Raw genomic sequence first — 56200 nt, 5'->3', positions numbered from 1 at the left:
CGTAATGACACAATTAAAAATGCAAAAAGCTGCAGACGCTGACCCCATCAGGGCGCGCCGCCAATCGTCCCGATTCGGAGACTTTATATTCTTTGTTATGATATAGCATAGTATGGCACCGGACATTACGGCTCGGTCGGAACCGGTCTTTGACGAAGCCGAGGTTATGGCCTCGGTCGATGAATCGGGGAGCGTCGCCCGACTCATTATTGCCGACATTTGCCGTGATGACGCATGGGTATCCTGCCGCGCAGAAGAGGCCGTCACACTCTCTGCCTGGGCCTGACCCACACGCCACTCGTTCTCTCGAACCGCACTGTCACGAGGACAGACCTGTACACTTTTCATCGCGCCCACCGTGGCCAGCGTATGCACTACTGCGACGTCTCCCTCGACGACAGTCCCGTGTCGAACGCTGAGACGGCGCTTTTCTTCGGGCTAGCCGCGCAGGGAGCAGCCGCGGCCGGCCGAACCGCCGCCGAACCGCGCACCCCGACCCACTGGCTACGATGAGACCGGAGGACGAACGCTACTTCGAGACGCTCGAAACCCGGCTCGACGAAGCGATGGCTCTCGCGACGAAAGCCAAAGAGCAAGGTAACGACCCGAAACCGGAAGTCGAGATTCCCATCGCGAAGGACATGGCAGACCGCGTCGAGAACATCCTCGGCATCGAAGGCGTGGCCGCCCGCGTCCGCGAACTCGAAGACCAGATGAGCCGCGAGGAAGCGGCCCTCGAACTCGCCAAGGACTTCGCTGCTGGCGACGTCGGTGACTACGAAACCCGAGAAGGCAAAGTCGAAGGCGCGGTCAGAACGGCTGTCGCACTTCTCACCGAGGGCGTCGTCGCCGCGCCCATCGAGGGCATCGACCGCGTCGAAATCGTTCCGAACGACGACGGCACGGAGTTCGTCCGCGTCTTCTACGCTGGCCCCATTCGCTCCGCCGGGGGGACTGCACAGGCGCTCTCCGTGCTCGTGGCCGACTACACCCGCGCACTCATCGGCATCGACCAGTACAAACCGCGAGACGACGAGGTCGAACGCTACGCAGAAGAACTCGAACTCTACGACAAAGAGACGGGCCTCCAGTACACGCCGAAGCCAAAGGAGACGAAGTTCATCGCCCGCAACTGCCCCATCTGCCTAGATGGGGAAGCCACCGGGAGTGAGGAAGTCTCCGGTTTTCGCGACTTAGAGCGCGTCGGCACCAACAACCCTCGTGGCGGGATGTGTCTCGTCCTCGGCGAAGGGATTGCCCAGAAGGCACCGAAAATCAAACGCTACACCTCCGCCCTCGACGAAATCGACTGGCCGTGGCTCGACGATCTCATCGACGGGACCATCGGCAAGGAAGACGGGGAGGAACCCGAGGCCGACGAAGACGCACCCGACGAAGCGGAGGCGACCGAGGCCGAACCTGCGGCCGACGAGCCAGAACCAGCCGTCGAAGTCGAAGGCCCACCGCGGGCCGAACCGAAGACCAAGTTCCTGCGCGACCTCATCGCCGGCCGTCCCGTGTTTTCACACCCGAGCATGCCCGGCGGCTTTCGCCTCCGCTACGGGCGCTCTCGCAACCACGGGTTCGCGACCGCTGGCGTCCAACCGGCGACGATGCACGTCGTGGACGACTTCCTCGCAACCGGGACCCAAATCAAGACCGAACGCCCCGGAAAAGCGGGCGGGGTCATCCCGGTAGACTCCATCGAAGGCCCGACGGTCAAACTCGCGAACGGCGACGTTCGCCGCATCGACGACCCGGCCGAGGCGCTGAAACTCCGCAATGGAGTCGTCGAAATTCTAGACCTCGGCGAGTACCTCGTCAACTTCGGCGAGTTCGTCGAGAACAACCACCCGCTGATTCCCGCCTCGTACGTCTTCGAGTGGTGGGTCCAGGACTTCGAGCACGCCGGCGCGGACGTCCAGGCGCTCGCCGACGACGCCCGCGTTGACCTCGAACATCCCAGCCCCGAGCAGGCACTCACCTGGGCGCGAGAGTACGACGCGCCGCTTCACCCCGATTACACCTACCTCTGGCACGACCTCTCGGTCGAGCAGTTCGAGATGCTCGCCGACGCCGTCGCCGAGGGCTACGTCGAAGACGGGGCTCTCTACGTCCCGAACGAAGACGATCCTCGTCAGTCCCTCGAATGGCTTCTCATCGAACATTCACAGGGTCCCGAAGAAATCCGTATCCCGGTCTGGAAACCGCTCGTCGCCTCGCTTGGCCTCTCCGAATCGCTCGACAAACAGTGGGATGACCTCTCAGCCACGTCGCGTGCGTGGCCGAACGCGCACAATGCAGTAAACGAAGTCGCTCCGTTCTCCCTGCAGGAACGCGCCCCGACCCGCATCGGAAACCGGATGGGACGCCCCGAAAAGTCGGAGAAACGCGACCTGAGCCCGGCGGTCCACACCCTCTTCCCCATCGGCGAGGCCGGCGGCAGCCAGCGCTCCGTCTCAGAAGCCGCGAACCACTTCGCCGACCGCAACGCGACTCGGGGCGAAGTCGAAGTCACCGTCGGCAAACGAAAATGCACCGCCTGCGGTGAAATCACATTCAAGAACAAGTGCCCCGACTGCCAGGGCGCGACCGAGCCACAGTACGAATGCTGGTCCTGTGAAATCGAGGTCGAACCCGACGAGGGGGGCCGCGCCGAGTGTCCACGCTGTGGCAAAGCAGCCTCCACCGAGTGGCGTCGTCCGGTCAACATCCGCGAGGAGTACCGCAACGCCCTCGCGAACGTCGGCGAGCGCGAAACCGCCTTTGACATCTTGAAGGGCGTGAAGGGCTTGACCTCGAAACACAAAACGCCCGAACCGATGGAGAAGGGCATCCTCCGGAGCAAAAACGGCGTCTCCGTGTTCAAAGACGGCACCGTCCGCTACGACATGACCGACCTGCCCGTGACCGCCATCCGCCCGGACGAACTCGACATCACCGTCGGGCAACTCCGCGAACTTGGCTACAACGAGGACGTAAACGGCGACCCCTTAGAACACGACGACCAGGTCGTCGAACTTCGCGTCCAGGACATCGTCCTCTCGGACGGCGCAGCAGAGCACATGCTTCGCATCGGCGGCTTCGTCGACGACCTCCTGACCCAGTACTACGACCTCGAACCGTTCTACGAGTTCGAAGACCGGCAGGACCTCGTGGGCGAACTCGTCTTCGGGATGGCTCCCCACACGAGCGCCGCCGTCGTCGGGCGCGTGATTGGGTTTACGAGTGCGGCCGTCGGCTATGCGCACCCTTATTTTCACGCAGCCAAGCGGCGGAATTGCTTCCATCCGACGACCAAGGTGTGGTACAAAGATGAGGGAGAGGAATGGCATTACGACGAGATTGAATCACTCGTCGAGGAGCGTCTCAATGACCCACGCGAGGACGACTTTGGCGCACTCGTCTCTGAACTTGATGGTGATGTGTATGTGCCCTCTGTGACTGAGGACGGTGAGGTCGTGAGAAAACGGGTCGAAGCGGTCTCAAAACACCCCTCGCCTGACCATCTGATTCAGATTGAGACGCGAAATGGTCGCTCTCTGAAGGTCACGCCAGAGCATTCGATGCTACGATGGGCAGAGGGAATTGACAGAGTCGATGCCCACGAGTTGGAGGTTGAAGACTCGATTCCTGCGCCTAAGGAGATAGAGTTTGGGGGCGTTTCGACTCAAATCGATCTACTCGCCAAATTTGTGGAGAACGATTCGCTTCCAAATGAAGAGCTTATGGTCCGTGGACTCGGCGCAGACCGAATCAAGAAACTCTTCGATGAATCTACTGAGGGTGTAGGTTACCTGAAGCCAGTTGCTACAATCCTTGGATGTAGCAAGTCCACCGTTTACAATTGGGTGTCTAGAGACAGTGTCCCTGTCTCTGTTCTCATCATACTCCTTGGCCAAGAAGAGGTACTCACACGAGTTCCTGCAGAGGTTCATCTTTCGATTCGAAGAGATACAGCGACAGTCAATCGGCATCTCGCAATCGACGAATCATTTGCTATTCTCCTTGGATATTATGCAGCAGAAGGATTCACACGTAGAGAGTCGGGTAGTTTCTACCAAACCACGATTTGTATCCCAGACGAAAAAGCTAGAGAGCACATCATCGAAACCTTCGCCGATGCGCTCTCGGTCGATGCTTTCGAAGAGAACGAGTGGGAAGTGACTGCTTCAAGTCGTCTTGTCGCGACGCTATTCGCAGATATCCTAGAAACGGGCTCTCGCGCCGAGAGTAAACGCATTCCAAATGCAATACTTAGTGCTCCTAACCCACTGCTTCGTGCGTTCCTTGCGGCATACTTCAGTGGGGATGGCAGCACGTCTGCTGACCGTCTTGATATTCGAGCTCACACGATTAGCGATGAACTCAAGGAGGACTTGGTTGCGTCTCTGAAGCGCTTTGGAATCTCTTCGAAAGTAGCTCAAGAGACTCGAACCATTGAATCTGGAATCGTTGCAGAATTCTACGAAGATGAATCGCCAGAATTCGAATCGTGGGTTTTGAAAATCTCGTCTGAGAACGCAGTCAGGTTTGCTAAACAAATCGGATTCCATCTCGACCGAAAACAATCGACGCTCCAGTCCGTGGTCAAATCGGCTGATGTCCGTTCTCAACGCATTCTTGGTGACGGTGGAGAAGTCTGGCTTGACGAAATAACCTCCATCGAAATCGTCGAATCTGACACGGAACACACCTACTCCGTCACCGTCGAAGACACGAACACACTCGTCGCCAACGACCTCTTTACCGGTCAATGCGACGGTGACGAGGACTGCGTCATGCTCCTCATGGACGGCCTGCTCAACTTCTCGAAGCAGTACCTCCCGAACAAGCGCGGCGGCCGCATGGACGCCCCGCTCGTGATGTCCTCGCGCATCGACCCCTCGGAAATCGACGACGAGGCCCACAACATGGACATCGTGGACCGCTACCCGCGCGAGTTCTACGAGGCCACCCGCGAGATGGTGGACCCCGGCGAGGTGGACATCAAACTCGCAGAGGACACCCTCGGGACCGACCGCGAGTACACCGACTTCCGCCACACCCACGAGACGTCGAACATCGCGCTCGGGCCGGACCTCTCTGCGTACAAGACCCTCGGGTCGATGATGGACAAGATGGACGCCCAGCTCGAACTCGCCCGAAAGCTCCGGGCTGTGGACGAAACCGACGTCGCAGAGCGCGTCATCGAGTACCACTTCATGCCCGACATCATCGGCAACCTCCGGGCGTTCTCCCGCCAGGAGACGCGCTGTCTCGACTGTGGCGAGAAGTTCCGCCGGTTCCCGCTCTCTGGGGACTGTCGGGAGTGTGGCGGCCGGGTCAACCTCACCGTCCACGAAGGCTCAGTCAAGAAGTACGTAGACACCGCCATCAGGGTCGCAGAGGAGTACGGGGCCCGCGAGTACACCAAACAACGCCTCGACATCCTCGACCAGTCGATTCGCTCGGTGTTCGAGAACGACAAGAACAAGGCGTCGAAAATTTCTGACTTCATGTGAGCGCACCTTTTTCTGCGTCGGGGTCGCTTCGCGACCCACTCCTTGAAAAACGCGCCCGAAAAAGGCCGAATGCGCCGACGGCGCATTCGGGTGCGATGCTTGCTGGTTTCCGCAACCGCACCGCAACCGCATTATTTTACTTTCTTTGTACTCAGTGGCCTTACTTCCGGTTGATTTCTACCAGTTGTGTAGAGTAGTCCCTGACCGCACCGAAACCGCACTGCTCATCGTTCCTGACTTCCGTTTCGTCTCTCCGCAGTCCGTGACTTTTCGTTCCGTTTTCGTTGACTGTTTTCGAAAATGGCGAGGAGTTTTATCTGGTTTGCGAACCAATAGCTCGGGCATGGGTGACAGTTCACAGAATTACATCGAGAAGGAACTCCCGTTCGGGCTCGACGTGTTCGACGAGGGTGGCAACAAACTCGGGACAATCCGTGGATTCGACGAACACGGCTTCTACGTGACAACCGAGGAAGGGGTCGAGAGCCTCTCTATCCAGCACATCCGCGCCGGTCACGAGTTCGGTGAGGGTGAACTGATGTGGCGGTGCTGGTCGTGTGGCGAGATGGGTGACATCGAGGACGACCTACCCGACGCGTGCCCGTCCTGTGGCTCGCCGAAAGAGGACCTCTACTACTACACGGAAGACTGATTTTCCCCGCCGAACCACTTCCCGTATGGAGATTGTCGTGTTCGGCGCGGGTAGCCTCGGAAGCCTCGTTGGCGGCCTCCTCGCTCGCGAACACGACGTGACGCTCGTCGGTCGCGACCCACACATGCTGGCAGTTCGCGAGTCGGGCCTCCAGGTCGGCGGTGAGTTCGACTTCACCGTTTACCCGAAGGCAGAGACGACGGTCCCCGACAGCGCTGACCTCGTCATCGTGACGGTCAAGGCGTTCGACACCGCGGAGGCAGCCCACGCCCTCGCAGACTGTCCCGCAGACGCAGTTTTGACACTCCAGAACGGGATGGGGAACGAGGAGACGCTTGCGGCGACGCTCGGGTGCTCCATTCTCGCCGGGACCTGTACCTACGGCGCGGTCCAACCAGAACCCGGTCACGTCTTTTGTACCGGCGTCGGCGACGTCGTCCTCGGCCTGCCAGAAGGTGGTTCCTCGACGCTCGCAGACCGAATCGGCGAGGCGTTCTCGGCCGCCGGCATCGTCACCACCGTCGCAACCGACATGCCGCTTCGCCGCTGGGAGAAACTGGCCGTGAACGCGGGCATCAATCCGGTGACGGCGCTCACGCGGATAGAGAACGGTGACATCCTCGACGGCCCTGCCCGCGAGACGGCGGTGGCGGCCGCCCGCGAGACTGCTCGCGTCGCGCAGGCACAGGGCGTCAACCTCTCCGAAGCCGCTGCCGTCGAGGCCGTCGAAGCCGTCGCCCGCGCCACGGCCGAAAACACGTCCTCGATGTTCCAGGACATTCGCATCGAGCGCCGAACGGAAATCGACGCCATCAACGGCTACGTCGTCGCGCACGCAGGTGCGGTTTCGGTTCCGGTGAACGCGACGCTCGCGAACCTAGTAAAAGCGTGGGAGAAGCATCACGCACGGCGTGCGTGAGCCAGAAATCGAGTCGTTAGAACGGGGCCTGCGGGCCTTCGTTGTCCTCGCTCTCGTCGTCGCCGGGGAAGTTCGGCGTCATGCCGTGGCCCATCCCCTCGTCCATGCCGTCCATTCCGGTGGTGGCGTGGACCTGGTTGATTTCTGGGATCTCCTTGACCATGCGGCTCTTGATGGCCTGAATCGTCATCGGCGAGATGCCACAGCCACTGCAAGCACCGCCGAGGGCGACCGTTACGGACCCCTCCTCGCGGTTGATGTCCTGAATCGCGGCACTCCCGCCGTGCATCTGAATCTGCGGGAAGTTGCGTCGCAGGAAGTTCATGACGCGCTCTTCTAAGTCGTCTTCTGGCTCTCTGGATTCCGTGCTCATGTTCGCGGCTATGGGGTGATTCTCCTTAGGTGTTTGGTCTTCGGTTATTCGCGAAGGTCGAAGACGGCCTGCAATTCCGCTTCGATTCGCTCTACGTAGACCGCGAGGACGGCGTCCAGTTTCTCGTCGTCTACGACGACTGCCGTGAGCCGCTCGTGGGGATTGGGTGGCAGTTCGATACGAAACTTGCCGTCACCCTCGTAGAACGGTTCACTCTCGTTCAGAATCTGTTGGTCGATGCCATGGACGAGCTGTGAGTCGTACTCGTCGTTCATGCTGTTGAACGCGGACTTGTACGCCTGCTGGAGTTGTGGGAAGTAGTGGACGTACTTGTCCTCGAACTTCTTCGGGTCGAACTCGCTCATGTCTGGTCTGTGGAGAACGGTGAATAAAAAGTGGCCGAATCAGCGAACCCGTCACTCGTTTCGCAAAATCAGCGAGGGGTCGTCCTCGTGGTGGACGACGAGTTGCCCGTCGAACAGCTGCGTGTTGACCGTCTTCTCGTCGCGGGACCCGGGATTGAACCCGAACAGGCTGAGGCCGTCTGCCTGCCGAACGCGGTTGGTGAGGACGTGCACGAACCGGAACACCCGCGCGAGGTCAGCGTACATCAGCATCGAGGAGAGCGAATCGACGCCGAATCTAACCCCCGCTGTCGCGTCGTCCTGCTCGAACCGCGTGAACCATCGAGACACCTCGATGCCGATGCCCGTGAGGTCTGCCGGCGTGGCGACCTGACTGACTTGAGTGGGCATCCCGTCGCTCGCCTGTCCGCCGTTACGGTCGATGATTCCCATGCGCGGAACCTCGCCGATGCGCGAGTGGAACTCGGCGAGGACTTCGCTACCGCCTGTGGTCACGCTCGCCAGCACCACGCCCTGGTCGCTGACCAACCCCTCACAGAGCAGCGTCTTCTGGAGGGCAACCTCCCGCTCATCAGCGGGCCACGAACGAGCAGATTCGTCCCCGCAAGGACGGTAGCAGCGAGCGCGTCGAGCGTGTAAGACGAGTCGTCGTTCGTCCCGCCGTCGGTCCTGAACTCGCGCTTCGTCCGCGTTCATCTGAACCCGTAACTGTCCGGTGTCGAGCCCGGAACCGTCCTCGATGGGCCTCCAACCCGTCTCGCGTTCGTGGCGCTTTCTCTCCTTCAGAATATATCTATTATTCAGATAGTTCACATCGCGTATATAAATTCTCGCTACAGTTAGAGAAATAGATATTTGGACTCGACTGAAACGAAATGGCGAACGGTTTCGTATCGTCACATAGAGTGTACGTATGTGAAGTGGCCAGTTTTCGAACATCCGCCGGGAGCGGCTGTCTCGCCTATTTTCGAGATAATTTCCGCTCGAACCACTCCCACTCCCGCGAGAACTGGCCCGTCTCGCGGAGATCCCACACGTCTGCATCGGTCACGACTGCGCCAACGCGATAGGACTGTATCATGTTCCAGAGCCACATCCCAACGCCGGCAAAGAGGATGAGTGCGCCGACAGTCGAGACCTGCTGAAGTGGCGCGAACTCGGCGGGATAGGCGGCGTACCGGCGCGGAAGCCCCATCATTCCGAGGAGCAACATCGGGCTGAACGTGAGGAACGTCCCGACGATGCTCACCCAGGCGTGCGCCCGGGCGAGACGCTGGTTGAACATCCGCCCCGTCAGGATTGGATACCAGAAGTAACTCGCGGCGAACATCGCGAAGACGATGATGCCCACCAGAATCAGGTGGAAGTGGCCGACGACGTAGTAGGTGTCGTGGAGCAACAGGTCGATTGGAATTGAGGCGAGGAACACGCCGGTCACGCCGCCGACGATGAACGTCGAGATGCCACCGACACAGAATATCATCGGCGCGGTCAGGCGAATTTTTCCGTTGTAAATCGTCGTAATCCAGTTGAACGTCTTCACCGCGCTTGGAACCGCGATGGCGAGCGAGACGGCCATGAACGAGGCCTTCAACCGCGGGTCCATCCCGGTGGTGAACATGTGGTGGGCCCAGACGCCGAACGAGAGGACGCCGATGGCGAGCGTCGAGTAGACGACGAACTTGAAGCCGAACAGTTTCCGGCCCGTGAACTTCGGCAGGACGTAACTCACGATACCGAACGCCGGCAGCACGAGGATGTACACCTCAGGGTGGCCGAAGAACCAGAACAGGTGCTGCCAGAGGGCTGCGCCGCCCGCTTCGAGCGAGTAGAAGAACGTCCCGAAATTCCGGTCGAGCAGGAGCATTATCATCGCGCTGCCGAGCATCGGGAACGCGAAGATGATGAGACCACTCGCGGTGAGCATCGTCCACGAGAAGATGTCGAGATTGGCCCAGTTGACCGACGAGTCGCGTTCGGTGAAGATGGTGACGATGATGTTGCTCGCCGCAAGCACCGTCGCGATACCCGAAAGGTGGAGGCCGAGCAGGAACAGGTCAACCTCGGGATTCGTCGCCGCGCGCGACAGCGGCGTGTACATCGTCCAGCCGATCGCCGGCGGTTCGATGGCGAACAGGGCGCGCGTCGGCAGGCCGAGCGGCGTGATGACCTTGGCGATGACTTCGGTAATCAGTCCCGCTCGAACGAGGAACAGCGACGGAGGCAGCAACCAGAACGCGATGGCGTTGACCCGGGGGAACGCCATGTCGTCTGCGCCGACCAGCGGCGGGATGAAGTAGTTGGCGAGGCCGGTGAACACGGGCGTCGCGAAGAAGAACAGCATCGTCGTCCCGTGGACGGTGAACAGCGCGTTGTACGTCTCTGCGGTCCACACCGTCGCCTCGGGGGTCACCAGTTCGGTGCGCATCATCATCGCGTCGATGCCGCCCCAGAGGCCGGTCACAGTGGCCAGAATCAGGTAGAGCAACCCGATGTCCGCGTGGTCCACGGTGGTTATCCAGCGAAGGATACCGGCCGGTTTCTCGCGGGTCGTCGTCTCTACACCCTCGATGTAGCCGCCGTCTGCGAGCAGGCGTTTCGACCCGGTGGTTCGGAGGAGGGCGAGCGTCACGAGAGAGATGAGCACGGCGACGAACAGGACGGTTGGATTCATGGGGATTCCTCTGAGAGGCGGGCGTACACCGCACCGAGCGTGAAGCCGTAGGCGAGGTGTGCGAGCAGGGTCGTGATACCGTACATGATGAGGATGGGGCCGGAGAGGCTCCCCCTACCGAGGATGATGAAGCCGACCCAGAAGGCGGCGGCGAATCCCATCCCGCGGACGGCGGGGTCGGGCCACAGGGGGAGGTAATTCTCGAGTGAGATGAACAGCAGCGGCCAAGCGAAGATGCCGGCGAGCGCGAACAGGATGAACCCGAGCGCGGTCTGCCCGGGGAGGCCGACGAACCGGGCGATGACGTCGAACAAGCCAATCTGCGACCGCGTTTCCACTTCGAACATAACGAGCATCACCGAGAGCAGTGCCATGCCAGCGGCACCGCCCGCGATGGCGCTCAACGGTCGGTTCATTGGTTGGGCGTCCGAACCCCGGGTTAAAAACTCTCGCGGCCGTCCTATCACTTGTCCAACCCTTCTTGCGTGAGTCACTTCAATCCTCGCCGACTCGGTGGATTTCGAGCGAATCGACCGCCAGTGGGGTGGTGGTCTGTGGAAGTTCACCGCGGAATAAACTGCATGCCGCGATACAAAATTCGCTTCGTCACCCGAACGTCCCTCCTGAGGCGCACCTTCCGCGCCCAATCGACGGACTTTCGAACGTTTCCGTCGCGGGACTGTCTATGACTGTCGTCTATTTCGTCCGCCACGCCCACTCACCCTGGCTTCCGAACCAGGAAGCGACGCGCCCGCTCTCTCAGGAGGGTCACGCCGCCGCCCGCGCAGTTGCCGCGTCGCTCAGTGACCGCCCGCCTGCCGCCATCTACGCGAGCCCCTACGAGCGGGCGGTGCAGACGGTCGAACCAATCGCCGCGGACCACGGCCTCGACATCGAGCTCGTTCCCGAGTTTCGCGAACGGACGCTGACCGACGGGCCAGCCGAGAATATCGGCGAGACGTTCGAGAGCGCAATCGACGCCGTCTGGTCCGACTGGACCGTTTCGTGGCCGGGCGGCGAGTCCAACTGGGAGGCACAGGCCCGAGGCGTCACTGCCCTCGAACGAATTCTCGACGCCCACCCCGACGACCACGTCGTCGTCGGGACCCACGGCAACCTCCTGACTCTCATCCTGAACCACTACGACGACCGGTTCGACTTCGCCTTCTGGCGTGACGAGCTCCGGACGCCAGATTGCTTGCGCGCAGTATTCGAGGATGGTGTGCTCGCTACCACTGAGCGAATCGACACTGCTTCACCGACGGACCGACGGACAACCTGACGCCACGCTGGCGCTTGCCGGCGAAACAGAGACTTTCGTCCGTCGCGTAGGTAGCACCAACCGAGTGGTCACGCTCGGCAGGGGGCCTCATGCACCAGACACCGAAGCCACGAATTCTCATCGTGGGGCGTGACTTCGACATCACTACCTCGCTCGTGAGAAATCTCAGAAGAGCCGGCTACGACGTGGACGGCATCCACGGAGACGGCGACATCGACGCCATCTGGAAACCGGGACGCTTCGACGCCATCGTCCTCGGGTCCGGGCTCGACGAGCCACATCGAGAAGCCTGGCTCACGACGCTCGAATCGCTCGCACCAACGACACCGATCTACACGAAGGGACACGACGGCATGACTGGCGGGATGGCGACGTATCTCGCCTCCGTCGTCGTCGAACTCCGTTCTCCTGAACGCGTCACATAGCCTACGTCGCCAATACGACCCTCATTTTTCCTACTGTCTGTACCGTTCCTGTTCGACGTACGTAATCTCGACGACGATTTTCTGGTCGGTGTGTCCCTTGACCGCGTCCGCGATGGTCGGAGCGAGGGACGGATAGCTCCTGTCGGGAGGCCGGCGAACCACGACGCTCACCCGCTGTTCGTCGGTGAACACTCCCTCGTCCGCGATGGAGGTATCGACCCGGACGAGTTCGAGCTCGTCGTACGCGGGTTGCGAGAGGATGTCCTCGACTTCGCTGTTCACGGTATTCTCGAAGGATACTTGCTGGCTGGTGACCGCACCGGCGGCGCCGAGCGACCCAACCACGATGAGGACGGCGGCGATTGCGCCGAGCGACGGGCCGCTGTGGCCATCGTTGTCCACACGCCCGGACTTGTACCCCAGATATCGGAGCACGCTGAAGCCCGCGAGGTTGATGGCCGCCGCGTTCATCACGAGCAGGACGAACGCCCCCGCCGCCACGGTCGGATAGCCCCACGCCACGCCGATGCCGACCGCCGCGGCCGCCGGAATGAGGGCGGCGGCAATCATGACGCCGACGAGCGAGGCCGGGAGCGCCGTCGCGAGGCCGAACGCCCCGGCCGCCCCCGCACAGATGCCGACGGCGAGCGACAGGAAGCCCGGCGAGATACGTCGACTGATCTGGTCAACCGTCGAAACGTCGAGCGTGGTCGGGATGAACGCGGCTGTCTTCAATAGCCAGCCGAACACCGCCGCGCCGACGATGGCGAGCGCGAGACCGTAGCTCTGGGCCCGCAACCCCTGCCAGAGCATCTTGCGGTCGTTGAGGACACCACCGACGCTCGCGGTCAGCGCGGACCCAACTTGCGGGGCGATGACCATCGACCCGACCACGATTGCCGGCGAGTTGAGTAACAGCCCGGCGGTCGCGACGAACGCAGAGAGCAGCGTCATCGCGTAGTACGTCACCGGATTCGGGTGCATATTCCGGGCCTTCGTCCGTATCTCTTCGCTCGCGATTCGGTCGTTCTCTTCGGTCCCTTCGACGTACCGGTTTTCGAGTTCGCCAAAGCGCGGCGTGTGGACCGTCTCCGCGTTTAAGACGACGGTGTAGTTGTCGCGGTCGAGCCCGGCTTCTTCGAGTCTGTCGAGAACGTGTTCGACAGCCTGTGGTGGCAGTGGGAAGTGGAAAATAACGCCTTCGCCCGTGCCCTCCTCAGCAGTCGAGATAGAGTCGATGTTTTCGTCGTCGAGGATTTCCTCGACTGACGTGCGGTGTCCGTCGGGGACGAACACCTGAACGAGACGCATACCCCTCACTTCGTGTGAGGATGGATATCAGTTATGCGGCCCCGGCGCGGCCTCAGCCCAGTTGTTCACCGACCAATCGGTCCACTACCTCGATGAATGCCTGCTCTTTGCCCTTCGGAATCGTCGCGCCCGCCGCGACGTTGTGGCCGCCGCCGTCGCCACCCACCGACCGCGCCGCCTCTCCGATGACCGCAGAGAGGTCGAGTCCCTTGCGGACCAGCGCCGGTGACCCGCGTGCAGAGACTTTCACCTCGTCTGGTTCGTCGGTCTTCTCCGCGAAAGCGAAAATGGGCACGCCGCGGTCGATGCCGTCCGCGCCGACGGCCATCCCCGCGATGATGCCGACGATGGTCTCGCGGATGCGGTCCCCCGCGTGGAACCACTGGACGTGCTCCTCGTGGGTCACGCCCTCCTCGGTGACCCAGCGCAGTCCGTCGGAGAGGTTTCGTCGGTGGTTTGTGAGCAGTTTCCGCGCTCGGTCGAGTGCGCCTTCGCGGTTGCCGAGACAGACGGCGAGACCCACGTCCGCCCGGTCGTAGCGCGCGGTGGCGTTGAGCAGCGTCGAGAACTCGCTCGGGTCGCGCAGTTCGGTGCCCTCGTCCTCTGCAGCGAGTGTGTAGGAAGTCCCGACGAGGCTCTGAATCCGGGTGGCCGGAACGCCGCGGCTGATGGCGTGTTTGAGCAGCGCGCTCGCCACCGTCTGGCGCTCGTCGAGCGAGAGGTCCACCCAGCGTCGCCACTCCGTGCCGTCTTTCAGGTCGAGGTCGAGGTTCAGGAGGAACTTTACGGCACCGCTCTCGGAGTTCGAGATACCGGGGATGTGCACGTCGCTCGCGTATTCGAGCAGTTTCGGCAGCGGACGAGTCTGCTTGCCGTAGAAGGTGAGGTCCGTGCCGGTTTCGAGGACGCCGACTTCGACGCCCTCGGTGACGATGTTCGCGTTCGCGCCGAGGAGTTCGCCGTCGGTGGCTTGCATGTCGCCAACTGCGCCGACGACAGCGAGCGCGGCGAGGTCACGATTATCTTCGCCGCCCAGCGCACGCGCGAGAACGTACGACGCGCCCGCCCCCGAAAGCTCAGACGCCCCATCCAGCCCGAACAGCAGCGGGTTCAGGTGGAACTCGGTGTCCGTCTCCGCTGGCTGGTGATGGTCCGCGATGACGGGCGTGAAGTCGCCTCTCTCTTCGTGTTTGCCAATGATGTCGAGTTGCCCGCTGCCGAAGTCGGTGAAGAGAACCGTCTCGTAGTCGCAGGCGGCAATCGACGCGATTTCGGTCTCGTCCAGTTGCTTCTTGAACACCGTCTCGAAGGGAATCCCGGCGCGTTCGAGTGCGAGTGAGGCGATGGCGGCGCTCGTGAGACCGTCGGCGTCGATGTGGGACGCTAACAGGACTTCGTCTGCCTCACGGAGGCGCTCTGCGCACTCCACAGCGCGAGCTTCGAGTTCGGGGACGGGACCGGCCATTATCAGCAGTTGGGTCGGTATGCCGTTTAAAGTCTCGCTTGCTGGAGATTGAAAATCTCAGTTCGCCTGCGTCGCTTCCACGACCGCCCGCGCGAGCGACTTGAAATCGGCCTTCTCTGGAACCACGCCCACCTCGATGCCGAGTCCCTCGGCCGTCGATTTCGTCGGTTCGCCGATGACGCCGACGACCGCCTCGTTGAGGCCCGCGAGCGCCTCGTCGCGAATCCCTCGCTCTTCTGCGGCGTCGAGGAAGTGCTGGACCATCAGCGACGAGGTGAAAATCGCGCCAGTGAGGTCGCCTGTGGCGGCCGCCTCCGCCGACGCGCCAGCGCCCTCGGGACGAACGAGTTCGTAGAGAACCGTCTCGTGAACGTACGCCCCCGCTTCTTCGAGGCCGTCGGTCAGCACGGGGCTGCCGTGGTCGCTCCGGGCGACTTCGACGCGCGCGCCGTCTACGTCGTCGGCCAACGCTTCGACCAGTCCGGCCGAGGAGTATTCCTCGGGAATTCGGTGGACCGGGTACTCGAAATCACGGAGTCGGTTGGCGGTTCCCTCACCCACGGCGCAGATGGTTCCCTGTGCATTCCACCCAGCCTCGGCGGCCAGTTCGACGCCGGTCTTGCTCGTCAGAACTGTGAAGTCGCCATCTTCCCGCGGTGCGTTCCCGGTCGGGCGAACTTCGAGCATGGCGTCGCCGATGGCCTCTGCACCGAGTGATTCGATGAACGCAACGGCTTCTGCGAGTCGGCCGTCGTCCGGGCGGAAGACGGCAATCATCGCAGGAACTCCTTGACTCGCTCGCGGGTCGCGGCCACTTCGCCGATGACGGTGATTGCGGGCGGTTCGATGCCTTCTACATCTCGCACTTCGACGATAGTGTCGAGCGTGCCCGTCGCCACGCGCATGTCGGGCCACGTCGCCCGCTCGATGAGCGCGACGGGCGTGTCAGGGGCCATCCCCGCATCCAGTAGCGCCTGCGTGTAGTTCGGCAACTTGCCGACGCCCATCACGACGACGATGGTCCCGCCGGTTTCGGCGAGCGCCTTCCAGTTGACCGCCGACTCGTCTTTCGTGGGGTCCTCGTGACCCGTGACGTACGAGACGCTTGAGGCGTAATCGCGGTGGGTGACGGGGATGCCTGCGACGCCCGGCCCGCCGATAGTCGAGGTCACGCCGGGGACGATTTCGAAGGGAATCTCGTTTTCGGCGAGGTGTTCCATCTCCTCGCCGCCGCGTCCGAAGACGAACGGGTCGCCGCCCTTCAGGCGGACGACGGTCTTACCCTCCCGGGCGAGTTCGACCAGTCGATTGTTCGTGTACTCTTGAGGGGTCCACTCGCCGCCGGCACGCTTGCCCACGTCCTCCCGGCGGTCCTCGGGAATCAGGTCGATGATTTCGGGGCCGGGAAGTTTGTCGTGAAGGACGACGTCGGCTTCGTTGAGCAGACGACGAGCTTTGACGGTGAGCAGGTCTGGGTCGCCCGGGCCGCTCCCGACGAGGTAGACTTTCCCGACCATCTCACTCCTCGTCCAGCGCCCGTTTTGCTTCCTCAACCAGTTCGCGCGCGCCGCGCTCTGCGAGTTCGTGGGCGAGATCGCGCGCTTCCGTCGGGTGGCGTTCGACCCTGAGGTCGCGGGTCACTGAAATCGTGTCCTCGCCGTCCTGGCTCAGGACGCGGACGGTCGTGTGGACGTGAGCTCCCTGGACGATGGCGTTCACGCCGATGGGGGCGATACACCCGCCGTTCAACTCGGCGAGAATCGTCCGCTCGACGGTGGTCTCGACGCGGGTGCGCGGGTGGTCGAGTTTCTTGTGGAGGAAGTCGCCGAGTTCGCCGTCGATTGCGGTGACTGCGATGGCTCCCTGTCCCGGCGCGGGGACGAACTCGCTGGCCGGAAGTCGTTTCATCTCGACTTTCTCGTCGAGTCCCGAGCGGACGAGGCCCGCTTCGGCCATCACGAGTGCGTCGTACCGCGGGTCGGGGTCGTATTCGAGGACGCCCTTCTCGAACTCAGAGAGGTCGTTGAACCACTGTTCGAAGGTGCGCCGGTACTCGGGTTCGTAGTCGGGGTTGTCGGCGTTGCCTTTCCGGGCGTGTTCTGCTTCCATCCGGCGTTCGTGTTCGGGCTGGAGGGTCGTCGCGAACAGCTTCTGGATGCGCGTATCGACGTTCCCGCGGATGGGTTCGACCTGCAAATCGGGGCGGGCGGCGAGCAACTGCGCCTTCCGGCGCAGGCTCGACGTGCCGACGACGGCCCCGTGGGACAGGTCTTTGAGCTCGCTGCCGTCCTCGGTGACGAGCACGTCGCCTGGGTGGGTGCGCTGGGGGACGCCCGCGACGACGAGTTCGTCTGGCATCTCCGTCGGCATGTCCTTCATCGAGTGGACTGCGCCGTCCACCTCGCCGTCCAGTACCTTCTCGTCCAGACTGCGGACGAACGCGCCGGTCTTCCCGAGCTGGTGGATGAGCGCGTCTTCGAGTTGGTCGCCCGTGGTCTCCACCTCCACGAGTTCGACCGCGTGACGGCGGTCTTCGAGCGCCGCCTTGACGATGCTCGCCTGTCGCATCGCGAGGTCAGAGCCACGCGTCGCGAGGCGAATCGTCGTCTTCTCGGTAGTCATTGGTGGCTCTCTGCGTTCGACGTCCAAAAGCACATTCGTTCGTGGTCAGGGCACGCCCACGTACCGGCGGCGCTGGTAGAGGTAGTAGAGGGCGACGACCACGCCGAGGACGTTCACGAAAATCGACGCCACGCCGAGCAACCCGTACACCAGCGGGTCAGGTTGCCACTCCAGTCCAGCCGCAGTCACCGCCTGCGAGTCGAAATAGAGCGCGACCGGAAACACGAGCGTGACCATGAGCGCGGGCAGCGCGACGAACAGGCCGAGCACGAGCAGGAAGGCAAAGCCGACGCCCATGCCGACGCCGCCAACCCCCGGTCCCATGCCGACGCCGTTCAGACCGACGACGCCGACGAGCGCGAGCGGAAGGACGATGAACAGCGACACGAGCAGGGCGATGAGCGCGAACACCGGCACGGCCGCGACCCAGAGCCACCAGCGAGAATCGACCGACTGCGAGGTGGATGCCATTGACCGATGGTTGCGTTCGCACTCACAAGTACCCTGCGTAGGTCAGCAGAACGATGGCGGTGGCGGCGAAACAGATGAGACTGAAAATGAGCATGACGCTGAGTCGTACTAGCAGCCCGAGCGGGAACCCACCCTCTCGCTCGATAACTACTGGTTCTCCGTTGTTCACTGGTTCACCCTCCATCCCAACCCCGTTCGTTTCAAAAATAGAACCAGTTCGCCCTAACCTTGTCCCCTGAGTATTCAGGCTCCCGCGCCGAATTCAGGGTTCAGAGCGCGTGTTTGTACGCTTCGAGCGTCTTCTCGATGTCCGCTTCGGTGTGGGCGTAGCTCACGAACTGCGATTCGAACTGATTCGCGGTGAGGAAGACGCCCTGCTCTTTCATCTTCGGCCAGAACAGGCGCTCCCAGCGGTCGGTTTCTGCGGCCTTCACGTCGCCGCCGTCTTTCGGGCAACTCCCGTAGCGCGGACAGTCGGGGTCCTGCGTACACCCGGCCTCGCAGTGACCCTCCCACGAGTCGGGCGCGTCGCGGGTGAAGATGACCTTGAACATGCTGTCTGTCCCGGCCACGGTGTAGCCGGGGGCCTGGTCACGAACGATGTCTGTGAGGCCTGCCCGGAGCTGCTCGCCGAGATCGTTTACGTGGTCGTACACCTTGTGCTCCGCCGCAAATTTGAGCGTCTCGAGGCCGGCGGCCATCGTCACGGGGTGGCCCGAGAACGTCCCGGCCTGGAAGACGTCGCCCGACGGGGTGAACTGCTCCATGATTTCGACTTTCCCGCCGATGGCTCCGACGGGGAACCCGCCGCCGACGACCTTGCCGAACGTCGTGAGGTCCGGTTTGATGCCGTACTTGCCCTGGGCACACTGGAGGCCGCCGACGCGGAAGCCGGTGATGACCTCGTCGAAAATCAACAGACTGTCGTGGTTTTCGGTTATCGAACGCAGTGCTTCGAGGTAGCCGTCGACGGGCGGGACGATGCCGTAGTTCCCGAGAATCGGTTCGGCGATGACCGCCGCGATGTCGTCGCCGTGTTCGTCGAATACCTCGCGCAGGGTTTCTTGGTCGTTGAAGGGGACCGGAATCGACTTCGCCGCGAACTCAGCGGGAATGCCCGGACTCGACGGGGCCGTCCCCGAGGGGTCGCCCTGCACGAGCGTCGATTCCTGTGCCCCGTGGTAGCCACCTTGCATGACGACGATTTTGTCGCGCCCGGTGTAGCCGCGGGCCAGTCGCACCGCCGACACGGTGGCTTCGGTGCCGCTGTTGACGAACCGCACCATCTCGACGCTCGGGACGTGGCGGGTGATGAACTCCGCGTGCTCGACTTCCACCTCGGTCGGCGCGCCGTACATCGGCCCTTCGGAGACGGTGCGCTGGATGGCCGCCGTCACCTGTTCGGGCATGTCGTGGCCGAGTAACAACGGGCCGTAGCCGTTTACGTAGTCGATGTAGCGGTTCCCGTCCGCGTCGATGACGTGGCCGCCGTCACCGCGTTTGACGAAAAACGGGTACGGTCGGGTGGCTCTGACTGGCGAGTTTACGCCGCCGGGGAGGACTGACAGTGCCCGGTCGTAGAGTTCGCGCGAATTCGACTCGTTCATGCACGGGCGTTCTCACTCCGGGACGAAAGAACTGCCCCTCTCTCAGCGCCGTTTCTAGAATCGAGCCAGAACGTGTAGAAAAGTGCGAGTCAAAGCTAGCCCAGTATGTCGAACCAGCAATCCACTCGCCGAACCGTTCTGAAAACGACCGCGACGCTCGCCGTCGGCGCAGCCGGCGTCGGCGCGTTCACCGGGTCTGCGGCCGCCCACTTCCCCGACGACCTCTCCATCGACGTGAAACCGGGGAGCGACCAGAACACCATCAATCCGAACAGCAACGGAATCACCAAGGTCGCCGTCCTCCAGACCGACGACTTCGACCCGACCAGCGCGGACGTTCGCTACCGGTTCGGCCCTCACGACGTGTTCGCGGCTGGCGAGGGTGCAACACAGGTCTCCTCGAAGGTAAAAGACGTAAACGGCGACGGTCGCGACGACCTCGTTCTCTGTTTCCGGACCGACGAGGCTGACTTCGCGGGCGACGAGGACGAAGCAGAAGTTCGCTGGGACCGCGACGACAGCCGCGAACACGGCCTCTCGGGGCGCGATGCGGTGCGATTCGTCGGGAACTGATTACTCCGCAAGCAACGAGTCGACGAGTCTGACGAACCGGTCGACGAGCGAGTCCGGGAGCGACGGCGTGATTTTGCCGAGCAAACGCGCCGTCTCCTCTGGCCGACACAGCGCAAGGGTTACGCGCCCGCGCTCGTCGCGGCGCTTTTCGACGATTTCTGCCTCGACCAGGTTGTCGAGGTGCCACTCCAGCGTGCTCCGGGCGATGGTGAGTGCGTCTGCCACCGCTCCCGGCCGTTCGGGGCCGTGTTCGAGCAGGTAGATGAGCACGTCACGCGCCGTCTCTCGCCGGAAGAGCGCGAGCGTCTTTCGCTCCCACGCGGTGAACGCTGGCGGATAGTAGTGGGTCTGGCCGAACAACGACTCTGCGACGATTCGCTCTTGGCGCTCCAGTTTCCGTGTGTGGTACTGCACCTGCCCCGGAGCCAGGTCGAGTTGACGGGTGAGTTCGTTAAAGTGGAGTCCGGCGTGAGCGTCGATGTGTGCGTAAATCCGCTCGCGTTGGTGGGTCATCAGTCGAACTCAGCCTCCCTGGAAACCGACCGCGCGTAGTAGATGGCCCCGATGACGAGTGCGACGAGCGCGACGTCGAGACCGTGTTCGAGCAGGTGGTGAACGTTCGCTTCGAGAGACCCCACTATCGAGAGGCCGGCGACTACGGACTGGGCCAGTAGTGCCCCGAGCGCAAGGACCACGAACAGGTATGGCCTCGACTGCCGACGCAAGAACGCAGCGATTGCGAGTCCGAGCAAGACCGCCGCACCCACCGACGCCACGGCGACAGCCACGAGCAGCGGGATGTCTATTACTGGCGAGGATGCGTGCAGTACGTGCGAGGTCACCCAGTCCATCTACCCCCTATTTCGGCGTTGAACACCTTGAGCACTGTCCTTTCGTGAGGTCTGCGGATCAGCATAAATCACACCGAGACAGATTTCGTATCTCAATATGTGGTTTATCAATGTTGGGCGGTTGTTTCGACCACCGCTGCGTATTCTGACGGTGCGGGTCCTGTTGGGCCAATTTCATACAGATGCAAGAGTTTCTTCAATGGTTACACTCGTAGAACCTTTCGTAACACTCATAATTAATTTAGACGAGTCTAAAAATATGATTCGGCATCAACCGTCAACTCAGGGAACCAGAATCGATTCCACGCACAGCCCCTCGAAACGGAGTGAAAATGACGTCTGAGAGCTCGACAGCGACTACACTGTCGCAATTCGATACGAACCGCCTCGCGACGCCAGCACTCGTGATTCTTCGAGTGACGCTCGGCTGGGTATTCTTCTATGCGGGCATCACAAAGGTCATCGACCCGACGTGGACGGCCGCCGGCTACCTGGAAAACGCCGTCCCCGCGGGCAATCCCTTCGCATTCATCTGGCCGACTCTCGCCGGACTACCCGCCGTTGATTTGCTCGTCCAGTGGGGCCTCACACTCACTGGTCTCTGTCTCATCCTCGGTGCGTTCGTTCGATGGAGTGCCCTGTGGGCCAGCGTGATGATGGCGACGTTCTGGGCGAGTAGCCTCCCGCTCTCCCACGGCATCGTCGTCGACGAACACATCGTGTACATCCTCTCGCTCGGGTGTCTGTCCGCCTTCGGTGCGGGTCGTATCGCAGGCCTCGATGGGAAACTTGAGCAATCAGCAGTGGTTTCCGAAAATCGGTGGCTCCGCTATCTTCTCGGCTAGTTACGACAACGATTCGTACGTTTTCTGGAGGGTCTCTGCGTCCGACTCCCAGTTGTATCGGTCTTCGACCGCGCTTCGGCCGTTTTCTCCTCGCTTGCGTGCTATCTCAGGGTCTGCGAGTTTGAGCAGTGCCTCCCCCATCTCGCTCGCATCGTCGGCCGTCGCCACGGCGCCAGCCTCGTTTTCGCCAACCACTCGCGCGAGTGGTGGGACATCGGAGACGAGTACTGGCTTTTTGAGCGCCATGTACTGGAAGAGTTTGTGCGGGATGGTCGTGTTCGTGTGGGGCGTCGACGCGTGTGGCACCAGACACACGTCGCTCGCCGCCATGTACCGCGGGACGTCCTCGAAGTCGACCCAGCCGGTGAAGGTCATCGCGTCGGTCACGCCATGGTCTTCACAGAAGACGTCGAACTTCCTGCCATATTCCTCGCTTCCGGGTGCGCCGACGATGAGCAGGCGCGCGTTCGGGAGCAGGTCGCGGACCGCAGCGAACCCGGCAACGACGGATTCGAGTCCGCGATGTGGGGCAAACTTTCCCACGTACGAGATGACGAACTCGTCTTCGAAACCAGAGACTGGTTCTGGGTCGGTGTCGAAGTGTGTCCGGTCGACAGTGTTGCCGACGATTGCCACCGATTCTGGCGCTGCTCCACAATCTTCTACGTAGTGGTCTCGCGCCTCTTCGCATACTGCGAGAACACGATTTGCTTGCTGGACGCAACTTCGCTCCAGTCGCTTCCACCGCCGCACTGGCAGAGCTGCGTACTTCGTGAGCAAGCCAACGTTCGTCACTACGTCTTCGAGGCTGTGCATCAGTCGCCACTGCCGAATCGCTTCGGGATAGTTTTCGTGGAGGTCCGCGACCACGGGAATGTCGAATTCGTCTCCCGCCGCAAGCCCCGTTCCCACGAGTGGCAGGTCGTGGACGTGAATCACGTCGATTTCTGACGCGTCGTTGACCGATTCGATGGCCGATTTCCAGAAGGGATGGACGAACGTCGTGAGGTACGAGAGGGTCTGTCTCTGTCGCTTCAACGTCGGGTGGTCGTGCTCAGAAAACCGCCACACGTCGATGTCCGCTATCGTCTCCCTTCGCGGTCGGTCGCCGTCTACGGTGCAGACGAGCGTAACATCGTGTCCCGCAGACTGCAAGGCTCTCGCCTCTTTTTCGACGCGGATGTCCCGGGGAAACGCTTTCCGGAGCACCATGCAGACGTGCATTTTCTGTGTGCTATGGTGGTGACATAATAACTCTGTTGCCCGCTGTCGGATGCGGATTTTCTCCGTCGCGCGGACGAAAGAACAAAGGCCCCAGTCCGCTGAGATTGCGCCGATGACTGACCTGGGCACCCACACACTGGTGAGACCCGATGGGTAGCGTAGACCGCGCGAGTTTCGCCCTCTTTGGCTCTCGCATCCTCTCGCAACTGCTCGGGTTCGTGAGCGTCATCTACTTTGCCCAGCAGATTGGCGCAGAGGGACTCGGTGTCTACTTCACCTTCGTTACTGTCGTGAGCGTGACGGGTGTCTTCTCTAAGTTAGGATTGCCAGGTGCCGTGGTCAAGCGAATGAACCAGGCGACGAACGCCCACGACCGCGGCAAGTACCTGTCTGGCTCCTTCGTCTTGCTCACCGTCCCGTTCGTCATTACGGGTGGGTTGTTGTTGCTGTTCGGTCCGCATCTCACCGATTACGTCGGTCTCGCGGCGGCCGCCCCGCTCGCCGTCGCCGGCGTCGCCATGGCGGTGAGTTCGAACCTGCTTAGCTCCGCACTCAGGGGGGAAAACCGCGTGGCGACGACCGCGGTTCTCGAACTCCTCGACCAAGTAAGCCGCCTCACGATTAGCGTGGGATTGCTGTTGGCAGGGTGGGGCGTCCTGGCGCTCGTCCTCGGGCGTATCCTCGGAAACGTCATCAAGGGCATCGCCTCCTACGTCGTCCTGGAGACCTCCTTCTCGATTCCGACGCTCGAGACGCTCACGAGTCTCTTCGACTTCTCTAAGTACACCGTCGGGATGAACGTGAGTTCACTCGCATACAACTGGGCCGACACCCTCGTCCTCGCCGCCTTCGCCACCAAGGCAGCGGTCGGTATCTACGAAACAGTCTGGATGGTGAGTGCAGTCACGCTCCTCGCCGCGCAGGTAATCGGTATCTCACTTGCCCCGTCGATGACGCGGTGGCACGAGGCTGGCCAACTCTACCGCGTCGAACGCGGGTTCACACAGGGGCTCTCGTTCGCGCTCATCCTCGTCTTCCCAGCCCTCATCGGCGCATACCTCATCGGTGACTCGCTGCTTCAGACGCTGTACGGGTACAGCGCGGGAACCACCATCCTCCTCATCCTCCTCACCGGACAGATCTCTGAGGGGGTAAAGAACATCACGCAGAACACGCTGTTCGGTATCGACCAGCCAGAACACGTCTTCTGGACCAACATCCTCACGCTCGGGGCGAACGTCGTCCTCAACCTAATCCTCGTCCCGCCGTTCGGGATGCTTGGCGCAGCCGCCGCAACGTTCACGACCGCGACCGTTGCTGCCGTCTCACAGGTCTATTACCTTCGCCAGTACATCGAACTCCGCGTCGACCACACGACGCTCGTGTGGCAAGCTGGCGGTGCGATTGTGATGGGGGTCGTCGTCGCCGCGCTGACCGGCGTCTTCCCACTCGGAACCGAACTCGGCCTGTTCGCCCTCGTCGGGATTGGTGGGCTCGTGTACGGTGGCGTCATCCTGACCAACGACACGATGCGAGAACGACTTCTCGGAGCTGGCCCGTTCTGACCTGCCAGAGTGCTTATACGAGTCGCCCCCTTTTCGCTGAGTAGCTGAATGACACGAAACGTCGTCCTGCTCTGTCTCGACACCGTCAGAAAGGACTTTTTCGACCGCTTTGCCACGCGGCTCAGAGACCGGGCAGACGTCACCTTCGAGCAGTGTCGGGCGGCGAGTTGCTGGAGCGTCCCGAGTCACGCGAGCATGGTTACGGGCGAACTGCCATCTGAACACGGAATCCACGCGAAGAACCCGCGACTCGACGCGCTCACCGACCGCGAAACCATTCGCGACGACCTTCCAGACCACCGATTTCTGGGCGTGAGTTCGAACATCTACGCCGGGTCGAACTATGGATTCGACGTCATCTTCGACGAATTCGTGGACATCGCCCGCGACCACCGCTATCCCGACGCCCTCGACGCCTCTACGTTCATCTCAGAGGAAACAGACTCGGGACTGTCACGATATTCCGCTATCCTTCGCGCCTGTCTTTCTCACCCCGAGACGGGAAAGAGTTTCGTGAACACAATCGCTGCGCAACTCCAACATCTCTCTCGCAACGGCCCGCTCGCTTCCTTCCCCGCATTCTTCGACGACGGGGCCGTGTCCGCTCGACGGGCGGCACTCGACCTCGTCGCGCGCACCGACGACCCCTATTTTCTGTTCGTGAACTTCATGGAGGGTCACGAACCGCACCGCGATACGTGGCAGTACGACCGCGACAGCTACGACGTGCCAACTGGCTGGTCGTCTCGCCCACTCCAGACGTGGGATGCCGTCGACCCCTCGACCGAAATCGACCAGCAACTCGGCTGGTATCGCGACCTCTACGGCGCGTCGATTTCCTACCTCGACGAAGCGGTCGACGAGTTCGTCACCGACCTGCTCGCGGCCACAGACCGTGAGACGACCGTTGTCATCACCGCAGACCACGGCGAGAATCTCGCCCGCCCTGAAGACGACGGCCACCTCGGACACATCACGAGTCTCACCGAGGGCGTGTTGCACGTCCCACTGCTCGTCATCAACCCGCCAGACGGCTACGACCCCGCCGAGACGGACTACGTCTCCCATCGCGAACTCCGTCGCCTCCTCGCGGGCCTCGCGAACGGCGAGACGCCCGACGTGACCGCAGACCGCATCCCGGCGGAGGTGCTCGCCATGACGCCCGGAAACGACCCTCTTCGGGAGACCGACCCCGAGTACTGGACCCGGCGTATCCGCTGCGTCTACGACGGCGAGACGAAGTACGAGTGGGACAGCCTCGGGACACAGCGTGCGGTGAAACTCGACCACACCAATCCGTGTTGGCAGGCTGCGCGTACCGACACAACGGTGCCTTCGTGGGCGACAGCCGAGTTCGGAACCTCGCTCGACGCCGTTTCCGTGGTCGAGAGGGAACCGACAAACCAGATGGACGACGCCGTCCTCGACCGACTCGAAGACCTCGGCTACCGCTGACCCGTCGTCAATTTATTGCGCGATTCTGGTGACGGTTTGAAGTAGTATCGGCCGTGACACTTACGGTTCGCGACGCCACTGTCGAAACGAATGCGAGACAAAGTCCTCCAGCGGTGGGTCAAGCAACCGCCGGCGAGTCCGGAAATCCAGTATCTCAGGGATGCAGAGCGACTGAACGCGTGGGAGCAACTCGGTGAGCGAACGCGAGTGCTCGATATCGCCTCCGAGTCGAACGTCACCGCCGGATTACAAGCAGAGGAAGTCGCCCGCGTGGACTTTTCAGCCGACGCCATCGACCACGCCCGAGACATCCTCGGCGAGAAGGTCGGCCAGTACGAAGTGGCGGACCCCGAAAAACCGGACCTCCCGTTCCCGGACAATCACTTCGACGCGGCCGTGTCGATTGGCCCGTACGACTGGAAATTCCTCGATATCGACCACCTCACCGCAGAGGTCAATCGAGTGCTCGAACCAGACGGGCTCTTTTCGTTCTCTGTGCCGACGCCGCGCTCTCCGTACGCCACACGTGGGCGCAATCGGTTTCGCTACTACGAACCAGAAGAGGCACTCGACATCATCGCGCCGGACTGGCAACTCGTCGACTATGACCTCGTGTTCCAGTATCCAGACCGCATCCACCGCATCGTGAAGTCGCTCCCGAACACGATGCAAGAACCGTTCGTGGACTTTTCGTGGCGCGTCACGGAGGAACTCACCGAACGTGACCGGTGGAACGAGGCAGCCTATCTCGTCCTCGGGGCAAAACCGATGGAGTACGACGACTCGCTCGACACTGCCCTCGAGTGCCTGTTCCGGCCGGCCGAGGAGAACGGTTTCTGGGACGAACACGAGTCGAAGTTCATCCGTGGGCTCGACTACTCCATCGACACCGGCGAACACGCCGTAAGCGACCCGTCCGACCTCTCGTGGACGCGTGACGACACCATCCAGTGGCGCTACGCACCGTTCGCCCTCATGGGGTCGATGCAGTGGCGCGTCTCGGAACTCGGCACCGACCAATTCGACGAGCAACTCCGCGACGAACTCGCCTACTTCGAGGACAAACTCGCAGACGACCCGGGCCGAATCGGAATGCCGAGTTACGGCATCGGCCCACTCATCCTGAGTTACGCGCTCGCCGACTCGGTGTTCGAGGAGGACTATACCGAGATGGCGCGCACTCTGTTCGAGTACTCTCGCGAGGCGTTCGACTTCTCCCACGCAGAGGACAGTCTGCTCGCCTACGGGTGGTCGTACCTCTACGAGCAGACGGGCGACGAAGACGTGCTCGCAGCAATCGAAGACGCGCTCTGGAAAATCAACGAACGCCTCGACCCACCGTCGGGAACGTTCCAGTTCGAAAACGGCACGACGCGCCGCCACCAGAACCAGATGTACACCATCTGGGGGATGGCTCGCGCCATCGAGGTGACCGGGAAGACGGGCTACCTCGACAGCCTCGAACTCGTCCTCGACCACACCATCGACGAGCGCATGCAGGCCGACGGCGCGTTCATCTGGGAAGACGTGAGCCAGCCGATTCGCGGTTGGACGGAGTTCGTCATCGACTTTTTCGACCGGCGGCCGCCACATTGGGATTTCCTCTACGAATGCCACCAGACGTTCTTCGTGAACGCCGTCTCCCACTACTACGCCGCCGGCGGCGAGACCGACTACGACCGCGAGGTCGGCCAGGCGATGGCGTGGATTTTCGGCGACAACGTTCACGGTGAGGACCTCGTCGAACTGAGCGGTCTCGGCGTCCCATTGCGGTTCATGACCCGAGACGGCCGGATGGACGTGCCCGACCAGATGTACAAGGGCGCCTACGAGGTCGGTTCCTACGTCATGGCGCTCACCAACCTCCTCGACGGAGACGGCCAGTTCAAATGAGCCAGCAAGCGGTGGCCACCGAACAGCAAGTCTGCGTCCTCGGCCTCGGTCACGTCGGCCTTCCGACGGCGCTGCTCGCGGCGAACTCACACGACGTGATTGGTGTCGATATCGACCAAGACCACGTCGACGCGCTCAACGCAGGCGACCTGCCAATCGAGGAACCGGGGATGGACGACCTGTTCGACCGGGTCAACGGCCAGTTCGCCGCCCAAACGACGGTTCCCGACGCAGACATCTACGTCATCGTCACGCCGACGCCCGTCCGTACGGAGAGCGGCATCGCAGACATGAGTTACATCCGGGCGGCCGCAGAGATGCTCGTCCCGACGCTGGATGCGGGGGACCTCGTCATCCTCGAATCGACGGTTCCACCAGGAACGACAGAGCGCCTCATCGCGCCGATTCTCGAAGAGAGCGGCCTCTCAGTCGGCGACTTCCACCTCGCCTATTGCCCGGAACGGGCGAGTCCGGGCGACACGCTCACCGAAATCACACAGAACAACCGTGTCGTCGGTGGCGTCGACGAGTCGTCGGTCGCCCACGCCGTCGCCTTTTACGAGTCGTTCGTCGAGGGGGCTATTCGAACCACGACGCCCCGAACCGCCGAGTTTGTAAAACTCATGGAGAACACGTTCCGCGACGTGAACATCGCCCTCGCGAACGAGTTCGCGCTCATCGCAGAGGAGTTCGAGCTCGACGTCCACGAAGCGACGAGTCTCGCAAACGAGCATCCGCGGGTGAACGTCCACCACCCTGGCCCGGGCGTCGGCGGTCACTGTATCCCAGTGGACCCGCAGTTCCTCTCTCAGCATGCGACCCACGATCGCCTCATCTCGCTCGCTCGCGAGGTGAACAACTCGATGGCGGGCCACGTCATCCGCACGATTCGAAGCGCGCTCTGCGACGACCGCAAGGCCACGATTACGCTGTTTGGCGTGGCCTACAAGGCAGACGTCGAAGACACGCGAAAGACACCAGCCAACCAGCTAGTCGAACTCATGGAGAGCCTCGGTTACGAGGTACGAGTTTACGACCCGTTCGTCACAGAATTCGCGGTCGACCCAGAGTCACTCGACTCGGCAGTCAACGGGAGTGACTGCATCGTCGTGGTCACCGACCACAGCGAGTTTGCGACGCTCGACCCAGAATCGTTCGCCTCGAAAATGGCGACGAAAACCGTCGTGGATACCCGTGACGTTATCGACCGAAAACGCTGGCAACAGGCCGGCTTCAGCGTCTCCGTGCTCGGTGACGGGACGGTCTGATTACTCGCTCTCGACGAGCGACTCGTACATCGCCACGAGTTTCTGGCCGTCGTGCTCCCAGTTGTAGCGGTCTTCGACTGCCTGTCGACCATTTTCCCCCAGTTGGGCGGCTGTCTCTGGGTTCGTCGCGAGGTCGATTGCTGCCTCGGCGAGGTCGGTTTCGTTTTCTGGTTCGATTACGTGGCCAACGTCGGTGTCTGTCACCACCCGGGAGAGCGGCGGGAGGTCGGTGACGATGACTGGCTTGCACATTGCCATGTACTGGAAGAGTTTGTGTGGGATGGTGGTGTTCGTGTGGGGCGTCGAGACGTGCGGAACCAGACACACATCGCTCGCCGCCATGTAGGCGGGGAATTCGTCGAAGTCGACCCAACCAGCGAACGTCACGTGGGCTTCGACGCCGTACTCACTCGCGAGGTCGCGCAGTTGCCGTTCGTACGGTTCGGACCCTGCGCCGACGAGTAGGAGGCGCGCGTTCGGTACCTCGGCGACGATGTCGGCCATCGCTTTCACGGCCGTCGTCAATCCCCGATGCGTCCCGAACGTGCCGACGTAACTGATGACGAAGTCGTCTTCGTAGCCTGCAATCGGGTCAGCTTCACCAGTAAATCGGTCCAGGTTCACCGTGTTCGAGACGACGGTGGACCGAAACGGCGAGAGGGCACAGTCGTGGTGGTAGTGCGTCGCCGCCTCTTCGGTGACGGTCACGACTCGGTCTGCGGCCTTCACACAGCGACGTTCGATGCGCTTGTAGCGCGAGACGGGCTTGAGCGCCCAGTGGATGGCGAATTCGGGGTCGTCGAGCACGGTGGCGAGTGAGTGCGGTTCGCGCCACAGTCTGATTGCCTCCGGATAGTTCTCGTGGAGGTCTGCGACGACGGGGATGCCGGTGCGTTCACCGACCACGACTCCCTCGCGGACGAGCGGGAGGTCGTGGACGTGGATGGCGTCTGCGTCTGTTTCCTCGACCAGTGCTTCGAGCTCGCGCACCCAGAGTGGATGGACGTTCGCGAGCAAGTTTACGGCCGCACTCGACAGACGTCGGGTCTTTTCGCGGATTGATTCTTCTTCGATTCGGACGACGTGCATGCCATCGAGGTGTTCTCGCGTCGGCGCATCGAGACTCCCTCGACAGAGCAACGAGACGGTGTGCCCTGCTGTGCGGAGCGACTTGACCTCTTTCTCGATACGCACGTCTGGTGGGTACGTGTGCGCGAGAACCATGCAGATGTGCATTGGGGAGTTGTCTCTCTGTTTTTCTCGGTGTGGTATAACTATCTCGGCGAAGCGGACGCGCTTAGCGCCGAACAGATGTGGGCGACGATTTGCTCACCTGCCGTGCCATCGCCGTAGATGTCAGTGTGTCCCTGCATCGACGCTCTCGTCGCCGCGTCGCTGAAGACTGCGCTCAGCCGCGGACGGACTTCAGCGGGAGTCAGCAGTTCGTTCACGCCTGCTTCGACGGTTTCTGGGCGTTCGGTGTTTGGCCGGACGGTGAGACACGGCACTTCGAGAATCGAGGCTTCTTCCTGAACGCCACCGGAGTCGGTGACGACGACGCGGGCGTTCGAGAGGAGTTTGAGAAAGTCGAGGTAGTCGAGTGGTTCGATGACCGTGAGCGACCGCTTTGGACCCTCGTCCCACGCCTCGATTTTCTCTGCGACGCGTGGATGGGCCGGGAGCAGGACAGGAAAGTCCACACCGTCGAGCGCGTCGAGGATGGTCCGGAGGCGCGCTTCAGTATCGGTGTTTCGCGGTCGGTGAATCGTGGCGACGGCGTAGGGTTCTTCGAGGTCGAGGTCGTCGAAAATTGTCGATTCACGGGCGGCGATTTGCACGTTGTTCTGGCAGGCATCGACTACTGTGTTCCCGGTCACGAACACGCCTTCGTCGATGCCTTCTGCGTGCAGATTGTCACGCGCCGTCGCTGTAGGTGCGAACAGCAGGTCGGAAACGTCATCTGCAATCTCGCGGTTTACCTCCTCTGGCATCTCCTGGTCGTCGCTTCGAATCCCCGCTTCGATGTGGGCGAAAAGCGGCTTGCGCTTGCTCGCCGCGAGCGCAGCGGCGAGAACGGCGTTCGTGTCTCCCTGTGCGAGGACGACGTCGGGTTCGTATGCGTCGATGAGAGCGTCAATCTCGGTGAGTCCGGTTGCTGTCTGGTCGGCGTGTCCACCGCTACCCACACCCAGATTCTCGGCTGGCTGCGGAAGGCCGAGGTTCTCGAAGAATACAGCACTCAACTCTGCGTCGTAATGCTGGTTTGTGTGGCAAACGGTCAGCGCTACTGCGTCGTTTTCCTCGGCTGCCCGAATGACCGGGGCCATCTTGATGATTTCAGGACGAGTACCGACGACGAAGAGGAATTGCCATCGGGGAGGGGTTTCTGTCACTACTCGTCCATGCTTGACGACCGAGTTATCTGTTTTGGCTGACGTATCGTCGAACCGCCACCTCGAAAAAAGCGAAGTGCTGTCTTAGACCGCACCCATGCCGCTGTTGCCGGTCCGCACCTGCAGTGCGTCCTCCACGGGGATAACGAAGATTTTCCCGTCGCCCGGTTCGCCCGTGTTCGCGGCGTTGCGAATCGCTTCGACGACCTCCGCGGCGGGCACGTCTGCGACGACGCACTCGATTTTCACCTTCTGGTGGAGGTCGACCGTGTACTCTTCACCGCGCCACTGGCTCTTCTTCGCGGGCTGGCTGCCCCGTCCGCTCACGTTCGTGACGGTAAGACTCGGGGCTCCGATTTCTGCGAGTGCTTTCTTCACTTCCGCGAGGCGGTCAGGGCGGATGATGGCCATGACCAGTTTGATGCCGCTGTTGCCGGCGGGGGTCACCCCACCGTCGGTGAGCATCGGTTCGTCCCCGATGTTGAATTCGGGGTACGTCTCGACGCCGTGTTCGGAGATGTCCAGTCCTTCGCGTTCGTGTTCCGGCGAGACGCGCGCCTGGCCGAAGGCTCTCGCGACGCCGAACACTGCCATCGTCGCGGCGACGGTCCAGCTGCCGATGACGACGACGCCGACGACCTGCGCGACCAGTTGGTCCATCGAGAAGCCGCCGACGGCGACAAACGGCAGCGCGATGGTTCCGAGAATCCCGGCAGAGCCGTGGACGGGGAACACCGCACACACGTCGTCGATTTTGAGCCGCTTCTCGACGAATTCGAAGACGATTGGCAGCTGAATCCCGGCGAGCAGGCCAACCGCGAGGCCGCCCCACCAGGTGATGCCGTCCGCGATGGCCGTGACGCCGACGAGGCCGGCGAGCAGGCCGTTGGCGACGTAGAGTGTGTCGACTTTGCCCGTCTTGTACATCGAGGCGAGGCCGGCACCCATCGCACCCGCAGCCATGCCGAGGGTGGTGATGACCGCCACGCGCCCGACGTAGGCGAAGTCACCGAGGGCGAGCGCGCCGTCTTCGACGGTGAGGACCGTCGCGGCTGTTCCGACGTTGAAGCCGTACCAGCCGAAGGCGAGGATGAGCGTCCCGAGTACCGCGAATACGAGCGAGTGGCCAGGGATGACGTTCACCGACCCATCTTCGTTGTACCGCGACATGCGGGGGCCGATGACCCACGCGGCGGTGAGGCCGGCGATACCGCCCATGCCGTGGACGATCATGCCGCCGGCGAAGTCAGAGAATCCCAGGGTGTCCAGGAACCCGCCGTCCCAGGTCAGGCCCGTGACGACCGGGTAGATGACCGCAGAGAGCAACACCGTGTACGCGAGGTAGGTGCGAAGGCGTGCCCGCCCGGCGACGGCCCCGCTCACGATGGTCGCGGCGGTCATGGCGAACACCGCGCCGAACAGCCAGTACACCCAGCCCGTCGAATCGAGCCCGGGAGTCGCGAAGATGTCTCCGACGGCGAAGGAGCCGCCACCCGTCAACCCACCCACGAAGGCCGAGACGCCCGCTCCCACGAGGAAGAAGACGCTCACGCCAATCGACCAGGTGAGAAGGTTCTTCGTCAACTGGTTTGCGACGTTCTTTGCCCGTACCTGCCCTGCCTCCAGCATCGCGAATCCCGCGTGCATGAAGAAGATGAGGAAGGTGACGATGAGCACCCACATCATGTTGATGCCCTCGACCAGCACTTCGAGGTCGCTCATTGCCACACCTCCACAGCATTTGCCCCCTCATTTGGCCGTTTGTCCACATTTGCGCGGTAATCCGCACGAATCGAATCCAATTTCACGGATAAGTGGGATGATAACCTACTATAAAAAACGATAGGTTGACAAACGAAACTTATAATTGAATATTATGGCCAATCGTACAAAATTGGTGATAATATTATCTGTAATAGGTTGTACTCTGTCCAGATTCTGGACGTTCGCCACGTTTATTTCGTGACGTATGTCAACCGCTCTCGTATAGGGTTCGCCCCAAAATCCGGCCTGCGCGTTCAGAGACGGTCTGCGAGGTCTTCGGCGAAGTAGGTGAGAATCAGGTCCGCGCCCGCCCGCTTTACCGACAGGAGCGATTCGTAGGCCACTTCTTCGAGATTCAGCCAGCCCTTCTCGGCGGCGGCGTGGAGCATCGCGTACTCGCCACTCACGTTGTAGGCGGCAATCGGATGGTCGAACTCGCGGCGCAGGTCCGTCACGATGTCGAGATAGGGGAGCGCGGGCTTCACCATCAACACGTCTGCGCCCTCGTCTGCGTCCAGTCGCGCCTCGCGCAGTGCCTCGCGCTTGTTCGCGGGGTCCATCTGGTAGTGTCGCCGGTCGCCGAAGGAGGGTGCGCCATCGGCAGCGTCGCGAAACGGCCCGTAGAAGGCGCTCTTGTACTTCGCCGAGTAAGCCATGATGGCCACGTCCGAGTGCCCGGCCTCGTCCAATCCCTGGCGAATCGCGCCGACCATCCCGTCCATCATCCCACTCGGCGCGACCATCTCCGCGCCGGCCTCGGCGTGCGAGACGGCGATTTTCTGTAACAGGGGTAGGGTCGCGTCGTTGTCCACCGTCATGTGCTGGTGGTCCGGCGCGCCGTCTTCGAGGGGGCCACAGTGGCCGTGGTCGGTGTACTCACAGAGACAGATGTCGGTCATGACGTAGGCGTCCGTCTCGGCGGTAATCCGCCGGGTGGCTTCCTGAATCACGCCGTCTTCGGCCCAGGCGCGAGAGCCCTGGGGGTCTTTCGACTCGGGGATACCGAACAGCATGACGGCTTGGACGCCCGTTTCGCGTACCTCCTCGACGCGGCTTACGACGTGGTCTATCGGCACGCGCTCGTGGCCGGGCATCGACTGAATCGAGACGCGCTCGTCGATGGTCGCATCGACGAACACGGGCGTGATGAGGTCGCTCGCAGAAAGCTCAGTTTCGCGGACGAGCGGGCGCACGCCGTCGGTTCGCAACCGGCGTGGGCGATGAGTGAGGTCCATGTGCGGACGTGGGTGAGGAATGCTAAAAGGGTTCTCGGAAATGACGGCAAATCTCGTAACGGCTTTCACCGGTCTCGTCAATCGTTCGATATGCCTGGCGACCCGTTTCTGTACGGCGACGGCGTGGTCCTCTGTGCCGTCGACGAAGACGACTTGCCGTTCCTGAATCGCAACATCAACAATCCGGCGGTGCGCCGCCCACTCACGTCCTCGATTCCGCGGACGATGACCGAGACGCGCCGCTATTTCGAGGAGGTCATCACGAAGGAGGAAGACGACTTCCACCTCCTCATCTGCACGCCCGAGGACCACACTCCAGTGGGAATGATTACGCTGTTCAAAGTTGCCCGCCGAGAGGGCCACGGCGAGCTCGCCATCTGGGTGGACCCCGAGTTCCACGGCAACGGCTACGGCACCGCCGCCGCCCGCTGCATCGTCGACTTCGCGTTCGACGAACAGCGCCTCCATCGCATTCAGGCCCGCGTCTTGGAGACGAACCCTGCCTCCCAGCGCATCTGGGAGAATCTCGGCTTCACCCACGAGGGCACCCACCGTGACGAAGATTACGACGACGGCCAGTTCGTGGACATGTTGTACTACGGCCTGCTCGAAGACGAGTGGTAACACACCTCACTTTCAGTGAAATCGGTCTTTGACATTTCAACACCTATTACTGAACGAAACGGGAAGGTGTCAGCAATGCAACGTCGGGGGTTTCTCTCTTTGGTGGGTAGCGCGGTACTCGGTGGGTGCGTTGGCGGACGAACGACGACGCCGCCACCCGACCCGATCGCAGAGTTCACCGCCACCGCACCGTGGCCCATGGCGGGGTTCGACGCATCGGGAACCGGCCGGAACCCGACGACCGAACCGCTCCAAAATCAGGCCGAGGCCTGGAACCGTGACCTCTCCCCGCACGTCGTCGGGCCGGTTTCGGTCTCCGTGGTCACTGACGAAACGTCCGTGTTCACTGGTGCTCACTCGCGTGTGACGGCGTTCGCGGCCCGCGACGGAGACCACCGCTGGTCGTACGACTTCACCCACCGCACGGTTGCCGGCCTCGCCGTCGCGGACGACGCGCTCGTCGCGACCGCCACCGGACCGGCGGGTCCTGCTCTCGCGAAGTTCGACACCGAGTCGGGCGAGGTGCTGTGGAGCAGACTCCTCAACGCCGCCGCCCGCGGTCCGCCCGTCGTCACCGAAAACCGCATCTTCGTCCTCACTGCCGCACCCGACGGGGGGATTCGGTCGTTCAACCACGACGGGGAACTCCTGTGGGGAAAGAGCGTGGTCGCCCGAAACGAGGGCCCGCGACCCACCGTCGTCGGCGACTCGGTGTTCGTAAACGACGGCGGGGAGTTGCTCGCACTCGAGGCGAAAACCGGCGAGATTCGCTGGCGTAGACGGCTCGAATCGCCGCTCACCCAGCCGCCGGTCGCCACCGACTCGCGGGTGTACGCGACCACCGCGAGCGGCCTGAGCGCGTTCGACGTGGACAGCAACGTCGTTTGGGAACACACCCTCGGGGAGACTGTCGAACTGACCTGCCCCTGTGTCGCTGGCGAAACCGTCGCCGTCGCAGACGAACGCGGCCGGGTGACCGGACTCCACGCCGACGACGGCGACCTCTCGTGGCGTTCGCTGCTCTCTGGAAGCGTCACCTCGCCGCTCATCGCCGCAGACGAGACGGTCACGCTCGCGACCGAATCGGGCCTGCTCACGGCAATCGTAGACGGCTCGACGCGGTGGACGCGCGAACTCCCCCTTCGCGAGCGGTTCGACGCCCCGCTCCGCGTGACGCTCGTGCCCGCCCACGACCGGCTCTACGTCGCGCTCAACGACGGCTGGCTCTACGCGCTGGGTTAGGCAGCAAGGAGACGACTACTTGATCACGGCGAAGGCGTGTTTGTACGTGTTGAGCGTTCCCCCCGCCCGCACCCAGAGGGGCACGAGTGCCTCCAGATACCGCGCCGATTTGATGTCGCCCATGTCGAACGCCCCCGGCCAGCCGAGTTCCGAAAGCAACGCGTCGGTTTCTGCTTTCGCCGCCTCGTCGTTCCCGCAGATGAGCATCGGCGGCGTTTCGGCCTCGAACACGGGGTCTATCATCTGCGAGTTCGTGACCGTGTTGAAGCACTTCACGACGTGCGCGTCGGGGAGTTTTGCCTGAATTCGCTCGCCGAGTGAATCCTGTGCCCCAGTGAAGAGGTGCGGGGGCATTCCCTCTGAGAAATCGAGCGGGTTCGTCGCGTCGAGGACGAGTTTGCCCGCGAAGTGCGCCGGCCCGGCGAGGTCGAGGGCGTTCTCCGCGCCCTTCCCGTTCAACGCGAGCACCACGATGTCGCCGAATTCGGCGGCGTCCGCGAACGACCCAACCGACCCGCTGTCGCCCACGTCTTCGACCCATTCGGCGAGTTTCTCCGGGCTACGCGTTCCAAGTTTGACCTCGAAGCCGTGTTTTACGAACCCACGGCCGAGCGCCTGTCCGACGTCCCCGCTGCCGAGTATCCCCACTCGTTTCGCGTCCATACCGACAGAAGGCGGCGGCGGAGCAAAAGGATAGGTCTCAGTTCTCGAACCGGAAGTTCCCATCTCGCTGGACGACCTGTCCATCGACTTTGATTAACGAGTCCTCTCGCATGTCCACCAGCATGTCGGTGTGAACCACCGAATCGTTGTACTCGATTTCCGCGCCGACGCATTCCGCAAGCGCGTGGCCCACCGCGAGATGGACGGTCCCGCCCATCTTCTCGTCGAAGAGCATGTTCCCGGTAAAGCAGTCGATACCGCGGTTCATGCCGATACCGAGTTCGCCGACCCGTCGCGCCCCGTCGTCGGTTTCGAGCAGCGAGGCGAGGGCGGCTGCGTTCTTCGCCGCGCCGTGAGCGACGACGTCACCGCCCTCGAATTCGAGCCACGCCCCCTCCACCTCGCGGTCGTGGACGAGCACGGGAAAATCGAACCGGACGCGCCCCTCGACACTGTCGGGGACGGGAACCGTGGCCACCTCACCGCCCGGGAGGTTGTTCTTCCCGTGGTCGTTGAGCGCGTGGTTCCCCGCAATCGACATGGTGAGGTCCGTTTCCTCGCCTGCCCGGATACGGACCGTCTCGCCCACCTCCAACACTTCGGCCACCTTCTCCTGGCGCTCGCGCTGGGCCTCCCAGTCGCGGTTCACGGCGTTCCAGACGAACTCCTCGTACGCCGCAGTCGCCATCTCTGCCTGCTGTGCACTCGCCTTCGTGGGATACTGCGTGAGCACCCAGCGGGTGTCGAGGTACGCCTCACGCACCGCCGCGTCGGCCTGCGCCTTTCGCTGAGTCACCTCGGTGGGCACGTCGCTCTGTTCGAAGACGTTCCCGGGCGCGCGAATCAGAATCAGTACGTCCGCCGCCTCGAACTGGGCGCGCGTCATCTCGTCTTCGACGATGTCCGCCTGGTCGATGGCCCGCTTGTACGCTCGCTGGGCGCGATAACTCGCCAGTCGGGTGACGGTCGTCGCACCGCGCTTGCCGCACAACTCGGCGATGGCGACGACGAGGTCTTCGGATTCCGGCGTTCCGCTCACGATGACGTTGTCGCCGCGCTCGATTTCGGTGGCATGCGAGACGATGACTTCTGCGTGCGTTCTGATGCGGGGGTCCATACGAAACCTGCACCCGGACGCTCATTAAGCGACGGCCACGGGTGGAGTGAAAGTAAAAGTGAAACCTGTCGATTACCCTTCGAAGCCGTCTTCGAACCGGAACGTGCCGTTGCGCTGGACGACTTCGCCGTCAACCTTGATGAACGAGTCTTCGCTCATGTCTACAATCATGTCCGTGTGGACGACGGAGTCGTTGCGCTCGTTGCCCTCGCCGACGGTGTCGTCGTAGGCGCGGCCGACGGCCATGTGGACGGTGTCGCCCATCTTCTCGTCGAACAGCATGTTGTACGTGAACTGGTCGATGTCACGGTTCATGCCAATCCCTAACTCGCCGAGGCGACGTGCGCCGTCGTCGGTTTCGAGCAGGGCTTCGAGCATCTCCTCGTTCTTCTCGGCGGAGAACTCCACGACTTCGCCGCCTTCGAATTTGAGCCACGCGCCGTTGATTTCGCGTCCTTGCACCATCACCGGTTTGTCGAAGAGGACTTCGCCCTCGACCGAATCGGGGACGGGCGCGGTGAACACCTCGCCGCCGGGCATGTTGTGCTCGCCCCAGTCGTTGATGACGTGGTTGCCCGCGATGGACATGGACACGTCCGTCGTGTCGCCGGATTTGATGTGTACTTCGTCCGCACCGTCGAGGATTTCGACGAGTTGAGCCTGGTGTTCTTCGACGGCGGTCCAGTCCTTGTTGACCGCGCTCCAGACGAAGTCCTCGTAGGCGTCGGTGCTCATCTCTGCCTTCTGTGCGCCACCCTTCGTCGGGTACTGGGTGAGGTTCCAGCGTTTCTCCAGATATGCTTCCTGCAGGTCGCGGTTTTCTGCCGCTTTCTTCTGGTTCTTCTGGGGCGAGACGTCGCTTTGTTCGTTTACGTTCCCCTGTCCACGAATGGCGATGAACACGTCCGCGGCCTCGATTTCGGCGAGTGCCATCTCGTTGAGGTCGATGTCGTCCTCGTCTATAGCCCGCATGTACGCTCGCGTCGCCCGCTCTGAGGACATCTTCGATTGCACTGTCGCACCGATTTCGCCGCACAACTTGGCGATGGCGACGACGAGGTCCTCGGATTCCGGCGACCCGTTCACCACGACGTTGTCGCCTCGTTCGACGCCCGTGGAGTGCTCTACGATGACTTTTGCTTGCTCACGAATGCGAGGGTCCATGCTCTACACTCGGGGCAGCGTTCACTTAAAAACGGGCAGAACAACTTTTCTGTAAGCAATCGGACAACGGGAGTCGAATTGCGTCCGATAATTCCCGAAAAAGTTCCGCAAACAGCCTACAGATTCGCTTTATCCATCGCCCCAAGCGCCTCGACGACGAGCTCCGAGACGTCCACGATGTCGATGTCTTCCTCGTAGTCGCCGGTCTTGCGGCCGTCTTCGTACATCGTCATGCACATCGGGCAGGCGACGACGAACTTCTCGACGGCGCTGCCGGTTTCGGTGTCTTCGAGTGCTTCGCGGATGCGTTCCTCGCTCGGTTTCGACGTCTCCTCGAAGTCCATCCAGAGGCCGCCGCCGCCACCGCCACAGCAGAAGGAGTTGCTGCGGTTGCGGGGCATCTCGTCGAGCATGACGCCCGTCGCGCGGATGACCTCGCGGGGAGCCTCGTACTCGTCGTTGTACCGGCCGAGGTGACACGGGTCGTGGTACGTGACGGTGTAGTCGAGTTCGTTGCCGCGGAGGCCGAGTTTCCCGGAGGTGACGAGTTCTTCGACCACCTGCGTGTAGTGGTAGACCTCGCCGCCCCAGCCGAAGTCGGGGTACTCGTTTTTGAACGTGTTGTAGGAGTGGGGGTCCGTACAGACGACCTTCTCGAAGTCGCAGTCCTCGAAGGCGGCGATGTTGTCCTCGGTCAGCATCTCGTAGAGGCCTTCCTCGCCGACGCGGCGCACGTCGTTGCCGTCGTTTTGCTCGTCATCGTAGAGGATGCCGTAGGAGACGCCCGACTCGTGGAGGATAGTGGCGAGCGCGCGAGCGACGCGCTTGTTGCGCTCGTCGTAACTCGGGTAGTCGCCGACGTACCAGAGGTACTCGACCGACTCCTCGCGGGCGTCCGGAATCTCGAAGTCCAACTGGTCGGTCCAGTCTGCGCGCTTGCGCTGTGGGTCTCCGAAGGAGTTCCCGTTCGAGAAGATGTTCATCATCGCTTCCTGGACGTTCTCGTCCATCTGGCCGGACTCGGTGAGTCGGCGGTTCATCTCCGTAAACGAAGAGAGATGCTCGATTTCGACGGGGCAGGCGTCCATGCAGGCCATACACGCCATGCACGATTCCATCGTGTGGCTGTCGATGACGCTCGTCCCGCCGTCTGCGATGATTGGCATCTCTTCGGTGCGACCCGCGTCGAGGTCCTCGCGGTAGGTCTTCAGGTCGAGGATGACGTCACGGGGGTCGAGCGGTCGACCGGAGGCCTTCGCCGGGCAGACCGACGAACAGCGACCACACTTCGTACAGGCGTCCTGGTCGAGCAGTTGTTTCCACGAGAAGTCGTCGATGGAGGACGCGCCAATCTCGTCCGGGCTCGCATCTGCTGGAACGCCCGGAAGCCGCTTGCCGGCCAGCTCGTCGCGGGTGACGACGTTGGCGAAACTCGAAATCATGTGGAACGGTTTCGCGTACGGGACGGCGGCGACGAACGCGAGCGCGAGCAGGGCGTGGCTCCACCACGTCATCGGGTAGAGTGCGAGCGCCATCTCGGGCGTCACGCCCGCGAACTGGAGGACGTCGGCGACGAACCAGCCGACGAAACTCACGGTCTCGAACTCGGGGAAATCTTGGGCGAGGATGCGGACGCCTTCAGTGAGGTACCCGCCCACGCCGAGCAAGAACAGCGTCCAGATGAAGAGGTCGTCTTCCAGCGAGGTGTGTTTGCCCCAGAGACGGTCGGTGCGGACAGCGTAACGTCGGTAGAGCGCCATCCCGATGCCCACGACGAACAGGAAGCCGAGGGCGTCCATCACGAGCGAATACGAGAGGTAGAACTCGTTTACGAAGAACGAGGGCTGGCCGAGCGCCTTCGTCCAGATGTCCATGTCGATGGCGAGGATGGTGGTCCCGATGAGCAGCGTCAGGAAGCCCCACATGATGAACGCGTGCATCACCCCGCCGTAGAGGTCTCTGTTGAACTGTTTCTCGTTCGAACCGACGATTTTCACGGCGGACACGATGCGACTCGACAGGTCGTCGAGGCGCTCGAACCAGTCGTCCGTACCCCGTGAGTAGCGGGCGAAGCGGTCGTAGACGCCGTAGGTGAAGACGGCGATGACGACGGCCGCGAGGTAGTAGAACAGCACCTCACCGACGGGGCTGATCTGCCAGAACGTGGGCCGCGTCTGCGTCGCTCCTGCCTGCAGGAGGAAGGTCATATATAATCACCGTGGAACAATACGCGCTTAAATCTTGCCACCGACGCAAGCATCACGAGACTGCAGTCTGCGTAAATGAAAAACTAGATGTCCGTTTAGATGAGTGCTGTGGCCACCAGCCCACAGGCGGCGAGGAGCGGAACCGCGTCGAGTCGGGAAAACCGCAAGCGGGGAAGGGTGGGGTTCCACGCGAAACACCGCGCCTGCATGGCGAGCGAGAGTGTGTCCGCTCGGGAAAACGCCCGCGACAGTCCAGAGAGCGCGAGGATGCTCGCCCGTTCTGGAATGGAGCGTTCGGTTCCCAGCCGTGCCTGCATCGCCATTCGCATCCGGCGGACGTCGGCCAGCAATACCGGCAGAAACCGGAACACGAGCGAGACACCCATCCCGAGCACCTGTCCCGGTTTGCCGGGAATCACGCGCTGGATGGCCGCCCGCGAGGCGCGGGCCGGCGTCGTCCGGACGTACGTGGCCGCGACGAGGACGATGATAACCGCTCGATAACTTGCGAGTGCAGGGGGAACCGCCTCCGCGACTGAGAACCAGGGCGGTCCGAGCACGAGGCCTTCGAGAATCGGAGCCATGAGAAGCACCGCCAGCACGACGCGAAGTTCGCGGAGCGCGGTCCAGAGCGGCGTCGCGGCTACCCAGAGCGCGAGCAGCGCGACCAGCGAGAGCACGGCCAGCCCCCGCGGCGTCGTGTGGGCGAACGCGGCGACGGCGAACGCAATCTGGAACGCCAGTTTCGCCCGCGGGTCGAGACGGTGTGCGACTGACGAACCGGGTTCGTACGTCAGCATGGGGGTCTGACACCGAGTTCAGGAAGGTCATCGAGAACCTCCTGCGGCGTCCCGTCTAGGCCGATTTGGCCGTCACGCATCACCACCACGCGGTCGGCCAGTTCGAACACGTCGCGCAGGTCGTGGGTCACGACGATGATGCCGGTTCCGGCCTCCTGAAGCGCCCTGAGCCGCGAGAGTACGGACTGACGGGCAGGTTCGTCGAGGCCCGTAAACGGCTCGTCGAGGACGAGAAAGTCGGGTTCCATCGCGAGTGCGCCGGCGATGGCGACGCGCTCCTGTTCACCTCCAGAGAGGCGGTCGAGGCGTTCTGCCTCGCGACCGGCCATGTTGACCGCCCCAAGCGCAGTCTCGATTCGGCGGTCTATCTCCGCGTGGGAGAGGCCGAGATTTTCGGGGCCGAAGCGAACGTCTTCACCAATCGTCGCGGCGACGAAACAGTCGCGCGGGTCCTGAAACACCATTCCAACGGCCATGCGGGCTGCCACGAGGTCGTCCTGAACGGCTCGCCCGTTGACCTCGACGCAACCCTCGTCAGGTGTGAGCAGGCCGTTCAGGTGGCGAACAAGCGTCGTCTTGCCAGAGCCGTTCGGTCCGGCGAGGATACAGAACTCGCCGTCGTCGATGGCGAGTGAGACGCCGGCTACAGCGGCGACGCCCTCGTATCGGTGGACGAGACCGCTGACCGAAATCATGCCGCGACGAGGCGGTCGCTCCTGACGATTGCCACCGCGGCAGCGATTTTCAGGAGTTCACCGGGAATGAACACGAGCGCACCGGCGGTCAGCGCCGCCATCGGTCCGAGGTTCGCGATGAGGATGAGCCCGAGAACGCCGAGGCCGTAGATGACCACTGTCCCGACCAGCAGTCCGGTGACGATGCGTGGAACCGGCAGTTTCTGGGCTGGCTTGACTTCGAGCCCGCCGTGGGCGATGAAGCCAATGACGATGGCTGCGAACAGGTACGACCAGAGATAGCCCGCTGTGCTGCCAAAGAGGTGCCCGATGCCCGCCGCGCCTCCCTGGAACACCGGCGCACCGACCGCGCCAGCGAGTAGATAGAACGCAATCGAGATACCGCCCCAGACGGGGCCGAGCAGGAGACCGGCGAGGAAGATGCCGAGCACCTGCATCGAAAACGGCACTGTCGAGAACGGAATCGGGAACGAAATGTACGCGAACGCCCCCGTCAGCGCGGCCATGAGTGCCGCCCGCGCTACGTTCAACACCACTTCGTCGCCAACGAGGTCGACGTCGCCCGTATCGACGCTCATTCACCGTCACCCGGTTTGCTAACTGCTGTCATCACGTGATTCCTTTCCGTCAACCACAGTTAATGCTTCGGTTGACGACCTCAATCAGCAACAGCTATTTACCTTCACGGGGTCTCAGATTCCCGATATCGCAGCCATGGACGAAAAAACAGAATCCCTCCGAAACCTCTTCCTCGAAGTCGCCGGGGACGCGACGGTTACCGAACAACAGGAGGAGGGGCGCGGGTCGCTCACGCCCAAACAGAGCGTCGACGAGCGCCTGCGCGCGGTCATCGCGAAGATGCGCGACCGCTACGAGTTCACCACCGACCTCTCGGACGGTGACCTCGCCGCGCTCGTCAACGCCTACTACGACGAGGTGAAAGACGCCACCATCGCAAAACAACTCGACGTGTCGCCCGCCACCGTCTTCCGCGCTCGCATGGATCTCCACCTCATTCGTGAACGCGACCTCGACGCCTCCTTCGAGGTGGACGCCCTCCGAGCGGCGCTCTCCGACGGTAAATCGGTCGCCACCATCGCCGACGAACTCGACATCGCCGAATCCACCGTGCGCCGCCACCGCCGCATCATCGAAACGCAGGCGGCAATCCGCCGCGTCAGCCAGCGGTTCGTGAGCGAGTTCGAAGAAATCCTCGACGCGACCGGTTCCTCGATGACGAAATCCGCCCGCGAAACTGGGCTGGAGGACGCCACCGAAGGAATGGAGTCGAACGTCTCGTTCTAGCACCTTTTTGCTTCGGGGGGTCGCTTCGCGACCCCGCTTGCAAAAACGTGCGCGAAAAAGGCCGAACTCGCGGTTGGCGAGTTCGGGTGCCGCGCTGGACAACCTCCCAACCGCAACGCACTGCACTGCAACCGCAACGCACTGCACCGCAACCGCACAGCATCGCAACCGCAACCGCCCTGAACTTTATATATCAACCCGGGACCAGAGCGACCCGTGCCGACGTTCCGAGACCTCGCCATCGCCGCCTACTGCCCACGACAACTGTACTACGAGCGCCGCGAAGACGACCGGTCGCCGCCGCCTGAGGTAGCGCAGAAACGCCAACTCGCGTTCGAGTACCCGAGGCTGCTCGACGCGGAGACGCTTCCCGATGAAATCGAGGTGACGCCCACACAGTTTCGGACGAATCTCAACTGCGCTCGCGCCAAATTCGACCGGTTCGAGGAGTTGGCCGACCCACCGACAGAAATGGCTCTGCTCTCCGGAAAAGACGCCCGCGGCATCGCGCACAAAGTGCTCACTGACCCACCAATCCCGTCGCTCGTCTTCACCGGGTCGCCGCCAGATTCGGGCGTCTGGTATCCACAGACCGTCCACGCAGTCGCCGCCGCGAAGGCACTCTCGTGGGAGCGCGAGACGCCGGTCGAACGGACTTTCGTCGAGTATCCCACTCACGGCATCGTCCGCGAGGTACGACTCACGACGCGCAGAAAAGCCGCCTACCGAACCGCACTTCGGGCGGTCAGGGAGCTCGACGGCCCACCACCGCGACTCAAAAACAGCGACAAGTGCGGAGCGTGTGACTTTCGCACGAAATGCGGGGTGAAAACGCGCTCGTTGCGCTCACTCCTCTCGTAGCCACGCTTCGATGTCGTCTGCGAGCGTGCCACGGCGGTGGATGACGCCCGCTTCCACGTCCACCACGGTGCTCTCGGTGCCTCGGGTCTCGCCGTCGTCGAGGACGACCGCCACCGCGTCACGCAAGTCGGGGCCGATGTCGGTGACGACGTGTGCACTCGGTTGGCCGCTCACGTTCGCGCTCGTCGCCGTGACCGGTTCGACTTCGCGAAGCAGCGCGAGCGCCACGTCGTGGTCGGGAATCCGGATACCCACTCGGTCGAGGCCGCCGGTGAGTTCGTCCGGCACGGCTGGTTTCCGTTCGACGATGACCGTCACCGGGCCCGGCAGGAACTCGTCCATGAACCGACGTTCGCGGTCGGTCGGGTTCGTGTACGTGAGTGCCGTCTCTACGTCGGGCACGCCGAGCGAGAGCGGTTTGTCCCGACTGCGCCCCTTCAGCGCGAAGACCCGCTCGATTGCCTCGGGGTCGAGTGCGTCCGCGCCGAGTCCGTACACCGTCTCCGTCGGGAAGATGACGGCGTCGCCCGCACGAATCGCCCGGGCGGCCCGTCGAATGTTGGCTTCGTCGACGGCCATCGTTCAGTTCGAGATGGCGTCTTCGACGGCGTCGTAGTCGGGGAACTCCGGCCACTCGGATGCGACCCACGCGAAGTCGATGGTGCCGTCTTCGTCGATGCGGAAGATGGCCGGGCGCGGCTCCTCGATGCCCGTCATGCCGTCTAAGTCGTTCACGATGCCGTAGGCTTCAGCCACGTCGTTCGCCGGGTCCGAAAAGAGCGGGTAATCCATCCCGCGTTCGGCGATGAACGTCTTGTGCTCGTACGGCGAGGAGATGGAGAGGCCGACGACCTGCAGGTAGTCGCCCCACGCGCGGTCACGAATTTCGTTCCAGATGTACGTCGAAGGGAACGCGCCGTCCATCGTGTGAAAGACCAGCAGGACGGGACCGTCTTCGAGCAGCTCGGAGAGCGCTACGTCCTCCCAGAACTCCTCGTTTACGAGCGGTCGGGTGAAGCCAGGGGCCTCGTCGCCCACGTCCACGTGGTCCGTTTCGGGCAGGTCCACGACGTCGAAGTCCACCATCAGGCAGCCTCCTCGCCGTAGACGCGGTCGAGATACGCGACGATGTTCGCGCTTTCGGACATCGTGACGCCCGTGTTCTCGTCGACGATAGCGGGGACGGTTCGCTTCCCGCTGATGCGTTTTACCACGTTTCGCTCAGCGTGCATCGCTTCGACGAACCGCGAGTCGTATTCTACGTCGTACTCCTGTAACTTGCGCACCACGCGCTCGCAGTACGGACAGGCCTGCAAGCGGTACAGCGTTATCGCCGATTCTGACTCCGACATACCCGGTCGTTAGGAGGTCACGGAAAAGAGCGCTTCGCTCATCCGTGGTATGACAACTCTTAATCCCGCACCCCTGCAATAGCGACACGTTAATGGGTATATCTGCGGCTACGGTGCCAGTCGTCGCATCTGCGATCGGACCTCTCGACGTCGGGGTGTTCGGGTTACAGATGTCAGATGGGACCTTCATCGGTCTCGGCGTCGTAGCAATCATCGGGCTCATCGCGCTGTCGGCATTCTTCTCCTCGTCGGAGATTGCAATGTTCTCGCTCGCGGCCCACCGTGTGGACTCGCTGGTCGAAGACGGCGCATCAGGCGCAGCCGTCCTCAAAGACCTGAAAGACGACCCGCACCGGCTGTTAGTGACGATTCTGGTTGGGAACAACATCGCCAACATCGCCATGTCCTCGATCGCGACGGGGCTGCTGGCGCTGCTTGGTTTCTCGGGCGGCGAGTCGGTTCTCATCGCCACCTTCGGCATCACCGCGCTCGTGTTGCTGTTCGGCGAGAGCGCACCAAAATCCTACGCGGTGGAGAACACGGAGAGTTGGGCGCTCAGAATCGCCCGTCCGCTCAAACTCTCGGAGTACATCTTGCTGCCGCTCGTCGTCACCTTCGACTACCTCACCAGATTGGTGAACAAGGTGACCGGTGGGCGCTCTTCGATCGAGACGTCCTACATTACCCGTCAGGAGATTCAGGACCTGCTCGAAACCGGCGAGCGAGAGGGGGTACTGGAGGAAGAAGAACACGAGATGCTCCAGCGCATCTTTCGGTTCAACAGCACCATCGTAAAGGAGGTCATGACGCCGCGCCTCGACATCACGGCGGTGCCGATGCACGCGGGCCTCGAAGAGGCAATCGAGACGTGTGTCCAGAGCGGCCACGCCCGCATCCCGGTGTACGAGGGCGGCCTCGACAACATCGTCGGCGTGGTCCACATCCGCGACCTCGTCCGTGACCTGAACTACGGCGAGGGCGGTGAGAACCTCACGCTCGAAGACCTGCTCGAACCTGTCTTGCACGTCCCCGAGTCGAAGAACGTAGACGACCTGCTCGCGGAGATGCGCAAAGAGCGCATGCACATGGTCATCGTCATCGACGAGTTCGGGACCACCGAGGGGCTCGCGACGACCGAGGACATGACCGAAGAAATCGTCGGCGAAATCTTAGAGAGCGAAGAGGAGGAGCCAATCGAGTTCGTCGACGATACCACCGCGCTCGTCCGCGGCGAGGTCAACATCGACGAGGTGAACGACGCCCTCGACATCGACCTTCCCGAAGGCGAGGAGTTCGAGACCATCGCCGGCTTCATCTTCAACCGCGTCGGCCGCCTCGTCGAGGAGGGCGAGGTCATCACCTACGATGGCGTCCGGATTCAGGTCGAGAAGGTGGAGAACACGCGCATCATGAAAGCTCGCGTCTCCATCACACCCGAGGAAGAACGCGAGGAAACCGACCCAGAAGAAGTCTCCTCATAGGAGGCTCGCGGCCTGAAAGAGGCCAAAGCCCGCGGCCAGCGCGAGGACGAGCGACCCGACCCACGCGAGGACGGTGTACACCATCTTTTTGCGACTGACGCCGGCGTTCTGTGCTGCGTAGCCGCTGCCGATGATGGCGCTCACGATGATTTCGTTGAACGAAACGGGGACGCCGAGGAACACGGCGACCTGCGCGATGGCGAACGAGGGGATGAGCGCCGCGATGGAACGGCGCGGCCCGAGCGAGGAGTAGTCCTGTGCGAGCGCCTTTATCATGCGCGGAGCGCCGGTCCAACTGCCAAGCAGGAGGCCGAGGCCGCCGCCGACGAGCGTCGCGGTGAGAGGGATGGTGTAGGGTTCGAGCAACGGGAGCATCGGGCCGATGGCGAGGCCGACCTGACTCCCGCCTGCGGAGAAGGCGACGAGTGCGCCGAGAGCGAGCAGGAAGTGGCGCTGGCCCCGCTCTTTGTTTCCGCGGATGTCCCGAGCGAGCAGGAGGCCGACGACGAGCGCGACGGCCAGCGACGCGAGGATGTGGACGAGTGGCACGCCGAACACCGGCGGACTCGGCGTTTGCTGGGCGAGCAGTCCAGCGAACGAATTGGCGAATCCGGGCGGCCCGAACACGGCGAACTCGACGTTCGCGAGGATGAGGCCGATGAGGCCGGCGAGAACCGGCACCGCCACCTCCTCTCTCACGTTCGGATTGCGGAGCAGTCGCGCGGTGGCGTAGGCCGTCCCGCCGCCGACGAAGGGGACGAGCACCCAGAGCGTGACGATTTGTTCGTACTTGGCCCAGGCTGGATTGCCGCCTGCGGCGAGGCCGACGCCGACGACCGCACCGGTCACGGTGAACGCAGTGGCGATGGGGTAGCCGGCGAACACGCCGATTGCGACCAGCGTGGCGGCGGTCAACAGGGCGACGGTCGCCGCGAGTGGCGAGAGCGAGACGCCCGTGATGAGTTCGCGACCAACGGCTTCGGAGACGTTCGCCCCCTGTAACACCGCCCCGGCGAGGCCGAGGAGGCCGACGATGAACCCGGCGCGCATGACGGAAATCGCATTGGCTCCGACGGCGGGCGCGAAGGGCGTCGACCCGGAAGACCCGGCACCAATCGCCCACGCCATGAAGAAACTCGCGCCGCCGGCGACAAGAACCGTCAAGAGTGTCCCTGCATCGACCATCTGGGCAGGCCTACAGGTGGTGTCCGTATTAGCCTACCGTTCGCGACAGGTCAGAGACGCTTTGCCATCCGCCGACAGTCGAGTTCGACGCCGCCGGTGGTCTCGTGGACGACGCCACCCTCGTCGCGGTACCCCTTCGCCTCGTAGAACGGGACTGCGTTGAGCGACGCAGAGAGGGTCACCGCGTCGAAGCCAGCCTCGCGGGCGAGGGTTTCGAGCCGGGCGAGCAGGGCGTTGCCGACGCCGCGTCTCAGGTAGTCCCCGTGGACGTACACGGCCTCTATCTCCCGTGATTCCGTGTTGAGATGGCCAAACCCTACGACGGTTTCGTCCACTTCGGCGACGAGATACTCCTGTCCGGCTTCGCCAATCGCGTAGCCCTCGGGGCCATGGTCTCTGGTCGCCCAGGCTTCGACCTGCGCCGACGAGTAGGAGTGCGGGCCGTCGCCAAAGATGGCGGCCTGGTGGACGTCGAGGATTCGTGCTGCGTCCTCTCGACGTGCCCGCCGAACGTGAACCATGGCTCACTATTCGTGCAACGGGTGGGAAAATAGGTGTGGTGCGACAGGTCTCTCAGTTCGTCGTCGAACGCGAGCGCCCCTCCGATTCGGGGGCTTCGACGCCCTCTGCGGCTTCGACCGTCTCGGTTTCCTTCTCGATGTCGATGTGCCACCGGTCGATGGTGTCCTCGTACTCGCCGAGCAGCGTGGAGACGTCCTGTTTCAACGCGTCGTCGTTGACGTTCACCTCGAAGACGAACGTCTCCTCTTTTTCGAAGCGGGCAACTTGCTGGAGGTTCGCGCTCACGAGTTCGTTGTCGAAATAATACGGCGCGAGTTGGGTCATGACCTTGCGGTAGACGGCGTCCTCGACCTTGCGGATGGCCTTCCGCCCGGCGGAATCGGCGGCGCGCGCGACGTAGTCGATAGATTCGTTCCACCGGCCCATCGCCTCGTCCGGGTCGTCCAGTTTCTCGTAGGACTCGGCGAGTTTCTCACCCGCCGTCCGGATGTCGTCGTTCGGATTTTTGCCCGCTTTCTCGCCCCGGCCCTCGCCGATGGAGGCCTGTTTTGCGGTCTTCTGGCTCACGTCTTCGTCGAGTCGTTCGTGGCTTTTGGGTCGCCACTCGTCCCAGGCGTCGAATGCGTCACCCTCCACCCCGAGGTCGCGAAGCGCGCGCGTGATGCGCTCGCCGTGTTCGACGATGTCCCCCCACGACCCCCGACGTTTGAATCCGGAGATACTCTCTTCCATCGCTTAGAACAGGCCTTAGGCTGGTCAGTATATTAACGTCACCCCTGATTCAGCAACCCACTTATTTTCCGTAGGTCAGGCGCGTCGCGAGGTCGTCGAGTCGAGCCTTGAATCCAGCGAGCCACGCACTTGGCGAGAGCGCGCGCAACTCCGCGTCGTCGACTTCGATTCGCGCGCCGGCGAAGGGGTCTGTCCGTGCCGCGTCGTCTCCGTCCGCGGCCGTCGAGACGACCGAACTCATCGCACATCGGCCACACGCTTCGCTCCTGTCACTGTCCATGGCGTAGGTGGAAGCATTCGGGAACTGCCGTGTTAAGTGTTGTCTCCCGACGACCCGACGGATTTTTCACCGGTTCATCCTGTCTCCTTTCGTATGGAGCGATTGGGCAACGCACGACACACGGGTAGGGCCACATGAGCGAGGCCGAACCTCCCGACATCCCGACGTGGGACGACGACTACTACGACGACGTCGCGAAGCGGCTCATGTACAACTACGACCTGGAGCGCGACTATCGGGCGGGCGGCGAGTCGTTCGACCTCTACGGCAAACTCGACATCGACGTCCACAAGCAGTTTCTCACCTCGGCGCTCTCCTACGGCCACCAGGAATCGACCGAACACCTGTTCGCCCGCCGCGAGTCGTCAGTGTCGGTGGCCAGCCTCGAACGCCTCGTCGAACTGGGTCACGACCTCGCAGACGAGTGGATCGAACCCGACGAACGCCACTTCGGAACGGACTTCGTCTTCGTCGTGGTCGCCCCCGAGATTCCGGACGAGGTTCGAAGCTACGTTTCCTCGTTCAGCGACCGCACGCTCATCAAGTACGGCTACCACGGCCAGTACCAGTTGCACCTCGTCGTCGTCGCCCCCGAGGCGGAGGACATCGTCCAGAGCAAGGAGGCGGACGTGTCGCTCGCGTTCGCACTGTGGGAGTCACTCGAATCGAGCAAAAAGCGTGGAGTCGTGGGCCGACTCCGGTCGTTGTTCGGTCGCTAGTCGTCGGTCACTTCGCCACCGTCCGCTGCGACGCGGCCGGTGGCAGAACCACGGACGTTCTTGATGTTCTTGTAGCCCATGAGCGCAATCGATATCGCCAGATAGGCGAGCACGAGCGAGATGAGCGACTGCATCCCGAAGGATACCATCTGGAACGTTCCGTCGGCAGAGAGCATCGAGGTTGGGGCCCGATACAGGCCAATCCACAGCAGCGCCGTGAGCGTCACGCCGAGCATGATGACCATCGGCGCGCCGGTACTGAACAGCTGTTTCTTGTCGTCCCAGTTAGCCAGCCACAGGGTCGCTGCGAGCAGCGCGAGCGCGGCGAGCGTCTGGTTCGCGCCACCGAACAGCGGCCAGAGGCTCGACCACGTCCCACTCGAGACGAGCACGTAGCCACCGACACACTGGATACCGGCGTTGACGTAGCGGTTCGTCGCCGTCTTCTCGACCGAGGTTTCGGGGACGCCGACGATTTCGTCGAACATGTAGCGTCCGAGACGGACCGCAGTGTCCGTACTCGTGAGCAGGAAGCTCACGAACACGAGGCCGATGAAGGCCATGCCGATGGCGACGGGGATGCCGAAGCCAGCGGCGAGCATGACCGCACCGCCGGTCGGGAAGTTGGCGAGTGCCCCGACCAGTCCCGAGTCACCGAGGAACGCCGTCGAAGCGACCAGCGAGAGGGCGGCGACGGCCGTCGTCGCGAGCAGTCCCTCGCCGAGCATCGCGCCGTAGCCGATGGCGCGGGCGTCTTTTTCGTTGTTGAGCTGTTTCGCGGTCGTGCCCGAGGAGACCAGCGCGTGGAAGCCCGAAATCGTCCCACACGCGATGGTCACGAACAGGAATGGGAAGATTGGCCCGAGGACGGGACTCACGAAGCCTTTGAACGCAGACATGCGCGTTTCGAGCGTCGTGAACGTCAGTTCCGAGCCGCCCGAGCTGATGGTGACGGGGTCAAAGCCGAGGACGGTGGCGACGATGACGCCGAGCAGCATCCCGCCGACGCCGGTGTAGAGCAGGCTCGACGTGAGGAAGTCACGGGGCTGGAGCAGCACCCAGACCGGCAGGACGCTCGCCACGAATCCATAGATGACGACCACAGGGACCCAGGCGGCGACGTTCGCGCCGAGGTCGGATTGGGCGAGCGGGAGCCAACTCCAGGCTTCTGGACTGCCGAGCAGGACGATTGCACCAGCGTCAGCACCGCCGACGAGCATGATTGGATACTGGATGCCGACCCAGACACCGCCGAACACCATCGCGATGAAGGCGATTGCGCCGGGCAGGAACGGCAAATTGAGCTGGTACAAGTAGATCCCGAACACGATGGCGAGGCCGATGTAAATCAGACTCGCGGTGGCCGAGGAGGGGAACGCGTTGAACACCACGGCCACCACGAGTGCGAACACCGCGATGACGAGGATGATGGTGAGAAACGCGAACCACAGCAGCATGTTCTTCCCCCGCTCGCCGACGTACTCGCCGATGATGTACCCGATTGACTTTCCGTCGTGGCGGAGACTGGCCGACAGCGACATGAAGTCGTGGACCGCGCCGAACAGCGGATTCCCGATGGCAATCCAGAGAATCGCTGGGAGCCATCCGAACGCTGCGCCGGCGGTGATTGGCCCGACAATCGGTGCGCCGCCCGCGATACTCGAATAGTGATGCCCGAGGAGGACGGGCTTTTTGGAGGGAACGTACTCCTGGCCGTCCTCGTATTGGTGCGCTGGCGTGTCGGTCGACTCATCCAGTTCGACGAACTGGGCGAGGTAGCGCGAATACGCGAGATACCCCACCGTGAACGTAATGAGTGACAAAACCACCAGCACGGCAACTTGTACCATGTTTGTAAGCCTCACAACTGTGTGTGGGAAACACACACTTAAACATTAGGAAAGTTGACGGACTAATGATGGAAAAATAAGGTATGTCTGACGGCTGAGACGGCTGATTATTCCACCCTCACTGCAGATGTTAATCTATCTGAAATATGTCTGCGGGAGATATTCTTGCCGGAACCACAAACTCACCGCGCCGCTGGTTCGTCCGTCACGGCGATGTCGAGGTCGACCGCGACGGCCGCGAGCAGGTCGCCCTTGATTTCAGAAATTCGGGTTTCGAGTTCGGCGACGACCGGCTGGTCGTAGGCGTCTTTCGCCTCCTGCAGACGGGTGCGCTCGGTTTCGACGCGGTCTCTGAGGAATCGTGCGCCCCGCCCCGATTCGTCCGGGTCTGGCTCCGGCGTCAGTCGGTTTGCGACGAGACCAGCGACCCACAGCCCCTTCTCTTCTAGGCCCTCGATGGCCCGGCCCGTCTCCCGAACCGAAAGCTGGTCGGGATTAAAAACGAGGTAGAATGCCGCCTCCTCGCGGAGCGTTTCTCCCGCGAATTCGAACATTTCCTTTCGCTGTTGCAGGCGGTCGATGATGGGGTCGCCGTCCATCATTCGGCGGGGTTCGTTGTTGCCGATGGCGGCGCGTTCGAACAGTTTCACGCTCTGCTTTCGTTTGAGCAGGAGGCGCTGAATCCAGCCTTCGAGGAAGTCTGGCAGCGAGAGGAGTCTGAGCGTCCCGCCGGTTGGTGAGGTGTCGAAGACGACCCGGTCGTACTCGTCTGCGTTTCGCATCACGTCCACGAAGCGGTCGAAGAGGGCGGCTTCGTACGCCCCCGGTGTCTGGTGGGCCATCTCGATTTGCCGGTCGATCTGGTTGACCATCGAGGCGCTCACCTGGTCGCCGAGAGCGCGTTTCGTCTCCATGAGGTGGCGCGAGACCTCCTCTTCCGGGTCGATTTCCATCGCCCAGAGGTTGGCTATTCCGTCGACTGCCTGTGCGTCGTCGGTGAACGCCTGGTCGAATACGTCCTGTGTCGAGTGGGCGGGGTCAGTAGAGACGAGCAGCGTGTTCAACCCGGCGTCGGCGCACTTGTAGGCGTACGCGGCGGAGACGGTGGTCTTGCCGACGCCGCCCTTGCCGCCGAAGAAGACGAATTTGCGCATGGTCAGAAGTGATACTGTTCGCCCTTGCGTTCGAGAATCGAGCCGCGATTCCACATTCGGCGTTCCCACGCCTCGAACTCATTCTCCAAGTACGGCAGGAGTTCTGCGGTATAGTAGGAGATGGGACTCGGAATCCCAAAGGCGTCGGGGAAACACGCGAGCATGAAGTCGTCCTCTACGTCCTCCGCTTCCTTTTCGATGAGTTCGTAGGCGGGGTGGCTGATCATCCCGTGGTACAGCCCGGCCAGCCACTCTTCGAGGACGGCCCGGAACTCGGCGATGCGCTCTGCGAGTGTCATCTGTTCTCAACCACCTGTTCTGCCACATAAAACTGTGTCGTCCCGTCCGATTGGCACCCTGACACACAACCGAGGAACACTCATTACCGTGGACTCGTGACGATTGACCCATGAACGCGGGCACGATTCCGGTGACGATTCTCTCCGGGCCGCTCGGGGCGGGCAAGACGACGCTCCTGAACCACCTCCTGCACAACGCCGGGGACCTCGACATCGCGGTGCTCGTAAACGACATGGGGGAAATCAACGTGGACGCCGGCCTCGTGAGCGACAACTCAGAGCTCTCGGTCGCAGACGGCGGCGTTACCGAACTCTCGAACGGGTGTATCTGCTGTGAGCTACAGGACGACCTGAACACGGCCGTCGTCCGCCTCGCCCAGAACCGCGAGTTCGACCACCTCGTCGTCGAGTCGTCGGGTATCAGCGAGCCCGAACCCGTCGCACGGCTGTTCACCACCGAGTCTCGGGCTGCCGCGCTCTACACCGTGGATTCCCTCGTCACCGTCGTTGACTCGCGGCTCTTTTTCGACACCTTCGGCGGCGAGGGCGTCCCAGAGCGCCGCGGCACCGACGACGAGGATACTCATCCGCTCTCCGACCTGCTCGTCGAACAGGTCGAGTTCTCGAATCTCGTCGTCTGCAACAAGACGGACCTCGTGAGCGATGCAGAACTCGCCGCGGTCGAGGAAATGGTCCTCGCGCTGCGCCCGGACGCCGAACTCCGGCGGACGACTCACGGGCAACTCGACCCCCACGACCTGCTCGGACAGGGGCTGTACGACCCACAGACCGCGGCGGAGCAGGCGGGGTGGAAACAGGCACTCGCCGCGGACGAGGATGCAGACCATGGCCACAACCATCGAAACACGCACGCCCACGGCGATGCGGACGAATCTGACGCCCACCACGGCCACAGCCATCCACAGGACGTGTATGGCGTCTCCTCGTTCACGTACCGCGCTCGCCGCCCGTTCCACCCGAAACGTATCGCTGACCTGCTGGCCTCGCTGCCCGCGGGCATCATCCGGTCGAAGGGAACCTGCTGGGTTGCGGGCTGTGGGGACAACATACTGACCTACGGACAGGCAGGTCCTTCCGCGCGATTCGAGGTGACTGGCCCGTGGGTCGCGAGTCTCTCGGAACTCGACCAGGAACTCTATCGGGCCAATCGTCCAAATCTCGACTGGCACGACGAGTGGGGCGACCGCCGCA

Annotated in this window: 57 protein-coding genes (1 of these 57 only partly in view); 20 read left to right on the top strand and 37 right to left on the bottom strand. The window is 62.5% G+C overall.

Annotation, left to right across the window (positions count from 1 at the left end; all coding sequences use genetic code 11):
- Positions 1-112 precede the first annotated feature (112 nt).
- The 5 genes from P0648_RS01440 to P0648_RS01420 all read left to right on the top strand — a co-directional run bounded on the left by P0648_RS01440 (position 113) and on the right by P0648_RS01420 (position 7075).
- Positions 113-286 carry a hypothetical protein gene (locus P0648_RS01440; protein WP_276246021.1) on the top strand — a complete coding sequence of 58 codons (174 nt, stop codon included), beginning with the start codon at positions 113-115 and terminating at the stop codon, positions 284-286.
- 83 nt (positions 287-369) lie between these two features.
- Positions 370-513 (top strand): hypothetical protein, encoded by a 144-nt coding sequence (locus P0648_RS01435; RefSeq protein ID WP_276246022.1) that lies wholly within the window; start codon positions 370-372, stop codon positions 511-513.
- Entirely contained in the window at positions 510-5504 is a 4995-nt protein-coding gene (gene polC / locus P0648_RS01430; RefSeq protein WP_277504967.1) for a DNA polymerase II large subunit, read from the top strand. The genes P0648_RS01435 and polC overlap by 4 nt, the downstream gene beginning before the upstream one ends.
- 343 nt (positions 5505-5847) lie before the next feature.
- Complete coding sequence (locus P0648_RS01425) at positions 5848-6156, top strand: hypothetical protein (protein WP_276246024.1); 309 nt, start codon at positions 5848-5850, stop codon at positions 6154-6156.
- A gap of 25 nt (positions 6157-6181) precedes the next feature.
- Positions 6182-7075: a ketopantoate reductase family protein gene (locus P0648_RS01420; protein ID WP_276246025.1), complete on the top strand. Its 894-nt coding sequence runs from the start codon at positions 6182-6184 to the stop codon at positions 7073-7075.
- A gap of 16 nt (positions 7076-7091) precedes the next feature.
- Here P0648_RS01420 and P0648_RS01415 read toward each other — a convergent pair whose 3' ends face one another.
- The 5 genes from P0648_RS01415 to P0648_RS01395 all read right to left on the bottom strand — a co-directional run bounded on the left by P0648_RS01415 (position 7092) and on the right by P0648_RS01395 (position 10903).
- Positions 7092-7448: a NifU family protein gene (locus P0648_RS01415; RefSeq protein ID WP_276246026.1), complete on the bottom strand. Its 357-nt coding sequence runs from the start codon at positions 7446-7448 to the stop codon at positions 7092-7094.
- Between the two features lie 44 nt (positions 7449-7492).
- Complete coding sequence (locus P0648_RS01410; protein ID WP_276246027.1) at positions 7493-7813, bottom strand: DUF5783 family protein; 321 nt, start codon at positions 7811-7813, stop codon at positions 7493-7495.
- A gap of 51 nt (positions 7814-7864) precedes the next feature.
- A complete protein-coding gene (locus P0648_RS01405; RefSeq protein WP_276246028.1) occupies positions 7865-8509 on the bottom strand; it encodes a hypothetical protein in 645 nt (214 codons plus the stop codon).
- A 265-nt stretch (positions 8510-8774) separates the two neighbouring features.
- Complete coding sequence (locus tag P0648_RS01400; RefSeq protein WP_276246029.1) at positions 8775-10487, bottom strand: cbb3-type cytochrome c oxidase subunit I; 1713 nt, start codon at positions 10485-10487, stop codon at positions 8775-8777.
- Positions 10484-10903, bottom strand: a complete 420-nt coding sequence (locus P0648_RS01395; RefSeq protein ID WP_276246030.1) for a DUF6789 family protein — start codon at positions 10901-10903, stop codon at positions 10484-10486. The genes P0648_RS01400 and P0648_RS01395 overlap by 4 nt, the downstream gene beginning before the upstream one ends.
- A gap of 269 nt (positions 10904-11172) precedes the next feature.
- Here P0648_RS01395 and P0648_RS01390 point away from each other — a divergent pair, with 269 nt between their 5' ends.
- Positions 11173-11769, top strand: coding sequence for a histidine phosphatase family protein (locus tag P0648_RS01390; RefSeq protein WP_276246031.1), 597 nt, complete (start codon positions 11173-11175; stop codon positions 11767-11769).
- Positions 11770-11858: 89 nt separating this feature from the next.
- Complete coding sequence (locus P0648_RS01385; protein WP_276246032.1) at positions 11859-12194, top strand: hypothetical protein; 336 nt, start codon at positions 11859-11861, stop codon at positions 12192-12194.
- A 30-nt stretch (positions 12195-12224) separates the two neighbouring features.
- On the opposite strand, the gene P0648_RS01380 is transcribed toward P0648_RS01385, so the two are convergent.
- From P0648_RS01380 to P0648_RS01345, 8 genes are all read right to left on the bottom strand, one after another.
- Positions 12225-13505 (bottom strand): TIGR00341 family protein, encoded by a 1281-nt coding sequence (locus tag P0648_RS01380; protein WP_276246033.1) that lies wholly within the window; start codon positions 13503-13505, stop codon positions 12225-12227.
- Positions 13506-13557: 52 nt separating this feature from the next.
- The gene (locus P0648_RS01375; protein ID WP_277504964.1) at positions 13558-14970 is read right to left on the bottom strand and encodes a DHH family phosphoesterase; all 1413 of its coding nucleotides are present in this window, start codon (positions 14968-14970) and stop codon (positions 13558-13560) included.
- A gap of 57 nt (positions 14971-15027) precedes the next feature.
- On the bottom strand, positions 15028-15747 hold the full coding sequence (locus P0648_RS01370; protein ID WP_276246035.1) for a uroporphyrinogen-III synthase: 720 nt from the start codon (positions 15745-15747) through the stop codon (positions 15028-15030).
- Complete coding sequence (cobA, locus tag P0648_RS01365) at positions 15744-16487, bottom strand: uroporphyrinogen-III C-methyltransferase (RefSeq protein ID WP_277504963.1); 744 nt, start codon at positions 16485-16487, stop codon at positions 15744-15746. Before cobA ends, P0648_RS01370 begins: the two co-directional genes overlap by 4 nt.
- A 1-nt stretch (position 16488) precedes the next feature.
- Complete coding sequence (gene hemC / locus P0648_RS01360; RefSeq protein ID WP_276246037.1) at positions 16489-17592, bottom strand: hydroxymethylbilane synthase; 1104 nt, start codon at positions 17590-17592, stop codon at positions 16489-16491.
- Positions 17593-17637: 45 nt separating this feature from the next.
- Positions 17638-18063, bottom strand: a complete 426-nt coding sequence (locus P0648_RS01355; RefSeq protein WP_276246038.1) for a hypothetical protein — start codon at positions 18061-18063, stop codon at positions 17638-17640.
- Between the two features lie 22 nt (positions 18064-18085).
- Positions 18086-18232: a hypothetical protein gene (locus tag P0648_RS01350; protein WP_276246039.1), complete on the bottom strand. Its 147-nt coding sequence runs from the start codon at positions 18230-18232 to the stop codon at positions 18086-18088.
- A 100-nt stretch (positions 18233-18332) separates the two neighbouring features.
- Positions 18333-19670, bottom strand: coding sequence for a glutamate-1-semialdehyde 2,1-aminomutase (locus P0648_RS01345; protein ID WP_276246040.1), 1338 nt, complete (start codon positions 19668-19670; stop codon positions 18333-18335).
- A gap of 105 nt (positions 19671-19775) precedes the next feature.
- Between P0648_RS01345 and P0648_RS01340 the strand changes: the two genes are divergently transcribed.
- Positions 19776-20243 (top strand): hypothetical protein, encoded by a 468-nt coding sequence (locus tag P0648_RS01340; RefSeq protein ID WP_276246041.1) that lies wholly within the window; start codon positions 19776-19778, stop codon positions 20241-20243.
- On the opposite strand, the gene P0648_RS01335 is transcribed toward P0648_RS01340, so the two are convergent.
- Together P0648_RS01335 and P0648_RS01330 are read right to left on the bottom strand one after the other, a co-directional pair.
- Positions 20244-20756: a winged helix-turn-helix transcriptional regulator gene (locus P0648_RS01335; RefSeq protein ID WP_276246042.1), complete on the bottom strand. Its 513-nt coding sequence runs from the start codon at positions 20754-20756 to the stop codon at positions 20244-20246.
- Positions 20756-21094 carry a hypothetical protein gene (locus tag P0648_RS01330; protein ID WP_276246043.1) on the bottom strand — a complete coding sequence of 113 codons (339 nt, stop codon included), beginning with the start codon at positions 21092-21094 and terminating at the stop codon, positions 20756-20758. The genes P0648_RS01335 and P0648_RS01330 overlap by 1 nt, the downstream gene beginning before the upstream one ends.
- A gap of 332 nt (positions 21095-21426) precedes the next feature.
- Between P0648_RS01330 and P0648_RS01325 the strand changes: the two genes are divergently transcribed.
- On the top strand, positions 21427-21939 hold the full coding sequence (locus P0648_RS01325; protein ID WP_276246044.1) for a DoxX family protein: 513 nt from the start codon (positions 21427-21429) through the stop codon (positions 21937-21939).
- Here P0648_RS01325 and P0648_RS01320 read toward each other — a convergent pair whose 3' ends face one another.
- Positions 21940-23163, bottom strand: a complete 1224-nt coding sequence (locus P0648_RS01320) for a glycosyltransferase family 4 protein (protein WP_276246045.1) — start codon at positions 23161-23163, stop codon at positions 21940-21942.
- A 149-nt stretch (positions 23164-23312) separates the two neighbouring features.
- Here P0648_RS01320 and P0648_RS01315 point away from each other — a divergent pair, with 149 nt between their 5' ends.
- From P0648_RS01315 to P0648_RS01300, 4 genes are all read left to right on the top strand, one after another.
- On the top strand, positions 23313-24728 hold the full coding sequence (locus P0648_RS01315) for an oligosaccharide flippase family protein (protein WP_277504960.1): 1416 nt from the start codon (positions 23313-23315) through the stop codon (positions 24726-24728).
- Between the two features lie 48 nt (positions 24729-24776).
- The gene (locus P0648_RS01310; RefSeq protein ID WP_276246047.1) at positions 24777-26183 is read left to right on the top strand and encodes a sulfatase-like hydrolase/transferase; all 1407 of its coding nucleotides are present in this window, start codon (positions 24777-24779) and stop codon (positions 26181-26183) included.
- Positions 26184-26273: 90 nt separating this feature from the next.
- Positions 26274-28076: a class I SAM-dependent methyltransferase gene (locus tag P0648_RS01305; protein ID WP_276246048.1), complete on the top strand. Its 1803-nt coding sequence runs from the start codon at positions 26274-26276 to the stop codon at positions 28074-28076.
- The gene (locus P0648_RS01300) at positions 28073-29344 is read left to right on the top strand and encodes a nucleotide sugar dehydrogenase (RefSeq protein WP_276246049.1); all 1272 of its coding nucleotides are present in this window, start codon (positions 28073-28075) and stop codon (positions 29342-29344) included. Before P0648_RS01305 ends, P0648_RS01300 begins: the two co-directional genes overlap by 4 nt.
- On the opposite strand, the gene P0648_RS01295 is transcribed toward P0648_RS01300, so the two are convergent.
- From P0648_RS01295 to hemB, 4 genes are all read right to left on the bottom strand, one after another.
- On the bottom strand, positions 29345-30580 hold the full coding sequence (locus P0648_RS01295) for a glycosyltransferase family 4 protein (protein ID WP_276246050.1): 1236 nt from the start codon (positions 30578-30580) through the stop codon (positions 29345-29347). It lies immediately after the preceding gene.
- 38 nt (positions 30581-30618) lie between these two features.
- Entirely contained in the window at positions 30619-31737 is a 1119-nt protein-coding gene (wecB, locus tag P0648_RS01290; protein ID WP_276246051.1) for a non-hydrolyzing UDP-N-acetylglucosamine 2-epimerase, read from the bottom strand.
- A gap of 84 nt (positions 31738-31821) precedes the next feature.
- Complete coding sequence (locus P0648_RS01285) at positions 31822-33459, bottom strand: ammonium transporter (RefSeq protein WP_276246052.1); 1638 nt, start codon at positions 33457-33459, stop codon at positions 31822-31824.
- Positions 33460-33755: 296 nt separating this feature from the next.
- Positions 33756-34736 (bottom strand): porphobilinogen synthase, encoded by a 981-nt coding sequence (gene hemB, locus P0648_RS01280; protein ID WP_276246053.1) that lies wholly within the window; start codon positions 34734-34736, stop codon positions 33756-33758.
- A gap of 90 nt (positions 34737-34826) precedes the next feature.
- Here hemB and P0648_RS01275 point away from each other — a divergent pair, with 90 nt between their 5' ends.
- Both P0648_RS01275 and P0648_RS01270 read left to right on the top strand, forming a co-directional pair.
- Positions 34827-35360 (top strand): GNAT family N-acetyltransferase, encoded by a 534-nt coding sequence (locus P0648_RS01275; protein ID WP_277504956.1) that lies wholly within the window; start codon positions 34827-34829, stop codon positions 35358-35360.
- Between the two features lie 75 nt (positions 35361-35435).
- Complete coding sequence (locus P0648_RS01270; protein ID WP_277504955.1) at positions 35436-36602, top strand: PQQ-binding-like beta-propeller repeat protein; 1167 nt, start codon at positions 35436-35438, stop codon at positions 36600-36602.
- A 15-nt stretch (positions 36603-36617) separates the two neighbouring features.
- Here P0648_RS01270 and P0648_RS01265 read toward each other — a convergent pair whose 3' ends face one another.
- The 7 genes from P0648_RS01265 to P0648_RS01235 form a co-directional block, all read right to left on the bottom strand.
- Positions 36618-37265, bottom strand: a complete 648-nt coding sequence (locus tag P0648_RS01265) for an NADPH-dependent F420 reductase (RefSeq protein WP_276246056.1) — start codon at positions 37263-37265, stop codon at positions 36618-36620.
- Between the two features lie 37 nt (positions 37266-37302).
- The gene (locus P0648_RS01260) at positions 37303-38382 is read right to left on the bottom strand and encodes an aminopeptidase (RefSeq protein ID WP_276274680.1); all 1080 of its coding nucleotides are present in this window, start codon (positions 38380-38382) and stop codon (positions 37303-37305) included.
- A 72-nt stretch (positions 38383-38454) separates the two neighbouring features.
- Positions 38455-39546, bottom strand: a complete 1092-nt coding sequence (locus tag P0648_RS01255) for an aminopeptidase (RefSeq protein WP_277504952.1) — start codon at positions 39544-39546, stop codon at positions 38455-38457.
- A gap of 116 nt (positions 39547-39662) precedes the next feature.
- Complete coding sequence (locus P0648_RS01250) at positions 39663-41753, bottom strand: (Fe-S)-binding protein (RefSeq protein WP_276274681.1); 2091 nt, start codon at positions 41751-41753, stop codon at positions 39663-39665.
- A 95-nt stretch (positions 41754-41848) separates the two neighbouring features.
- Entirely contained in the window at positions 41849-42553 is a 705-nt protein-coding gene (locus P0648_RS01245) for an energy-coupling factor transporter transmembrane protein EcfT (protein ID WP_276246059.1), read from the bottom strand.
- Positions 42547-43248: an energy-coupling factor ABC transporter ATP-binding protein gene (locus P0648_RS01240; RefSeq protein ID WP_276246060.1), complete on the bottom strand. Its 702-nt coding sequence runs from the start codon at positions 43246-43248 to the stop codon at positions 42547-42549. Before P0648_RS01240 ends, P0648_RS01245 begins: the two co-directional genes overlap by 7 nt.
- A complete protein-coding gene (locus P0648_RS01235; RefSeq protein ID WP_276246061.1) occupies positions 43245-43826 on the bottom strand; it encodes a biotin transporter BioY in 582 nt (193 codons plus the stop codon). Before P0648_RS01235 ends, P0648_RS01240 begins: the two co-directional genes overlap by 4 nt.
- 136 nt (positions 43827-43962) lie before the next feature.
- Here P0648_RS01235 and P0648_RS01230 point away from each other — a divergent pair, with 136 nt between their 5' ends.
- The gene (locus tag P0648_RS01230) at positions 43963-44553 is read left to right on the top strand and encodes a LuxR C-terminal-related transcriptional regulator (RefSeq protein WP_276246062.1); all 591 of its coding nucleotides are present in this window, start codon (positions 43963-43965) and stop codon (positions 44551-44553) included.
- Between the two features lie 216 nt (positions 44554-44769).
- Complete coding sequence (locus tag P0648_RS01225; RefSeq protein ID WP_276246063.1) at positions 44770-45414, top strand: hypothetical protein; 645 nt, start codon at positions 44770-44772, stop codon at positions 45412-45414.
- On the opposite strand, the gene P0648_RS01220 is transcribed toward P0648_RS01225, so the two are convergent.
- From P0648_RS01220 to P0648_RS01210, 3 genes are read right to left on the bottom strand one after another with little or no spacing between them, the layout of a single operon-like run.
- Complete coding sequence (locus P0648_RS01220) at positions 45400-45993, bottom strand: L-threonylcarbamoyladenylate synthase (protein WP_276246064.1); 594 nt, start codon at positions 45991-45993, stop codon at positions 45400-45402. The two genes, P0648_RS01225 and P0648_RS01220, sit on opposite strands and share 15 nt — an antisense overlap.
- A 3-nt stretch (positions 45994-45996) precedes the next feature.
- Complete coding sequence (locus P0648_RS01215; RefSeq protein WP_369685664.1) at positions 45997-46500, bottom strand: redoxin domain-containing protein; 504 nt, start codon at positions 46498-46500, stop codon at positions 45997-45999.
- Positions 46500-46766, bottom strand: a complete 267-nt coding sequence (locus P0648_RS01210) for a glutaredoxin domain-containing protein (protein ID WP_276246065.1) — start codon at positions 46764-46766, stop codon at positions 46500-46502. The genes P0648_RS01215 and P0648_RS01210 overlap by 1 nt, the downstream gene beginning before the upstream one ends.
- Before the next feature lie 170 nt (positions 46767-46936).
- Here P0648_RS01210 and P0648_RS01205 point away from each other — a divergent pair, with 170 nt between their 5' ends.
- The gene (locus P0648_RS01205; protein ID WP_276246066.1) at positions 46937-48247 is read left to right on the top strand and encodes a hemolysin family protein; all 1311 of its coding nucleotides are present in this window, start codon (positions 46937-46939) and stop codon (positions 48245-48247) included.
- On the opposite strand, the gene P0648_RS01200 is transcribed toward P0648_RS01205, so the two are convergent.
- The 4 genes from P0648_RS01200 to P0648_RS01185 form a co-directional block, all read right to left on the bottom strand.
- Positions 48242-49432 (bottom strand): inorganic phosphate transporter, encoded by a 1191-nt coding sequence (locus P0648_RS01200; RefSeq protein ID WP_276246067.1) that lies wholly within the window; start codon positions 49430-49432, stop codon positions 48242-48244. The genes P0648_RS01205 and P0648_RS01200 overlap by 6 nt on opposite strands.
- 50 nt (positions 49433-49482) lie before the next feature.
- On the bottom strand, positions 49483-49953 hold the full coding sequence (locus tag P0648_RS01195; RefSeq protein WP_276246068.1) for a GNAT family N-acetyltransferase: 471 nt from the start codon (positions 49951-49953) through the stop codon (positions 49483-49485).
- Positions 49954-50005: 52 nt separating this feature from the next.
- A complete protein-coding gene (locus P0648_RS01190) occupies positions 50006-50686 on the bottom strand; it encodes a DUF5828 family protein (protein ID WP_276246069.1) in 681 nt (226 codons plus the stop codon).
- Positions 50687-50747: 61 nt separating this feature from the next.
- On the bottom strand, positions 50748-50966 hold the full coding sequence (locus P0648_RS01185) for a hypothetical protein (RefSeq protein ID WP_369685072.1): 219 nt from the start codon (positions 50964-50966) through the stop codon (positions 50748-50750).
- Between the two features lie 134 nt (positions 50967-51100).
- Between P0648_RS01185 and P0648_RS01180 the strand changes: the two genes are divergently transcribed.
- Positions 51101-51685 (top strand): hypothetical protein, encoded by a 585-nt coding sequence (locus P0648_RS01180; RefSeq protein WP_277504947.1) that lies wholly within the window; start codon positions 51101-51103, stop codon positions 51683-51685.
- Here the strand turns inward: P0648_RS01180 and P0648_RS01175 are convergent.
- From P0648_RS01175 to P0648_RS01165, 3 genes are all read right to left on the bottom strand, one after another.
- Positions 51682-53535 (bottom strand): carbon starvation protein A, encoded by a 1854-nt coding sequence (locus P0648_RS01175; RefSeq protein WP_277504945.1) that lies wholly within the window; start codon positions 53533-53535, stop codon positions 51682-51684. The two genes, P0648_RS01180 and P0648_RS01175, sit on opposite strands and share 4 nt — an antisense overlap.
- 182 nt (positions 53536-53717) lie before the next feature.
- A complete protein-coding gene (locus P0648_RS01170; RefSeq protein ID WP_276246073.1) occupies positions 53718-54689 on the bottom strand; it encodes an ArsA family ATPase in 972 nt (323 codons plus the stop codon).
- 2 nt (positions 54690-54691) lie between these two features.
- Positions 54692-54988, bottom strand: a complete 297-nt coding sequence (locus P0648_RS01165) for a hypothetical protein (protein ID WP_276246074.1) — start codon at positions 54986-54988, stop codon at positions 54692-54694.
- Positions 54989-55098: 110 nt separating this feature from the next.
- Here P0648_RS01165 and P0648_RS01160 point away from each other — a divergent pair, with 110 nt between their 5' ends.
- Positions 55099-56200, top strand: the 5' portion of a protein-coding gene (locus P0648_RS01160; RefSeq protein WP_276246075.1) for a GTP-binding protein. Its footprint extends 161 nt past the window's final position; 1102 of the gene's 1263 nt are visible here — the first part of the coding sequence; the start codon lies at positions 55099-55101; its stop codon lies beyond the right edge, outside the window.

The sequence above is a fragment of the Haladaptatus sp. DYSN1 genome (assembly GCF_029489995.1).
Classification (GTDB): Archaea; Halobacteriota; Halobacteria; order Halobacteriales; family Halococcaceae; genus QDMS2.
The sequence above is the reverse complement of the archived record's forward strand: the minus strand, read 5'-3'. Positions and strand labels throughout refer to the sequence as shown.

Coding starts and splice junctions, on each gene's coding strand:
- P0648_RS01165 (WP_276246074.1), bottom strand. CDS start 54,988: ATGACACTCGCAGAGCGCATCGCCGAGTTCCGGGCCGTCCTCGAAGAG.
- hemC (WP_276246037.1), bottom strand. CDS start 17,592: ATGACTACCGAGAAGACGACGATTCGCCTCGCGACGCGTGGCTCTGAC.
- P0648_RS01245 (WP_276246059.1), bottom strand. CDS start 42,553: ATGCTGACGTACGAACCCGGTTCGTCAGTCGCACACCGTCTCGACCCG.
- P0648_RS01335 (WP_276246042.1), bottom strand. CDS start 20,756: ATGACCCACCAACGCGAGCGGATTTACGCACACATCGACGCTCACGCC.
- P0648_RS01330 (WP_276246043.1), bottom strand. CDS start 21,094: ATGGACTGGGTGACCTCGCACGTACTGCACGCATCCTCGCCAGTAATA.
- P0648_RS01400 (WP_276246029.1), bottom strand. CDS start 10,487: ATGAATCCAACCGTCCTGTTCGTCGCCGTGCTCATCTCTCTCGTGACG.
- P0648_RS01320 (WP_276246045.1), bottom strand. CDS start 23,163: ATGCACGTCTGCATGGTGCTCCGGAAAGCGTTTCCCCGGGACATCCGC.
- P0648_RS01440 (WP_276246021.1), top strand. CDS start 113: ATGGCACCGGACATTACGGCTCGGTCGGAACCGGTCTTTGACGAAGCC.
- P0648_RS01180 (WP_277504947.1), top strand. CDS start 51,101: ATGAGCGAGGCCGAACCTCCCGACATCCCGACGTGGGACGACGACTAC.
- P0648_RS01175 (WP_277504945.1), bottom strand. CDS start 53,535: ATGGTACAAGTTGCCGTGCTGGTGGTTTTGTCACTCATTACGTTCACG.
- P0648_RS01315 (WP_277504960.1), top strand. CDS start 23,313: ATGGGTAGCGTAGACCGCGCGAGTTTCGCCCTCTTTGGCTCTCGCATC.
- P0648_RS01375 (WP_277504964.1), bottom strand. CDS start 14,970: ATGGCCGGTCCCGTCCCCGAACTCGAAGCTCGCGCTGTGGAGTGCGCA.
- P0648_RS01210 (WP_276246065.1), bottom strand. CDS start 46,766: ATGTCGGAGTCAGAATCGGCGATAACGCTGTACCGCTTGCAGGCCTGT.
- P0648_RS01395 (WP_276246030.1), bottom strand. CDS start 10,903: ATGAACCGACCGTTGAGCGCCATCGCGGGCGGTGCCGCTGGCATGGCA.
- P0648_RS01295 (WP_276246050.1), bottom strand. CDS start 30,580: ATGCACATCTGCATGGTTCTCGCGCACACGTACCCACCAGACGTGCGT.
- P0648_RS01285 (WP_276246052.1), bottom strand. CDS start 33,459: ATGAGCGACCTCGAAGTGCTGGTCGAGGGCATCAACATGATGTGGGTG.
- P0648_RS01305 (WP_276246048.1), top strand. CDS start 26,274: ATGCGAGACAAAGTCCTCCAGCGGTGGGTCAAGCAACCGCCGGCGAGT.
- P0648_RS01240 (WP_276246060.1), bottom strand. CDS start 43,248: ATGATTTCGGTCAGCGGTCTCGTCCACCGATACGAGGGCGTCGCCGCT.
- P0648_RS01420 (WP_276246025.1), top strand. CDS start 6,182: ATGGAGATTGTCGTGTTCGGCGCGGGTAGCCTCGGAAGCCTCGTTGGC.
- cobA (WP_277504963.1), bottom strand. CDS start 16,487: ATGGTCGGGAAAGTCTACCTCGTCGGGAGCGGCCCGGGCGACCCAGAC.
- P0648_RS01185 (WP_369685072.1), bottom strand. CDS start 50,966: ATGGACAGTGACAGGAGCGAAGCGTGTGGCCGATGTGCGATGAGTTCG.
- P0648_RS01190 (WP_276246069.1), bottom strand. CDS start 50,686: ATGGAAGAGAGTATCTCCGGATTCAAACGTCGGGGGTCGTGGGGGGAC.
- P0648_RS01260 (WP_276274680.1), bottom strand. CDS start 38,382: ATGGACCCCCGCATCAGAACGCACGCAGAAGTCATCGTCTCGCATGCC.
- P0648_RS01370 (WP_276246035.1), bottom strand. CDS start 15,747: ATGATTGCCGTCTTCCGCCCGGACGACGGCCGACTCGCAGAAGCCGTT.
- P0648_RS01405 (WP_276246028.1), bottom strand. CDS start 8,509: ATGAACGCGGACGAAGCGCGAGTTCAGGACCGACGGCGGGACGAACGA.
- P0648_RS01435 (WP_276246022.1), top strand. CDS start 370: ATGCACTACTGCGACGTCTCCCTCGACGACAGTCCCGTGTCGAACGCT.
- P0648_RS01385 (WP_276246032.1), top strand. CDS start 11,859: ATGCACCAGACACCGAAGCCACGAATTCTCATCGTGGGGCGTGACTTC.
- P0648_RS01170 (WP_276246073.1), bottom strand. CDS start 54,689: ATGCGCAAATTCGTCTTCTTCGGCGGCAAGGGCGGCGTCGGCAAGACC.
- P0648_RS01410 (WP_276246027.1), bottom strand. CDS start 7,813: ATGAGCGAGTTCGACCCGAAGAAGTTCGAGGACAAGTACGTCCACTAC.
- P0648_RS01340 (WP_276246041.1), top strand. CDS start 19,776: ATGTCGAACCAGCAATCCACTCGCCGAACCGTTCTGAAAACGACCGCG.
- P0648_RS01235 (WP_276246061.1), bottom strand. CDS start 43,826: ATGAGCGTCGATACGGGCGACGTCGACCTCGTTGGCGACGAAGTGGTG.
- P0648_RS01415 (WP_276246026.1), bottom strand. CDS start 7,448: ATGAGCACGGAATCCAGAGAGCCAGAAGACGACTTAGAAGAGCGCGTC.
- P0648_RS01380 (WP_276246033.1), bottom strand. CDS start 13,505: ATGCGTCTCGTTCAGGTGTTCGTCCCCGACGGACACCGCACGTCAGTC.
- P0648_RS01255 (WP_277504952.1), bottom strand. CDS start 39,546: ATGGACCCTCGCATTCGTGAGCAAGCAAAAGTCATCGTAGAGCACTCC.
- P0648_RS01310 (WP_276246047.1), top strand. CDS start 24,777: ATGACACGAAACGTCGTCCTGCTCTGTCTCGACACCGTCAGAAAGGAC.
- P0648_RS01220 (WP_276246064.1), bottom strand. CDS start 45,993: ATGGCCGTCGACGAAGCCAACATTCGACGGGCCGCCCGGGCGATTCGT.
- P0648_RS01250 (WP_276274681.1), bottom strand. CDS start 41,753: ATGACCTTCCTCCTGCAGGCAGGAGCGACGCAGACGCGGCCCACGTTC.
- P0648_RS01195 (WP_276246068.1), bottom strand. CDS start 49,953: ATGGTTCACGTTCGGCGGGCACGTCGAGAGGACGCAGCACGAATCCTC.
- polC (WP_277504967.1), top strand. CDS start 510: ATGAGACCGGAGGACGAACGCTACTTCGAGACGCTCGAAACCCGGCTC.
- P0648_RS01230 (WP_276246062.1), top strand. CDS start 43,963: ATGGACGAAAAAACAGAATCCCTCCGAAACCTCTTCCTCGAAGTCGCC.
- P0648_RS01205 (WP_276246066.1), top strand. CDS start 46,937: ATGTCAGATGGGACCTTCATCGGTCTCGGCGTCGTAGCAATCATCGGG.
- P0648_RS01425 (WP_276246024.1), top strand. CDS start 5,848: ATGGGTGACAGTTCACAGAATTACATCGAGAAGGAACTCCCGTTCGGG.
- P0648_RS01275 (WP_277504956.1), top strand. CDS start 34,827: ATGCCTGGCGACCCGTTTCTGTACGGCGACGGCGTGGTCCTCTGTGCC.
- hemB (WP_276246053.1), bottom strand. CDS start 34,736: ATGGACCTCACTCATCGCCCACGCCGGTTGCGAACCGACGGCGTGCGC.
- P0648_RS01200 (WP_276246067.1), bottom strand. CDS start 49,432: ATGGTCGATGCAGGGACACTCTTGACGGTTCTTGTCGCCGGCGGCGCG.
- P0648_RS01265 (WP_276246056.1), bottom strand. CDS start 37,265: ATGGACGCGAAACGAGTGGGGATACTCGGCAGCGGGGACGTCGGACAG.
- P0648_RS01270 (WP_277504955.1), top strand. CDS start 35,436: ATGCAACGTCGGGGGTTTCTCTCTTTGGTGGGTAGCGCGGTACTCGGT.
- P0648_RS01355 (WP_276246038.1), bottom strand. CDS start 18,063: ATGGCATCCACCTCGCAGTCGGTCGATTCTCGCTGGTGGCTCTGGGTC.
- P0648_RS01390 (WP_276246031.1), top strand. CDS start 11,173: ATGACTGTCGTCTATTTCGTCCGCCACGCCCACTCACCCTGGCTTCCG.
- P0648_RS01345 (WP_276246040.1), bottom strand. CDS start 19,670: ATGAACGAGTCGAATTCGCGCGAACTCTACGACCGGGCACTGTCAGTC.
- P0648_RS01300 (WP_276246049.1), top strand. CDS start 28,073: ATGAGCCAGCAAGCGGTGGCCACCGAACAGCAAGTCTGCGTCCTCGGC.
- P0648_RS01325 (WP_276246044.1), top strand. CDS start 21,427: ATGACGTCTGAGAGCTCGACAGCGACTACACTGTCGCAATTCGATACG.
- P0648_RS01215 (WP_369685664.1), bottom strand. CDS start 46,500: ATGGTGGACTTCGACGTCGTGGACCTGCCCGAAACGGACCACGTGGAC.